Origin of the sequence: Pseudomonas sp. KBW05 (assembly GCF_003852405.1) — a bacterium.
GTDB lineage: Bacteria > Pseudomonadota > Gammaproteobacteria > Pseudomonadales > Pseudomonadaceae > Aquipseudomonas.
On record NZ_QAJM01000016.1, the window covers coordinates 332,656 to 386,028 of the forward strand.

Annotated in this window: 46 protein-coding genes (1 of these 46 only partly in view); 29 read left to right on the plus strand and 17 right to left on the minus strand. The window is 62.1% G+C overall.

Annotated elements, in window-relative coordinates; genetic code table 11:
- The 9 genes from uvrD to DBR46_RS16140 all read left to right on the plus strand — a co-directional run.
- A protein-coding gene (uvrD, locus tag DBR46_RS16095; RefSeq protein ID WP_124526979.1) for a DNA helicase II crosses the window boundary here: on the plus strand, positions 1–2,112 show its 3' portion. It extends 72 nt beyond the left edge of the window; 2,112 of the gene's 2,184 nt are visible here — the last part of the coding sequence; the start codon falls outside the window, past its left edge; the stop codon is at positions 2,110–2,112.
- Positions 2,113–2,383: 271 nt separating this feature from the next.
- Positions 2,384–3,256, plus strand: coding sequence for a Tim44 domain-containing protein (locus DBR46_RS16105; RefSeq protein WP_124526980.1), 873 nt, complete (start codon positions 2,384–2,386; stop codon positions 3,254–3,256).
- 174 nt (positions 3,257–3,430) lie between these two features.
- On the plus strand, positions 3,431–3,928 hold the full coding sequence (locus DBR46_RS16110) for an RNA polymerase sigma factor (RefSeq protein ID WP_124526981.1): 498 nt from the start codon (positions 3,431–3,433) through the stop codon (positions 3,926–3,928).
- Positions 3,929–3,971: 43 nt separating this feature from the next.
- Positions 3,972–4,946, plus strand: coding sequence for a FecR domain-containing protein (locus DBR46_RS16115; RefSeq protein WP_256659317.1), 975 nt, complete (start codon positions 3,972–3,974; stop codon positions 4,944–4,946).
- Between the two features lie 144 nt (positions 4,947–5,090).
- Entirely contained in the window at positions 5,091–8,201 is a 3,111-nt protein-coding gene (locus DBR46_RS16120; protein WP_177414065.1) for a TonB-dependent receptor, read from the plus strand.
- A 74-nt stretch (positions 8,202–8,275) separates the two neighbouring features.
- On the plus strand, positions 8,276–9,025 hold the full coding sequence (locus tag DBR46_RS16125) for a Slam-dependent surface lipoprotein (protein WP_124526983.1): 750 nt from the start codon (positions 8,276–8,278) through the stop codon (positions 9,023–9,025).
- Between the two features lie 128 nt (positions 9,026–9,153).
- Entirely contained in the window at positions 9,154–9,915 is a 762-nt protein-coding gene (locus tag DBR46_RS16130; protein WP_124526984.1) for a Slam-dependent surface lipoprotein, read from the plus strand.
- Positions 9,916–10,007: 92 nt separating this feature from the next.
- The gene (locus DBR46_RS16135) at positions 10,008–11,507 is read left to right on the plus strand and encodes a porin family protein (protein WP_124526985.1); all 1,500 of its coding nucleotides are present in this window, start codon (positions 10,008–10,010) and stop codon (positions 11,505–11,507) included.
- Between the two features lie 119 nt (positions 11,508–11,626).
- Positions 11,627–12,034, plus strand: a complete 408-nt coding sequence (locus DBR46_RS16140; RefSeq protein WP_017739032.1) for an SMI1/KNR4 family protein — start codon at positions 11,627–11,629, stop codon at positions 12,032–12,034.
- Positions 12,035–12,103: 69 nt separating this feature from the next.
- Here the strand turns inward: DBR46_RS16140 and DBR46_RS16145 are convergent, their stop codons facing one another.
- Positions 12,104–13,867 carry a cation:proton antiporter gene (locus DBR46_RS16145; protein ID WP_124526986.1) on the minus strand — a complete coding sequence of 588 codons (1,764 nt, stop codon included), beginning with the start codon at positions 13,865–13,867 and terminating at the stop codon, positions 12,104–12,106.
- Between the two features lie 290 nt (positions 13,868–14,157).
- On the opposite strand from DBR46_RS16145, the gene DBR46_RS16150 reads away from it, so the two are divergent.
- The gene (locus DBR46_RS16150; protein ID WP_017739034.1) at positions 14,158–14,634 is read left to right on the plus strand and encodes an acyl-CoA thioesterase; all 477 of its coding nucleotides are present in this window, start codon (positions 14,158–14,160) and stop codon (positions 14,632–14,634) included.
- 141 nt (positions 14,635–14,775) lie between these two features.
- On the opposite strand, the gene pdxY is transcribed toward DBR46_RS16150, so the two are convergent.
- Complete coding sequence (gene pdxY / locus DBR46_RS16155; protein WP_124526987.1) at positions 14,776–15,648, minus strand: pyridoxal kinase PdxY; 873 nt, start codon at positions 15,646–15,648, stop codon at positions 14,776–14,778.
- Between the two features lie 117 nt (positions 15,649–15,765).
- Here pdxY and DBR46_RS16160 point away from each other — a divergent pair, with 117 nt between their 5' ends.
- Positions 15,766–16,161, plus strand: a complete 396-nt coding sequence (locus tag DBR46_RS16160; RefSeq protein ID WP_017737585.1) for a DUF3301 domain-containing protein — start codon at positions 15,766–15,768, stop codon at positions 16,159–16,161.
- On the opposite strand, the gene DBR46_RS16165 is transcribed toward DBR46_RS16160, so the two are convergent.
- Genes DBR46_RS16165 through dksA form a run of 4 tightly spaced genes read right to left on the minus strand, consistent with a single transcriptional unit; the run spans position 16,155 to position 19,444 of the window.
- Positions 16,155–17,117, minus strand: coding sequence for a GTP-binding protein (locus tag DBR46_RS16165; RefSeq protein ID WP_124526988.1), 963 nt, complete (start codon positions 17,115–17,117; stop codon positions 16,155–16,157). The genes DBR46_RS16160 and DBR46_RS16165 overlap by 7 nt on opposite strands.
- 44 nt (positions 17,118–17,161) lie before the next feature.
- A complete protein-coding gene (locus DBR46_RS16170) occupies positions 17,162–17,806 on the minus strand; it encodes a DUF1826 domain-containing protein (protein ID WP_124526989.1) in 645 nt (214 codons plus the stop codon).
- Positions 17,806–19,014, minus strand: a complete 1,209-nt coding sequence (zigA, locus tag DBR46_RS16175) for a zinc metallochaperone GTPase ZigA (protein ID WP_026136887.1) — start codon at positions 19,012–19,014, stop codon at positions 17,806–17,808. Before zigA ends, DBR46_RS16170 begins: the two co-directional genes overlap by 1 nt.
- Before the next feature lie 25 nt (positions 19,015–19,039).
- Entirely contained in the window at positions 19,040–19,444 is a 405-nt protein-coding gene (gene dksA, locus DBR46_RS16180) for an RNA polymerase-binding protein DksA (RefSeq protein ID WP_124526990.1), read from the minus strand.
- A gap of 126 nt (positions 19,445–19,570) precedes the next feature.
- Between dksA and DBR46_RS16185 the strand changes: the two genes are divergently transcribed.
- Entirely contained in the window at positions 19,571–19,939 is a 369-nt protein-coding gene (locus DBR46_RS16185; RefSeq protein ID WP_124526991.1) for a glutamine synthetase, read from the plus strand.
- On the opposite strand, the gene DBR46_RS16190 is transcribed toward DBR46_RS16185, so the two are convergent.
- Positions 19,936–21,138 carry an N-acetylmuramoyl-L-alanine amidase gene (locus DBR46_RS16190; protein ID WP_124526992.1) on the minus strand — a complete coding sequence of 401 codons (1,203 nt, stop codon included), beginning with the start codon at positions 21,136–21,138 and terminating at the stop codon, positions 19,936–19,938. The genes DBR46_RS16185 and DBR46_RS16190 overlap by 4 nt on opposite strands.
- Positions 21,139–21,266: 128 nt before the next feature.
- Here DBR46_RS16190 and folE2 point away from each other — a divergent pair, with 128 nt between their 5' ends.
- From folE2 to DBR46_RS16225, 7 genes are read left to right on the plus strand one after another with little or no spacing between them, the layout of a single operon-like run.
- Complete coding sequence (gene folE2, locus DBR46_RS16195) at positions 21,267–22,157, plus strand: GTP cyclohydrolase FolE2 (RefSeq protein WP_124526993.1); 891 nt, start codon at positions 21,267–21,269, stop codon at positions 22,155–22,157.
- Entirely contained in the window at positions 22,154–22,822 is a 669-nt protein-coding gene (locus tag DBR46_RS16200) for a metal ABC transporter ATP-binding protein (protein WP_124526994.1), read from the plus strand. The genes folE2 and DBR46_RS16200 overlap by 4 nt, the downstream gene beginning before the upstream one ends.
- Positions 22,822–23,688 carry a metal ABC transporter permease gene (locus DBR46_RS16205; RefSeq protein WP_124526995.1) on the plus strand — a complete coding sequence of 289 codons (867 nt, stop codon included), beginning with the start codon at positions 22,822–22,824 and terminating at the stop codon, positions 23,686–23,688. Before DBR46_RS16200 ends, DBR46_RS16205 begins: the two co-directional genes overlap by 1 nt.
- Before the next feature lie 11 nt (positions 23,689–23,699).
- Positions 23,700–24,578, plus strand: a complete 879-nt coding sequence (locus DBR46_RS16210) for a metal ABC transporter substrate-binding protein (RefSeq protein ID WP_124526996.1) — start codon at positions 23,700–23,702, stop codon at positions 24,576–24,578.
- Positions 24,575–24,988: a phosphoribosyl-AMP cyclohydrolase gene (gene hisI, locus DBR46_RS16215; RefSeq protein ID WP_124526997.1), complete on the plus strand. Its 414-nt coding sequence runs from the start codon at positions 24,575–24,577 to the stop codon at positions 24,986–24,988. The genes DBR46_RS16210 and hisI overlap by 4 nt, the downstream gene beginning before the upstream one ends.
- Complete coding sequence (locus tag DBR46_RS16220; RefSeq protein ID WP_017737597.1) at positions 24,985–25,545, plus strand: DapH/DapD/GlmU-related protein; 561 nt, start codon at positions 24,985–24,987, stop codon at positions 25,543–25,545. The genes hisI and DBR46_RS16220 overlap by 4 nt, the downstream gene beginning before the upstream one ends.
- 3 nt (positions 25,546–25,548) lie before the next feature.
- Positions 25,549–26,886 (plus strand): dihydroorotase, encoded by a 1,338-nt coding sequence (locus tag DBR46_RS16225; protein ID WP_124526998.1) that lies wholly within the window; start codon positions 25,549–25,551, stop codon positions 26,884–26,886.
- Here DBR46_RS16225 and DBR46_RS16230 read toward each other — a convergent pair.
- The gene (locus tag DBR46_RS16230) at positions 26,883–27,404 is read right to left on the minus strand and encodes a DUF3617 domain-containing protein (RefSeq protein WP_124526999.1); all 522 of its coding nucleotides are present in this window, start codon (positions 27,402–27,404) and stop codon (positions 26,883–26,885) included. The two genes, DBR46_RS16225 and DBR46_RS16230, sit on opposite strands and share 4 nt — an antisense overlap.
- 130 nt (positions 27,405–27,534) lie before the next feature.
- On the opposite strand from DBR46_RS16230, the gene cls reads away from it, so the two are divergent.
- Together cls and DBR46_RS16240 are read left to right on the plus strand one after the other, a co-directional pair.
- Entirely contained in the window at positions 27,535–28,974 is a 1,440-nt protein-coding gene (gene cls, locus DBR46_RS16235; protein ID WP_124527000.1) for a cardiolipin synthase, read from the plus strand.
- A 109-nt stretch (positions 28,975–29,083) separates the two neighbouring features.
- The gene (locus DBR46_RS16240; protein ID WP_124527001.1) at positions 29,084–29,512 is read left to right on the plus strand and encodes a hypothetical protein; all 429 of its coding nucleotides are present in this window, start codon (positions 29,084–29,086) and stop codon (positions 29,510–29,512) included.
- Here the strand turns inward: DBR46_RS16240 and cfaB are convergent.
- The 8 genes from cfaB to hflK (DBR46_RS16280) all read right to left on the minus strand — a co-directional run bounded on the left by cfaB (position 29,500) and on the right by hflK (DBR46_RS16280) (position 38,636).
- Positions 29,500–30,687, minus strand: a complete 1,188-nt coding sequence (gene cfaB, locus DBR46_RS16245; RefSeq protein ID WP_124527002.1) for a C17 cyclopropane fatty acid synthase CfaB — start codon at positions 30,685–30,687, stop codon at positions 29,500–29,502. The genes DBR46_RS16240 and cfaB overlap by 13 nt on opposite strands.
- Positions 30,688–30,751: 64 nt before the next feature.
- On the minus strand, positions 30,752–31,561 hold the full coding sequence (locus tag DBR46_RS16250) for a DNA-binding domain-containing protein (RefSeq protein ID WP_124527003.1): 810 nt from the start codon (positions 31,559–31,561) through the stop codon (positions 30,752–30,754).
- A complete protein-coding gene (locus tag DBR46_RS16255; protein ID WP_124527004.1) occupies positions 31,552–32,397 on the minus strand; it encodes a DUF692 domain-containing protein in 846 nt (281 codons plus the stop codon). The genes DBR46_RS16250 and DBR46_RS16255 overlap by 10 nt, the downstream gene beginning before the upstream one ends.
- 60 nt (positions 32,398–32,457) lie before the next feature.
- Positions 32,458–32,709, minus strand: coding sequence for a hypothetical protein (locus DBR46_RS16260; RefSeq protein WP_124527005.1), 252 nt, complete (start codon positions 32,707–32,709; stop codon positions 32,458–32,460).
- A 106-nt stretch (positions 32,710–32,815) separates the two neighbouring features.
- Complete coding sequence (locus DBR46_RS16265) at positions 32,816–34,702, minus strand: cation-translocating P-type ATPase (protein ID WP_124527006.1); 1,887 nt, start codon at positions 34,700–34,702, stop codon at positions 32,816–32,818.
- Positions 34,699–35,733 carry a protease modulator HflK gene (hflK, locus tag DBR46_RS16270; RefSeq protein WP_124527007.1) on the minus strand — a complete coding sequence of 345 codons (1,035 nt, stop codon included), beginning with the start codon at positions 35,731–35,733 and terminating at the stop codon, positions 34,699–34,701. The genes DBR46_RS16265 and hflK (DBR46_RS16270) overlap by 4 nt, the downstream gene beginning before the upstream one ends.
- Positions 35,730–36,719 (minus strand): protease modulator HflC, encoded by a 990-nt coding sequence (gene hflC / locus DBR46_RS16275; RefSeq protein ID WP_124527008.1) that lies wholly within the window; start codon positions 36,717–36,719, stop codon positions 35,730–35,732. Before hflC ends, hflK (DBR46_RS16270) begins: the two co-directional genes overlap by 4 nt.
- Before the next feature lie 12 nt (positions 36,720–36,731).
- Positions 36,732–38,636: a protease modulator HflK gene (gene hflK, locus DBR46_RS16280; RefSeq protein WP_124527009.1), complete on the minus strand. Its 1,905-nt coding sequence runs from the start codon at positions 38,634–38,636 to the stop codon at positions 36,732–36,734.
- Between the two features lie 348 nt (positions 38,637–38,984).
- Between hflK (DBR46_RS16280) and DBR46_RS16285 the strand changes: the two genes are divergently transcribed.
- The 8 genes from DBR46_RS16285 to pbpC all read left to right on the plus strand — a co-directional run bounded on the left by DBR46_RS16285 (position 38,985) and on the right by pbpC (position 52,936).
- Positions 38,985–39,602, plus strand: coding sequence for a CDP-alcohol phosphatidyltransferase family protein (locus tag DBR46_RS16285; protein ID WP_124527010.1), 618 nt, complete (start codon positions 38,985–38,987; stop codon positions 39,600–39,602).
- Between the two features lie 10 nt (positions 39,603–39,612).
- Entirely contained in the window at positions 39,613–41,361 is a 1,749-nt protein-coding gene (locus DBR46_RS16290; protein WP_124527011.1) for a bifunctional alpha/beta hydrolase/class I SAM-dependent methyltransferase, read from the plus strand.
- 2 nt (positions 41,362–41,363) lie between these two features.
- The gene (locus tag DBR46_RS16295) at positions 41,364–42,662 is read left to right on the plus strand and encodes a phosphatase PAP2/dual specificity phosphatase family protein (RefSeq protein WP_124527012.1); all 1,299 of its coding nucleotides are present in this window, start codon (positions 41,364–41,366) and stop codon (positions 42,660–42,662) included.
- Entirely contained in the window at positions 42,652–43,095 is a 444-nt protein-coding gene (locus DBR46_RS16300) for a hypothetical protein (RefSeq protein WP_017737612.1), read from the plus strand. The genes DBR46_RS16295 and DBR46_RS16300 overlap by 11 nt, the downstream gene beginning before the upstream one ends.
- Before the next feature lie 9 nt (positions 43,096–43,104).
- Positions 43,105–43,725 (plus strand): 1-acyl-sn-glycerol-3-phosphate acyltransferase, encoded by a 621-nt coding sequence (locus tag DBR46_RS16305; RefSeq protein WP_124527013.1) that lies wholly within the window; start codon positions 43,105–43,107, stop codon positions 43,723–43,725.
- Position 43,726: 1 nt separating this feature from the next.
- The gene (locus DBR46_RS16310) at positions 43,727–44,659 is read left to right on the plus strand and encodes a phosphatidate cytidylyltransferase (protein WP_017737614.1); all 933 of its coding nucleotides are present in this window, start codon (positions 43,727–43,729) and stop codon (positions 44,657–44,659) included.
- 200 nt (positions 44,660–44,859) lie between these two features.
- Positions 44,860–50,658 (plus strand): alpha-2-macroglobulin, encoded by a 5,799-nt coding sequence (locus tag DBR46_RS16320; protein ID WP_124527015.1) that lies wholly within the window; start codon positions 44,860–44,862, stop codon positions 50,656–50,658.
- The gene (gene pbpC, locus DBR46_RS16325; RefSeq protein ID WP_124527016.1) at positions 50,639–52,936 is read left to right on the plus strand and encodes a penicillin-binding protein 1C; all 2,298 of its coding nucleotides are present in this window, start codon (positions 50,639–50,641) and stop codon (positions 52,934–52,936) included. Before DBR46_RS16320 ends, pbpC begins: the two co-directional genes overlap by 20 nt.
- A gap of 8 nt (positions 52,937–52,944) precedes the next feature.
- Here pbpC and DBR46_RS30230 read toward each other — a convergent pair whose 3' ends face one another.
- The gene (locus tag DBR46_RS30230; protein WP_158619157.1) at positions 52,945–53,310 is read right to left on the minus strand and encodes a hypothetical protein; all 366 of its coding nucleotides are present in this window, start codon (positions 53,308–53,310) and stop codon (positions 52,945–52,947) included.
- Positions 53,311–53,373 lie beyond the last annotated feature (63 nt).

The window sequence follows — 53,373 nt, forward strand, 5'->3', positions numbered from 1 at the left end:
GGCCGTCAGTTGGTCCTGGCCGGTGCTGGCTCCGGTAAAACCCGAGTGCTGGTGCACCGTATCGCCTGGTTGATCCAGGTCGAAAACGCGTCCCCCCATTCGATCCTGTCGGTGACCTTCACCAACAAGGCCGCTGCCGAGATGCGCCATCGCATCGAGCAGTTGATGGGCATCAGCCCGGCCGGCATGTGGGTGGGCACCTTTCACGGCCTGGCGCACCGCCTGTTACGGGCGCATTGGCAGGAAGCGGGCCTGGCCCAGACCTTCCAGATTCTCGACAGCGATGACCAGCAACGCCTGGTCAAGCGGGTGATCCGCGAGCTGGGGCTGGACGAACAACGCTGGCCGGCGCGCCAGGCGCAGTGGTTTATCAACGGCCAGAAAGACGAAGGCCTGCGCCCGCAGCACATCCAGGCCAGCGGCGATCTGTTCCTGGCTACCATGCGCAGCATCTATGAAGCGTACGAAGCGGCCTGCGCACGTGCTGGCGTGATCGACTTCTCCGAGCTGCTGCTGCGCGCCCTCGACCTGTGGCGTGACAACCCCGGCTTGCTGGCCCATTACCAGAAACGCTTCCGGCACATCCTGGTGGACGAATTCCAGGACACCAACGCCGTGCAATACGCCTGGTTGCGTCTGCTGGCCAAGGGCGGCGACAGCCTGATGGTGGTGGGCGATGACGACCAGTCGATCTACGGCTGGCGTGGCGCGAAAATCGAGAACATCTACCAGTATTCCGAAGACTTCCCGGACGCGATCACCATCCGCCTGGAACAGAACTACCGCTCCACCGCCGGTATCCTCAAGGCCGCCAACGCCTTGATCGCCAACAACACCGGGCGCCTGGGCAAAGAGCTGTGGACCGACGGCGGCGAAGGCGAGGCGATCAACCTGTACGCCGCGTTCAACGAGCACGACGAAGCGCGCTACGTGGTGGAAACCATCGAAAGCGCGCTGAAGACCGGCCTGGCGCGCAGCGATATCGCCATCCTTTACCGCTCCAACGCCCAGTCGCGGGTGCTGGAAGAAGCCTTGCTGCGCGAACGCATCCCGTACCGCATCTATGGCGGCCAGCGCTTCTTCGAGCGCGCCGAAATCAAGAACGCCATGGCCTACCTGCGTTTGCTGGAAGGTCGCGGCAACGATGCGGCGCTGGAGCGGGTGATCAACATTCCGGCCCGTGGCATCGGCGAAAAAACCGTCGAGGCGATTCGCGATCACGCGCGCCATGCCGATGTGTCGATGTGGGAAGCCATGCGCTTGCTCGTCGCCAATAAAGGCCTGACCGGTCGTGCAGCCGGGGCGTTGGGGGTGTTTGTCGAGCTGATCGAGAACCTCGCCGCCAAGTGTGCGGAAATGCCCCTGCATTTAATGACGCAGACGGTGATCGAGCAGTCCGGGTTGATTGCCTACCACGAAGCGGAAAAAGGCGAGAAAGGCCAGGCTCGGGTAGAAAACCTTGAGGAACTGGTCAGCGCCGCCCGCGCGTTCGAAAACACCGAGAACGAAGAGGAGTTGACCCCGCTCGCCGCCTTCCTCGGCCATGCCTCCCTGGAAGCCGGTGATACCCAGGCCGACGAGCATGAAGACAGCATCCAGCTGATGACCTTGCACAGCGCCAAGGGCCTGGAGTTTCCGTATGTGTTCCTGGTGGGCATGGAAGAAGGCCTGTTCCCCCACAAGATGAGCCTGGAAGAACCCGGCCGCCTTGAGGAAGAACGCCGCCTGGCCTATGTGGGCATTACCCGGGCGATGCAGAACCTGGTGATGACCTACGCCGAGACCCGACGCCTGTACGGCAGCGAGACCTACAACAAGGTGTCGCGCTTCGTACGTGAAGTGCCGAAGGGGCTGATCCAGGAAGTGCGTTTGTCCAACAGCGTCAGCCGCCCGTTCGGCGGCGGCCAGCAGCAGAGCGCCAGCAGCCTGTTTGCTGGCTCCGCAATCCCGGAAACCGCGTTCAGCCTCGGCCAGCAGGTCAAGCATGCGATCTTCGGCGAAGGCGTGATCCTCAACTTCGAAGGCGCCGGCGCCCAGGCACGGGTGCAGGTGAACTTCGCCGAAGGCAGCAAGTGGCTGATGATGGGTTACGCGAAGCTCGAAGCCATCTGACACACCTTCTGTGGCGAGGGAGCTTGCTCCCGCTGGCCTGCGCAGCAGGCCTGTCTTTTGGGGCCGCTTCGCGCCCCAGCGGCAGCAAGCTCCCTCGCCACAACGACAGCGTGCCCTTGTATTCCGACAAGACGGGCCAATATCTGTAATACGTCCTACAGACCTTTCAGATTTCGTCTTACGCAAAAGCCCGAAACATTATGTCGCTAGCCACTGTCACGACACCTGTGCAACATGGCGCGCGTGCAATCCACAAATGGGAATTCCCTTTATGAAACGTTTTCTTAGCATCGCCATGGCGTTGTGCATCGGCCTGACGATGAGCCTCGACGCCAACGCCAAGCGCTTCGGTGGCGGCAAAAGTTCGGGCGCAGCACCGACTCACCAAACCAGCCAGATGGCTCCCTCCGCTGGCGGCATGGGCGGTGCAGCCGCTACCGCAGGCGCGGCCGGTGCTGCTGGCGCTGCTGCCAAGGCCGGCGGTGCTTCGCGTTGGTTGGGCCCTCTGGCCGGCATCGCGGCCGGTGGCCTGCTCGCTTCCATGTTCATGGGCGGCGGCTTCCAGGGCATGCAGATCTTCGACATCCTGATCATGGCGGTCATCGCCTTTGTGATCTTCCGCTTTATCGCCGCCCGTCGCCGCAAGCAGCAGGAGCACATGGCTCCAGCCGGCGCGCCGATGCAGCGTGAAGTGTTCGAGCAAAAGCCGGCCATGGGCTCGATCTTCGGTGGTTCCGCAGCCCCTGCTGCTGCCCGCCCAGTGATCAACGCTCCGGCGTGGTTCAACGAAGAGCGTTTCGTCGAAGCGGCCCGCAGCCACTTCCAGTCCCTGCAGCAACACTGGGACGCCAACGAAATGGACAAGATCGCCGAGTTCGTGACCCCGCAACTGCTGGAGTTCCTCAAGCGCGAACGCGCTGAACTGGGCGACGCGTTCCAGTCGACCTACATCGACGACCTGCGCGTACAACTGGAAGGCGTGGATGACCGCGCCGACAAGACTATCGCCACCCTGACCTTCAGCGGCGTGTCGAAAAACTCGCGCTTTGACCAAGGCGAAGTGTTCAGCGAAAGCTGGAACATGGAACGCCCACAAGGCGAAAACCAACCTTGGCTGGTTGCCGGTATCCGCCAGAACGGCTGATCACCTGGCGCCTTGAGCGCGCAGTAAACGACCCCGGCGGTGTAGTGAAATACACCGCCGGGGTCTTTTTTTGCCTGTCAGAAATGCTTTGTTGTTTTTACTGGATTAATGAGAAACATTCTCACTATACTCGTGCCCTCTCCCGGTTCTGCCCGAGCATAGGAACGTGCCGCCGTGCTGGAAAAACTCTTCAATCAACATGCATCCGCCCTGCATCGTTACCTGTTGCGGAAGAAATGCACCCCCAGCCTTGCCTCGGACCTGGTGCAGGACACGTTCCTGCGCATCGCCCAGCTGGAGAACATGGAACGCATCCTGTGCGCGCCGTCGTACCTGTTTCGCGTCGCGCACAACCTCATGATCGACCACCATCGACGCTACGGTGAAAAGCGCTTCGACAGCGACGCAGCCGCCTATTTCGACACTCTGGTGGACGAAGCCAGCGGCCCGGAAGAGCAAGCGCTCGACGCCCTGGCCCTGGAGCAGTTGGAAAGCCTGCTGGAACGCATGCCAGAGCGCACCCGCGATATTTTCATGCTGTGCCGGGTGGAAGGCATGACGCACAAAGAGACCGCCCGCTATTTACGGATATCCACAAGCTCTGTACAAAAACACATGGCGATGGCGCTGGCCAAGATTGGCAAGGCGCTTGATCCAGACCAAGAGGGCTAGACCTTGGGTATCTTGAAAAGCAAGAAGGTAAACAGTCAGAACCGTGAATGCTCCCCCACAAACGACCGACCCGTTGGAGCGCAAAGCTGCCGATTGGGTGATGCGTCATCGACAAGGCCAGCTGTCGGCGCGTGAGCTAGAAGCTTTTCAGCGTTGGCAGGAAGCCGACCCCAGGCATGCCGCCGCCGCCGGCCGGGCTGACCGTGCCTGGCGCGCCACCGCCTCGCTCAAACGCCACCCCGGCTATGTAAAACCGCAACGCCCGCCGCGCACGCTCTGGACCCGCAATACCTGCGCCAGCGCCATCGGTGCTGCCGCGCTGGGCTGCTGGATGCTGCTCGCGCCGCCCTTCTGGCTGCAAGCGCTGAACAGCGACTATCACACCGGCTTTGGCGAAGTTCGCCACATTACCCTGGCAGATGGCAGCCAGGTTGAACTGGGCAGCCACAGCATCCTGAACGTCGCCTATGACGAGCAAACTCGCCTGGTCAACCTGAGCCAGGGCGAAGCGGTGTTCACCCCATCGCCGATCAATGATCAGGAGCGCCGCCCTTTTACCGTGCGCGCGCCCGGCGCCGACATCACTGCACGCGGCACACGCTATCTGGTCGGTGTCGGTCAGGATCGCGAAGGCTGGGTCGGGGTTTTGCAGCACAAGGTCGAGGTCAACCTGACGCCCGCCCAGCGCGATGATGCGGCCGGCTCCGCCCTGCTGGAGCAAGGCAACAGCCTGCGCTTCAGCCCCAAGACCGGCTTGGTGCCGCTCACCACGCGCCCGGATGAACTGGCCAGTTGGCAGGAAGGTCGCCTGGTGTTCCAACGCGAACCGCTGGGCGAAGCGGTGGCGCGCATCAATCGCTACCGACCGGGGCTGGTCGTGGTCAAAGGCGACACATTGAGTGCGGTGCGCATCAGCGCGGTGATGCGTCTGGACAATCTCGACGACGCCCTCAAACACCTCGCACAGCAAGCCCACGGGCGCATTCTCGACCTGCCTGGACTCACGCTGATCTACTGAAAGGCCCCGCCTGCGGGCCTTTTAACATCATGAATATATAAAACAAGATACATAGATCATAACGATCTATCGCGTTTTTGCTGCTGCTGCGTTTCTACTACATGTGAATAACTCTTATTTGCTTTAGTGAGGCCGGTTTTGCAGATGCAACAGAACAACAAGAAGCGCAAGGCAGCAAATCGCACGCGACTGAGCCTGGGCATCCAGCTCGCCGTGTTCGCGCTGGCCGCCGACGCCGCCGCCATCAACCCGGTGCAAACCCGCCCGGTCAGCAGCGCTGCACAGGTGCAACCCCAAGGTGCTTACCACGACTTCGACGTACCCGCCCTGTCGCTGGACGAAGGCCTGGTGCTGCTGGCGCGCCAGGCGGGTGTCGAGGTCTACCTGGGCAGCAATGACCTCACCGGCACCTACGGCAACCCGGTCAAGGGCCGCCTGTCCCTGGAAGCTGCGCTGCAACAACTGCTCGCCAACCAGGCGCTGACCTACAGCCTGGGCAGCCAGCCCGAGCGGCCGATCATCCAGGTGCAACCCGCGCCGGGCATGAGCGGCATCCAGCAAGGCGACCTGCACCCGATCTACGTGCATGGCCTGGACGGCAAAGAGTCGCGCGACGAAAAGGGCTACAACGACATCTACGATCTGGACGTGTCCTCCGTGTATTCCGGCAAGGAACAGATCGAACGCTACAAAGGCGCCGCCCCCGCCGACATGTTCAAGGGCATGCTCAACGTCTACAGCGGTGACGGCCGCAACAGCGGCGCGCTCGACCCCAACGTGCGCGGCATCCAGGGCCCCGGCCGGGTGCCGCTGACCATCGACGGCACCGAACAGGCGCTGACGGTGTATCGCGGCTACATGGGCGCCAACAACCGTAACTACATCGACCCCAACCTGATCGGCAGCATCAAGGTGCTCAAGGGACCGAACCTGGAGCGCAACGTCTATAGCGGCGTGGGCGGCGCGGTGGTCGCCAACACCTTGAACGTGGATGACATCCTCAAGGAAGGCCAGGAGTTCGGCGGCGAGCTGAAGATGGAAGGCAGTAACAACTCGGTGTCGCCCAAGTTGCCGCACTTGATGACCGGCCAAAGCCCGCCCGCCGACTATCAATACATCCCCATTAATTCCTACTACGACCCGTCGCTGTACAAGCACCCGCGCACCAGCCGCGACAACAGCCTGATCACCGGCGGCGACTCGGCCTACCGCCTGGCCCTCGGCACCCGCCAGGAAAAATTCGAACTGCTCGCCGCCTACGCCTACCGCGAAAAGGGCAACCACTACGCGGGCAAGAACAAGAGCGGGTTCTACGCCACCGGCAAACAGGTCAATGGCCAGTTCGACTACATCCCCAACCTGGCCAACATCTATAAACCGGGGGATGAAGTGCCCAATACCTCTAGCAAGATGGAGTCGTGGCTAGCCAAGGCCAAGCTGAAGATCGACGACGACCAATCCCTGGAGTTCGGCTACCGCGACACGGATTCGCTGTACGGCGAAATCCTGCCGTCACGCATTTCGTTCTTCCGCCCCGGCGACCAGTACGACGCCGCATCCAGCGGCGTACCGCAGTGGCCGCTAAGTCATGTGCAGAGCAAAGCCTACAACCTGGAATACAACCTCAAGCCCGAAGGCAACCCGTGGGTGGATTTCTATTCCAACCTCTGGGCCACCAATACCCAAAGCGACACCTATACCAGTGGCGGTGTGCCCAACTCCACCAGCATGGCCAACCCGGCATTCAGAAATACAGCCGTGGCCAACGCGCAACATGACCGGGCCGGCGTGACCCTCAGCAACAAGTTCAAGATGCTGGATAGCCTGGACCTCACGTTAGGCGCCAGTTACCAGCACGAAAAGTTAAGCTCGAAGGACGACTACTACGACCCCATTATCTTCGACCTCTTGCGCATGAACCCGCGCGCTGGGCGCCGGGACGAAAGGGAGTACAACTTCAACTTCGATTGGCGGCCGGTCAGTTTTGTCAAATTCACAGCAGGCGCGCGCTACTCGTCTTACTGGGCGTTCGATGATTATTTGAAAGAAACTCAAGACGCGTCAGGTGTGACCACCAAAGTGTATGAAACTGGAAAAAGGGTGAATTACACCACGCGCAAAATATTGACCGACAGCGAGGTAGAGGCAGCGATTGCGCAAAAAATTGCTGAACAACAACCCACCTGGGACGCCTGGGGATTTACCGAGGAAGATAAGGCGGTTGTCACAGAAGAGATCAGACGCACAACCACCAGCATTCAGGACACTTACAACACGGCCGACTGGGCAAGCGATGATAAAGGTCGTTTCTCACGCGCCACTGACCCCTGCATCATTGCGGCGAACTCGGGGGAAAATGTAATTGCTTGTACCACCTCGACAAACCAGCCCGTTGTAAAAGACGTCAAAGCCAAGCACCAGAAAGACAGCGGCTGGGCGCCCAGTGCATCGGCCACGTTTTATACCTCGGAAAATGGCCGATTCTATTTGCGCTACAGCGAAGCCATCCGTTATCCAAGCATGTTTGAAAGCACCCTCGGCTTTTCAGCATCCATAAATCCCTGGGGCCTTGAGCCGGAGCATGCCTATAACTATGAAGCTGCCTACATTCACAACCTCGCGGGCTGGGGTGGAAGTGAGCGTGCGGATATCAAGCTGACCTATTACAACAACACCACCAAAAATGTGATTGAACGTGACCCCTCGCTATTCTTCAGCAACCTGGAGAAGCAGACGACCTCCGGTGTGGAACTCCAGGGACGCTACGACAACGGCGGATTCTTCACCGACCTGAGCATTGCCCATGTACTGAAAAACAGAGTCTGTGATGAAAATTCCGCCGTCAGCATCAGCGCCAACGGCAGTACCCCAAACTGTGTGGACGATGGTTTTGTCGGGGGTTACCTAGTGAGCATGTCCCAGCCGGAATGGTCAGCCAATCTGGGCTTGGGCGCGCGGTTCTTCAATCGCAAGCTCGAAGTCGGCGGACGCGCCATTTATTACCGCCAACACGAGAGCAAGTTTGAAAGTAACTACGCCGACAGTGCCATGGTCAGTTACTACATCAACACCCCGATGTCGTGGGACAAGATAGTGACCTATGACGCCTACGTGAACTACAAGTTGACCGACGATGCATCTATCGAACTGACCGGCACCAACTTGAGCAACCTTTATTACGTCGACCCACTGACACGTTCGGCGGTGCCGGCCCCGGGTCGCACGTTAAAACTTGCATTCACAACAAACTTTTAGCCATCAGTCAATGCCGAGCTGTTGCACCGCTCGCGAAAACGGAAGTTTATGAACTTCATCAGTCAGGGAATGAGATGAAACTTTTAACTGTGGCAACTCTGTCAATTGGATTGCTTGGACTCAGTGACATGATTCGGGCGGAAAACGCTTCCGGCCAAAGCTATTACGGCACCATCAACGTCGGTTACACGCATGCCTATGGGCCACCTGGATATCCCAGCGTGCCGGGCCAACCCAGCATTGTATTGGTGAGCCCTTTCAATACGACGCCAATCGCCTTCAACGCCCTGAAGAACATGATTCTGCCCGACACAAATGGGGTCACAAGCTTGTCATCACTGCCACCCCCTGCAATGGGCAGCTTTGATTTCAAAACCATTGCAAGCCAGCAAGTGTACTTCGGTGAATGGTCGAACAGCGGCGCCGATAATGACCCCACCCGAGTCGTGTATTACAGCGGTGAAACTACCGGCCGAGTGTTGCCAAGCACCAACGTCACCTACGCCGTTCAAGGTATTAACAACTACTCAGGTACCAACCTGCTCACAGGTGAACTGACTGCAAGTTTCGGTACCGCGGCGCCTGCGCTGACGGGAACACTGAGTAACAACAGTCTTAAAATACAGTTATCTGCCCCTATTTCCACGGCAGATACCAGCTTCAGCGGCTATGCCATCGTTCGTAACGCCAGCACCCAATCACTGCTCTCATCGGGGACGACGCAAGGCAGCTTCTTCGGTGCCGGCACCACCGCATCTATCGCCGGCATCACTAAGTTTACCAATCGAAATTACGACACCGCGTTTGGTGGAGTCGTTAAGTAACCCGCAACGCTAACTTAATCCAACTTACAACTACGTTCTAACGTGTGAGGTGTTCCATGGGAGGCTAAAGAAAACTTGGCAGATGCTTGACGTGTTGACTTAATTAAAATCACTCAATGGATGATGAAATGAAAACTTTCAACTACACAGTATTGGCAGTGGCTCTTCTTGGTTTGGCTGGCGTTGCTCAAGCAGATACTTCTTCTGGCCAAAGCTATACCGGCACTATCGTCGTGGAAGGCTCCAGCGGCACGGGTTCTACCAATCACCCGGGCACTGCTGGCCAACCGTCCGTAGGCGTGCTGGCGTTTTACGGCGGTGCAAAAGTGGGCTTCAGCGGTCTCAAAGGCATGGTCGCCACTGACGCCAATGGCGTCACCACCATTACCCCGGCCATGATGCCAGCCTCCCACGCCGCGCTGGGTAACTTTGACTTCAAGCAAGTCGCCAGCCAGCAGGTCTACTACGGCGAGTGGTCGCAGAACGGCACCAACAACGACCCGACTCGCGTTGTGTACTACTCCGGTGACAACACCGGCCGTGTACTGCCAACGACCAGCGTGACCTACGCGGTACAGGGCATCAACAACTACTCCGGGGCTAACGTTCTTGCCGGTGACTTGACCGCCACCTTCGGCACTGCCGCGCCAACCTTGACCGGCTCTATTGCCAACAGCACCCTGCGAGTCGGCGTGAACGCCAACATCAGCACCAGCGATGCCAGCTTCGCGGGCAGCGCCACAGCGCGCAATGCCGCAACCAATGCGTTGCTGTCCACCGGTACGACCAATGGCAACTTCTACGGCGCAGGCTCTACCGCGTCGCTGGCCGGTATCACCAAGTTCACCAACCGCGACTACGACACCGCTTTCGGCGGCGTAGCCAAGTAACAGCGGCTTGAACTGACGTAGCACCACCAAGCAAGTGCCTGGCCTCCAGGCACTTGCTTTTGGCGTTTTGAAGCGATCCCGAGAGCCCGGTAATGCCCCAGCCCTACTGCAAGCGATCCCTCACGTTGCATGTGTTGCCCCTTTCCCTGCTGCTGTTCATGGCCCCGACGGTGTTCGCCGCCGACCAGGACACCAGCCTGCGTCTGAACCAGAGCATCGAGTACCGCGCCAACAAGCAAGAGCGCGAGTTGCTCAAGGATGAACTGCCGAGTGACGGTGCCGCGCCGTCGCTGACCATCGACGGCCAGACCTACACCGTCGGCAACAACCTCGACGAGTTGGGCCGCGCGGTGTACCTGAGCGTCGAGCGCCAGCAATGGCCAAACGCCCGCGACTACCTCAAGCGCTACACCGCCCTGCCCGGCCACGACCCGATGCTCACCGCCTACGCCAACGGCGGCTTGGCCCGTGCCGATGGCGACCTGGACAGCGCCGAACGTTATTACCAGGACCTGCTGGCCATCCAGCCCGACTTCCTGCCCGGGCGCCTGGAACTGGCGCGGGTGCAGTTCGAGAACCGCAAGGACCGCGACTCCAAGGCCGTGTTCGAAAAAATCAGCAGCAGCCTCAGCCCGTCGGACGCCCAGGCCATGGGGCTGGGCAAGACCGTCGACAGTTTTATCCAGGCCCTCGACCATCGCGAAGACTGGCAAGGCTCGTTCGCCATCGGCCCGACCTGGAGCGACAACCTCAACCAGTCGTCCGAAGGCAGCGTGACTTACCGCTACCAGACCGCTGAAGAAACCTACGTGGTCAAGCAATCCCTGCCCAAGGCCGTGTCGGCCCACGGCCAGGATTACGAGGCCACGCTCAACAAACGCATCGCCATCAGCGGCCATCACGGGCTGTTCGTGCGCTCGCTGTTGTACGGCCAAGCGTACGAAAAAGAGAGCAAGTACAACGAATCCACCGTGATCAACAACGCCGGCTACAGCTACCACGATGCGCGCAACCAGTACGCCTTCGGGCCGTCGTACGAGTTCAACACCATTGGCGACAACGCCATGTACAGCGCCTGGGGCCTGCGCGGCGAGTGGATTCACACGCTGTCGGCCACACGCATGTTCAAGCTCGAAGGCGAGTACAAGGACATGACGTACAAACACCAGATCAACAGCAACCTCGACGGCGGTATCAGCTCGGTCTACGCCACCCTGTGGCAAGTATTGCCCCGGCAGTGGACGCTGTTCGGCGGCGTCGACATTACCGAGCGCAACGCCCGCGACCGCGTCGCCGCGTACCTGCAAAAAGGTGTGCGTCTGGGCGTCGCCAAGGATTTCGACATCGGCGTGAGCGCCGTGCTGTTCGCCTCGTACCGCAAGCGTCAATACGATGCCTACAGCGCAATCGTCGATGGCCGACGCAATGAGGATGAGCAAGGCTACACCTTCATCCTGCGTGCCCCACGGTTGGCGGTGTACGACGTGGTGCCCAGCCTTACGGTCAAATACAACAAGGTGCAGAGCAACATCGACTGGATTTATTCCTACGACAAAAACAGCATCAGCCTAAAACTGGAGAAACAGTTCTAGTCCGCCGCTGTCACAGGGATTGTGCTTGCGCTGAGATATCTATTTCACGGTTGCACTTATAGCGAGCTACTGTATAAAACGCCCCTATAAACCGCGCCATCAGCAAGAGGATCCCGGCCGTGGAAGAAATCATCGAACAATTGCGTGAAGCCAACGAACCGGTCCCGGTTCCTTTGGAGCTGCCTGACGAAGACCAACTGGTGGAAATCGAAGAACAACTGTTCATCGACATCCCGTTTGTCTTCCGTGAGTTCCTGCTGACCGTCAGCGACGTGGTCTACGGCAGCCTGGAGCCGGTGACCGTCACCGACCCGCAGTCCCACACCTACCTGCCGGACGTGGCCGCCAACGCCTGGGATGCCGGCGTTGATCGCAGCATGATCCCGATCTGCCAGGACGGTGACGACTACTACTGCGTCGAAGAAGACGGCACCGTGGTGCTGTGGTCCGGCGAAGAAGAGCTGGTCACCGAAGAAACCTGGGAATCGGTGTGGCACTGGGCGCGGGACGTCTGGCTGGAAAGCTGAGTCTTGTGTGCTCTTGTGGCGAGGGAGCTTGCTCCCGCTGGGCTGCGCAGCAGCCCCCGACATCCGCCACTAGTGCTCCGCCGTATCTTTATGGTTATCCAGCGTCTCCAACAAGGCGACCTGCATCCGCGTATGCACGCGGATGAACCAGCGCCAGAGCACGGCCGCCACCGCCGCCGTGACCACGGCAATCAGCACCAGCAACTTGTTGGTCGGCAGAATACTGGCCGACAAGGCTGCCAATAGCAGGAAGATCACCAGCAGCGACAGGATCGGGATCAGCTCCGCGATCACCCGTCGTACGCGCTGGGTATGGCGCCCGGCCATTTCCGGTTTCACGCTCATCTCCGCCAGCAACATCGACAGCGCCTTGAGCTTGCGATACGCCGCAATCAAGAACGGCAGCGACAACAGCAACGCCCCACCCCAGATCAACGCCTTCTGCCAGCTTGGATCACTGATCCAGCCTTCCAGGTAGCCGCCGATGCGCTTTGCAAAAAAACTGCCAGTGAAGAAAATCGCCACCACCAGCGCCAGGTTCACCCCCACCTGCAGGATGATCTTGCGGATCATCGACGCCAGCATCGCGCCCTCGCCCTGGGGCTGAATGCTGCGCAGCCATTCGCCATACATGCCAAACACTCGGCTCATGCGCTTGGGCATCACCGCCGCAATCTTCAACGACAGTGGGTCGGCGCCGCGAATCAGGTAGGGCGTGAGCAGCGTAGTGATCGCCGAAACGGCCACTGCCACCGGATACAGGAAGTCACTGGTTACCTGCAGCGTCATCCCCAGCGCCGCGATGATGAAGGAAAACTCTCCAATCTGTGACAGCCCCATGCCCACCCGCAGTGAGGTGCGGCCATCATTGCCGGCGATAAACGCCCCAAGGCCGCAGGACAACATCTTGCCCAGCACCACCGCCACCGTGATCACCGCAATCGGCCAGGCGTATTGCAGGAGGATCTGCGGGTCGATCATCAAGCCAATCGCCACAAAGAAGATCGCGCTGAACATGTCACGAACCGGCTCGATCAAGCGCTCGATCTTAATCAACTGGCGGGATTCGGCCATGATCGCGCCAATCAGGAACGCACCCAGCACCATGCTGTATTCCAGCTTGACCACCAGCAGGCAGAAGCCGAAACACAGGCCGAGCACAGTGATCAGCAGCATCTCGTTGCTTTCGAACTTGGCCACGTAGGCCAGCAGACGCGGCACCAGCAAGATGCCGATGACCAGCGCGACGATCATGAACAGCGAGAGCTTGCCGACCGTGGAAAACACCTCGCCGGAGCTGACCGTGCCACTCACGGCGATGCTCGACAGCAAGGCGATGATGCCGATGCCGAGGATATCTTCGACGATCAACACACCGAAAATCAGTTGGGCGAAGCGCTGGTTTTTCATCTTCAGGTCGTTGAGCGCCTTGACGATGATGGTGGTGGAGGAGATCGCCAGGATCGCGCCGAGGAACAGTGAGTCCATGGTGTTCCAGTCGAACCACTGGCCGATCTCGTAGCCGATCCAGATCATCAGGATGATCTCCAGGAACGCCGCGATAAACGCCGTGGCGCCGACCTTGAACAGCTTGCGCAGGCTGAACTCCAGGCCCAGGCAGAACATCAGGAAGATCACCCCCAGCTCGGCGAGGGTCTTGATGGTGTCTTCGTCGTGGATCAGGCCGAAAGGCGGGGTGTGGGGGCCGATGATAAAGCCGGCGACGATATAGCCCAGCACCACCGGCTGCTTGAGGCGGTGAAACAGGATGGTGACCACCCCTGCAACCAGCATGATCACGGCCAGGTCCTGGATAAAGCTGATGGCGTGCATGGCGAGGGGCTCCTTGAAGGTACCGGCGCTTTTCCCACTTCCGTACGCGCCTTTGGAATGTCGCAAAGTGCGGAAGGAAAAGTCTGCCTAAATCGTAAGAAATGCCCTGAGACGGGCTTTTGCAGGTTAACACCGCGACTTCCGGCAGAAAGCCGGTGCAATATATGGAAACAGATCGGCCCAGGCGTGACGGCAAGCCGCCCACCTGCGTCCCGTTATGGATGGCGCTGCAAAGATTCCAGCACCCGCAGAGGTGCCCCCCAACCAATGCCTACAACCGTGAGTGTGCTATGGAACCCGGAAACGCCCAACTGTCGATGACGGTGCTGATGACCCCTGATATGGCCAACTTCTCTGGCAATGTCCACGGCGGCACCCTGCTCAAGTACCTCGACGAAGTGGCCTACGCCTGTGCGAGCCGTTATGCCGGCCGCTACGTAGTGACATTGTCCGTAGACCAAGTGATTTTTCGCGAGCCGATCCATGTCGGTGAGCTGGTGACCTTCCTCGCGTCGGTCAACTACACCGGCAACACCTCGATGGAGGTGGGGATCAAGGTGGTCACCGAAAACATCCGCGAGCGCTCGGTGCGTCATACCAACAGCTGCTTCTTCACCATGGTCGCCGTGGACGACCAACGCAAGCCGGCCGCCGTGCCGCCGTTGCAGCCGCACAACAGCGAAGACAAGCGCCGCTTCGTACAGGCGCAGCAGCGCCGGCAGATTCGCCAGGAGCTGGAAAAGCGGTATCAGGAAATCAAAGGCTGAGACACGGCAAAGCTCGACCTGTAAACCCAATCAAAATGTGGGAGCGGGCTTGCTCGCGAAAGCGGTGTGTCAGTCAAAGATGTTCCAACTGAACCACCGTATTCGCGAGCAAGCCCGCTTCCACATTTTTGATTTGCGGTGTTACAAGCCTATCGGCGTGGCTTCAAAGCGCACCCGCGGATGGGCAATACGATCCTGGGCCCGCACCAGCTCCAGCTCGTAACTCGCACACGCCTGGGTTTCCAGCAGCACTTCATGCACCGCCGCGGCAGTGAACTCGAAAGCCGCCACTAGGCTGTCGCCCAGCAACACCCGCGCCAGGAACAACCCCGACGTCAGATCACCCACGCCCACCGGCTGACGCGGAAACGCCAGCAACGGCCGGCGCAGGTGCCAGCTGCCATCGTTGGTCACCAGCAGCATCTCGAAACCTTCCGGCAACTTGCCCGGATAATCCAAGTGTTTAACCAGCACCGCCTTCGGCCCACGCGCCAACAAGGACTTGGCCATGGCCAGGCAATCGAACAGCGACTGCGGCTTGCGCCCGGCAAAGCTGTCCAGTTCCAGTTGGTTGGGGCACAGGAAGTCAGCCATGGCTGCCGCTTCGTCCAGCAGGAAATCGCTGACTTCCTGGGGCACGATGCAGCCCTTTTCCGGGTGACCCATGACCGGGTCGCAGAGGTACAGGGCCTTGGGGTTGATAGCCTTGATGCGCGCCACACCGGTCAGAATCACGCGGCCCTGGTCGGCACTGCCCAGGTAGCCGGACAGCACCGCATCGCAGTTGCCCAACTCGCCAATCGCCGCAATGCCTTCCACCAGCGCCGGAATTTGCTGCGGCGCCAACACTTCGCCGGCCCACTGGCCATACTGGGTGTGGTTGGAGAACTGCACCGTGTTCAGCGGCCAGACGTTCACCCCGACGCGCTGCATGGGGAACACGGCGGCGCTGTTTCCGGCGTGGCCAAAGACCACATGAGACTGGATCGCAAGCAGATGAGGTGTGCGTTTCATGCAGGGGATTTCCGTAAAGCCGTTGAAATTCTGGCCGCGCAGTATGCGACTAAACGCAGCCTGTACGACAGACCAGCGACACAGTTAAGCTGCTCTCACTTTGTTGGAGTTTTTCGCATGCTGACCCTGGGAAATATCTTCGTGTTGATGCTGCTGGCGACCGGTGCCGCCTGGGTGTGGCACAACCACGGCCTGCGCGAGCGCGCGCTGGAGCGGGTCAAGCAGCATTGCGCCAAGCTCGACATCGAACTGCTCGACGGCGCCGTGGCGCTCAAGCGCATCGGGTTTGTAAAGGATGCCAAGGGCCGCCGGCGCCTGGCACGCATCTACAATTTCGAATTCACCGTGACCGGCGAAAGCCGTCATCCGGGGACCATCACCCAATTCGGCGCCCACAGCGCGCAGATCGAACTGGCGCCCTACCCGTTCGAGATCAAGACGCCGCTGCCCAGCGCCGACGTGATCGAGCTCAGCCAATGGCGCCAGGACCACGCCAGCAAGAACCGTCACTGACGACAGGCGGCCAGCGCGGCCTGTAGCGCCGCCACGTCCTGTGGCGCGCTGAAGATCAATTCGATACGCGAATCGCGACGCCATTCGCTGGGTTGCCAGGTGAGCGGGCTGTTATCCACCGCATTGGCGCTGACCCAGCCTTCACCGCTGTGGATAACCAGTTTGGCGCGGCGCCATTCAAGGTTTTCCAACCACTGTTGCAGGCGCTGAGTGTCGAATTGCTGGCTCGGATGCCAGCGCCAGCCGATGCTCCAACCGCCCTCTTGGGCCTGACTCAGGCAGATTGGCAGCACGGGGTCGCTCCAGATCGCCGGCATTTGCGCGAGGCCTTTGGGGACTGCGAAGTTATCCACAGCGCTGCCCGCCTTCGCATTCAGGCCTGGCAGCTGCGCCAGAGGCAACTGCGCCTGACGCGTCCAGTAATGCGGGCAATCAGGCAATTGCCGTTCGACAGCCTGGCGCTGCGCGGCGTCCAGCCCTTCTTCCTTGTTCAACACCAACAACCCCGCACTGGCCAGCGCTTCTTGTTGCGCCTGCGGCAAAGGTTTGCCCGCCGCCAGGGCTTGGGCATCCAGCACCAGCACGCACGGCTGAACCGCCAGCACGTCCTGCCACGGCGCCGCCTTGAGTTGCTTGAGCAACTGCGCAGGATGGCCCAGCCCCGACGGTTCGATAAACAGCCGATCCGGCTTGGCCTTACGCAGCAAACGGCCCAGGCCGACCTGGAACGGTGCGCCATTCACACAGCACAGGCAGCCGCCGGCGACTTCGCCCAAGGCAATGCCGTCGTCATCCAGGGTCAATAGCGCGGCGTCCAGGCCAATCTGCCCAAACTCGTTGATCAACACGGCCCAACGTTCGTTGGCCGGACGTTGGGCGAGCAGGTGCTTGATCAGGCTGGTCTTGCCGGCGCCCAGGGGACCGGCAATCACATGGGTGGGAATGTTCTGCAACATGGAAGGCATCGTTCAGGCCGTGTAGAGGGTTTGATCCTACGCGGTTATGCGAGCCAATCCAGCGTCAGGATCAAGCGGCGCTCGTCCGTTTTTAACGCGGGCGAACGGTGGATCAGGCCATGACCTTCGTTACCGTGCCATTTGGTGCCCTTGAGCAGCGCGACTTCGCCGCAGTGGATCTGCTCGATCCGCTCGCTCGGTTCGGCGTCTGCCTGGCTCAACTGACGGCGGTCCATCACTCCCTCGCGCAACCACTGGCTGCCAATGCCGGCGTAGGTGGTGATCAGCCGCACCGGCACGTGATCGACGTGAAAACGCGGGCACATGGCCTTGTCCAACAGGCGCAGGCGCACGCCAATGCGCTTGGCGCCCAGCAGGCAGGCAAACGCGCTGACCAGCCACGAGACATCGGCGATAAAGCCCTCGTAGCCTTCAAGATCACGACAACTGGACGCCAGGTCCTGCAAGTTCGGCACGGCATCCTCGCTGTCGAGCTCGATCACCATCGAATCGGCCAACGGTTCGTTGAGCGACACCAGCAAGGCACCGAACTCGGCGATGTGCAGGGGCAACTGACGCTGCCACAGCGCCAGGTTCACACCGTCTTCGAGGATATCGGACAGGGCCAGCGGGGTTTCCCCACGGGTCTGGCGAATCACGGGACGCAGGGGGATTACCGGGGCGAGCATCAGGCGGCTGCCTCCTCATACCAAGGGCCAAAAGGATCGGCCAGCAAGCGCCAACCTTCGACGCCCAGGGCCATTTCTTCATCGTTGAGCAGGCAGGCGTCCAGTTCGGCGCGCATGGCGGCGAAGTCAATGTTCTGCCCGATAAACACCAGTTCCTGGCGGCAGTCGCCGGTGCTCAGTTGCCAATTACCCATGATCGCCGCGACATTTTCTTCGTCCTGTGGCCACTGGCTTTTGGGCACGAAGCGCCACCAGCGTCCGGCAAAACCATGGCGCATCAGGCCACCGGCCTGAGACCAACTGCCAGCGTCCTGGTGCTTGCTGGCCAGCCAGAAAAAGCCCTTGGAGCGCAGCAGTTTGCCGTTGACCCAAGGGCGGTCGATAAAATCGAAAAAGCGCTGTGGATGGAACGGCCGGCGCGCGCGGTAAGCGGTGGACGCGATGCCGTACTCTTCGGTTTCCGGCACATGTTCGCCGCGCAATTCCTGCAACCAGCCCGGGGCCTGGGCCGCACGTTCGAAGTCGAAGCGCCCGGTGTTGAGGATCTTATGCAGCGGCACTTCGCCCATGACCATCGGGATGATTTCGGCCTGGGCGTTGAGGCGTTCCAGGATCGCCATCAGCTCTTCGCGTTCGCGGCTGCTGATCAGGTCGATCTTGCTGATCAGGATCACGTCGGCGAATTCGATCTGTTCGATCAGCAGGTCGGTGATCGAGCGCTCGTCCTCTTCGCCGAGGGTTTCGCCGCGCGAAGCCAGGCTTTCGGCGGCCTGGTAGTCGAGCAGGAAGTTCATGCCATCGACCACCGTGACCATGGTGTCCAGGCGGGCGATGTCGGCCAGGCTTTGTTCGTTTTCATCGCGAAAGGTGAAGGTTTCGGCCACGGGCAGCGGTTCGGAAATGCCGGTGGACTCGATCAGCAGGTAATCGAAACGACCTTCCTTGGCGAGTTTTCCCACTTCCAGCAGCAGGTCTTCACGCAAGGTGCAGCAGATGCAGCCGTTGCTCATCTCTACCAGTTTTTCTTCGGCGCGGTTGAGGGTGACGTCGCGCTGGACCTCGCTGCCATCGATGTTGATTTCGCTCATGTCGTTGACGATCACCGCCACCCGCAGGTTTTCGCGGTTGCGCAGAACGTAATTGAGCAGCGTGCTTTTACCGGCGCCGAGAAAACCGGACAACACAGTAACGGGGAGACGATTGGGCATCAGGTATTCCTCATCAGGTGGCTGGTCAAATCGCCCGTTTATGGCGTTCGCGCAGCTCTTCACGTTCTTTGGCTTCGATACACAGGGTGGCGGTAGGACGTAGCAACAAGCGCTGTAGGCCGATGGGCTCGCCGGTTTCACGGCACCAGCCGTATTCACCACGGGCGAGCAGTTCGAAGGCGTCGTCGATCTTGTCCAGCAGCTTCTTTTCGCGCTCCAGCAGGCGCAGTTGCCATTGCCGTTGTTCTTCAGCGCTGCCCACATCGGCGGGGTCGCTGTTGGGTTCCTGCTCGCGCAGCAACTGGAACTCGGCGTCGATGCGCGCTTGCAGCTCATTGCGCTGGGCCAACAGCAGTTCGCGGAAGAAGCCCTGCTGGGCTTCATTCATGTAGTCGGCGGGCGGTTGGGCCAGCAGGTCTTGTTCAGTCATGGGGAGCGGTTCACGGGTCAGGCTGTGCTTTTATGTTATAGTATAACAATACAAATAAGCCAATCCCCCTTGCTCGCCACGACGAAGGGCGCAATGCTTGAGCACTTTCCAGCCCTGAGAAACCCTATGAAATACCTGGCGTGCGCCCTGTTATTGGCCGTGGCAGGCCCGGCCTGCGCGCAAGTGCCGAGCCTGCTGGCGACATGCACCCGCAGCGCCAACCTGCTGGCCTGCGTGGACCCGCAAGGCAATGCCTACAGCGTGGCTACGGTGGGCAGCACCACGTATTTGCGCGGTTTCGAGGTGGTCGGCAAACGCCGTTGGGCACAGACCAACAGCCGTTATGGGCAACTGACGTTTTTTACCGGGCTGGCCTCGGACGGTGAGGCGTGGGTGGGCTACACACGGCGTGTGGGCTGGACCACGATCAACCGGTTTTCCAGTTCCGGTGGTTCCAGCGCCAAATTCACCTGCAGCCGGATTACCGGTTGTTAGACCTGGACGGCCTTCTGTTCCTGGGCCCAGGCCATGTAGCTGTTCATCGGTGGATTCTTCTGGAAGTACTTTTTCAACCCGTCGAACAGACCATCCGCGACCGCCTGTTGATGACGCGCCGTGACCAGGCGTTCAGCGTCCCGGGTGTTGGAGATAAACCCGGTCTCCACCAGGATCGACGGCACGTCCGGTGACTTGAGCACCGCGAATCCAGCCTGTTCCACGCGCTTCTGATGCAGGGTGGTGATGCCTTCCAGGCTGCCCAGGATCGAGCTGCCCAATTGCAGGCTGGAGGCGATGGTGGCGTTCATCGACATGTCGAGAATCACCCCCGCCAACATCGGATCCTTGTCCTTGAGGTTGAGCAGCGTGGTGGCGCCCAGCAAATCCGCACCGTTCTCACGCTGTGCCATGAAGCGCGCCGTGGCAGACGTCGCGCCCCCTTCCGACAACGCATACACCGACGCCCCAGAAGCCGTCAGCCGTGGCGCGGCATCCGCATGCACCGAGATGAACATATCGGCCTTGTGCTGGCGGGCGATATCCACGCGTTTGCGCAGCGGCACGAAGAAATCGTCGTTGCGCACCAACTTCACGTCAAAGCCCTTCTCGCGCTTCAAACGCTTGGCCAGCAACTGAGCAATGGACAGCACCACGTCTTTTTCGCGCTGGCCTTTGGAGCCGATAGCGCCTGGGTCTTTGCCGCCGTGGCCGGGGTCGACCACCACGATGATGTCACGCTTGGGGTGCGCCTTGTCCGTGATGGGCGCGGGCTCAGCGGCGATTTGCCGAGGCGCGTGGGTGCTGCTGGTCAAGTCCAGCACCAGGCGATGACCTTGGCCATCCTGCGGCGGCAATAGAAAGCTGTTGAGCTGCATCGGCGCGGCCAGGTCCAGCACGATGCGCGTGTCCGCCTTGCCGAAGTGCCCCGAGCGGATCGACGTGATGCCGCTGTTCTTCAAGGCCAACTGCGAAAAATCACCACTGAGCCCGGCACCGCTCAGGTCGATGATCAAGCGCTCCGGCGAGGTCAGGGAAAAGGTCTTGTACTGCACCGGCCCGCTGAGATCGAACACCAAGCGCAGCTTGTCCGCCGAGCGCCACAGGCGCGCATTGCTGATCTGCGTGGCGTGGGCCGCAAACGGCAAGGTGAACAGTGGGCTAACCAGGAGCAGGTTGAGGAGCTGACGTCTGTGCATGACAAATACCGCAGATAAAGGAGCGTCCGTACTCGACAGGGCTGAAAAAAGGCAGGAGCAGAATATTCATCGTCGACTCTATTGTTATACTATAACATGTCTAATTATTGCCAACGATGGACCTGCTTATGAATGCGCTGACTCTGCCGGATATCGCCGCGCAGGCTTCACGCCAAGCCTTGCCACTCGACTGGGTAGGCATGTGCGGCATCGCCCTGCCGATCCTGATCGACGGCCAACGCCTCAGCGCCCGCGCCGATGCCGGCGTCAGCCTGGACGACGGCGAAGCCCGTGGCATCCATATGTCGCGCCTGTACCTGGCGCTGGAGATGCTAGAGCAGCAGCCGCTTACGCCTGCACTTCTGCGTAATGTACTGCAGCGTTTCCTCGACACACATGAAGGTTTATCTAAGAACGCCTACCTGCGTATCCACACCGACTTGCTGCTCAAGCGCCCGGCGCTGATCAGCCCGTTGGCCGGCTGGAAAGCCTACCCGGTGAGCCTCGAAGCGCGCCTGGAAAATCAGATGTTCCACGTGGAACTAAAAATTGACGTTACCTACTCGTCTACCTGCCCTTGCTCCGCCGCCCTCGCCAGGCAGTTGATTCAGCAGCAATTTCTCGACGACTTCAGCAACACGCCGCTCAAGCATGAAGACATCCTGAACTGGCTGGGCAGCGCCAGCGGCATCGTCGCGACGCCCCACAGCCAGCGCAGCACTGCGCAACTAAGTATCCAATTGCAAGGCTCAGACCTGGCACTGACTGAGTTGATCGACCACGCCGAAGCCGCCCTCGGCACCGCCGTACAAACCGCCGTAAAACGTGCGGACGAACAAGCCTTCGCCCTGGCCAACGGGCAGAACCTGATGTTCTGCGAAGACGCCGCCCGCCGCCTGAACCTCGCCTTGAAACGCTCGGATGCCGTCAAAGCCTTCCACTTGAAAGTGATCCACGCCGAAAGCCTGCACGCGCACGATGCCGTGGCTGAAAGCCGCTGGACGAGACACCCTGAATGATCACCTGCACCGCATTACGCTGGGGCGCGCCAGGCCAGCCGCTGACACCCGCCCTGGATCTCACCCTGCAACCAGGCAGCCTCACCGGCATCATCGGCGCCAACGGCACCGGCAAAAGCAGCCTGCTCAAAGTCATCGCCGGCCTGCAAAAGCCGCTGGCGGGCAAAGTCAGCGTGGACGTTCCACGGCGTGGCGGCCTGTCTTTCCTGCCCCAGCAACAACACCTCGACCGCCAGTTCCCCATCAGCCTGCAAGAGTTGGTCGCCGCTGGCTTTTGGGGCACGAAGCTCTCGCCCCAACAACGCAGCCAGCGCCTTGAAGCAGTGCTGGAAGACTGGTGCCTCAGCGGCCTGCAACATCGCCCATTGATGGCCTTGTCCGGCGGCGAACTGCAACGCGCCCTGCTCGCCCGCATGAGCCTGGCCGAAGCACCGGTGCTGCTGCTTGACGAACCCCACGCCGCCCTCGACGAAGACGGCCAGGCGCTGTGCTGGAAACATATCCACGCCTGGCACGACGAAGGCCGCACATTGATCGTGGTCTGTCACGACCTGGCCTCGGTGCGCCAGCACACCCAGCAAGTGGTGCAGATCAAAAGCACCGGCTGCCTGTTCGGCAACAGCAAAGAGCTGATCCGCCCACAAGCTCAAATGCAGGTGGCCTGATGCACTTCGCCACCCACCTGTGGATGCCCTTCGTTGATTTTGTCTTCATGCGCCGCGCGCTGATCGGCGGCCTCGTCCTCGCCTGCAGCACCGCGCCGCTCGGCGTGTTCCTGATCCTGCGCCGCATGAGCCTGATCGGCGACGCCGTGGCCCACGGCATCCTGCCCGGCGCTGCCCTCGGTTTCTGGTTCGCCGGCCTCAGCCTGCCCGCGCTGACCATCGGCGGCCTCGGCGCCGGGCTGGGCATGGCCGGTCTGTCCGCGTGGATCACCCGCCGCACCGGCCTGCGCGAAGACGCCAGCCTGGCCGCCATCTACCCGATCTCCCTCGCCGCTGGCGTGTTGATCCTCGGCCTCGCCGGCAAGCGCCTGGACCTGCTGCATCTGCTGTTCGGCTCCGCCCTGGCGGTGGATGAAACCACCCTCACCGGCATGCTCTGGGTCACCGGGTTCAGCCTGTTCGCCATGGCGCTGATCTACAAACCGCTGCTGCTGGACACCCTCGACCCGCTGTTCCTGCAAACCGTCAGCCGCCTCGGCCCACTCGCCCACGGGTTGTTCCTGACCCTGGTGGTGCTGAACCTGGTGATCGGTTTCCAGGCCATCGGCGCGCTAATGGTGGTGGGTTTGATGATGTTGCCGGCCATCGCTTCACGTTTCTGGAGCCGGCGCTTGCCGGTATTGATCGCGGTATCGGCGGTGCTGGGATGCCTGTCGGTATGGCTGGGTTTGTTGCTGTCGTTCTACTACTCGTTGCCCAGCGGCCCGGCCATCGTGCTGGTGGCGGGCGCCGGGTATCTGCTGTCCGTGGTCTTCGGTCCGGTGCACGGCTTGCTGCGCCGCCCGCCTTTGCTGTCATCCCAATGAGGTGTTTCCCGATGCGCGCTTTACTCGTGCTGTTCAGCCTTCTGCTACCGCTGTCGATGGCCCAGGCGGCCGACAAACTCCAGGTGGTCACCAGCTTCAGTATTCTCGATGACATCACCCACCAGATCGGTGGCGAGCACATCCAGATCAGCAACATGGTCGGCCCGGACGCCGACGCCCACACCTACGAGCCCACCCCGGACGACGCCAAGGCCCTGCTCAAGGCCCGCGTCATCATCAAGAATGGCCTGGGCTTCGAGCCGTGGCTGGATCGTTTGGTGACCAGCACCGAAACCAAAGCCACAGTGGTGACCGCCAGCAAAGGCGTGATCTCCCACACCATGGACGAGGACGGCGAAACCATCCCCGACCCGCACGCCTGGCACAACCTGGCCAACGCCGAAATCTATGTGAACAACATCACCAAGGCGCTGATCGCCGCCGACCCGGCCAACAAAGCCGACTACCAGCGCAACAGCCAAACCTACCTGAAAGAGATCTACCGCCTGCTGGCCGAAGCCAAGGCCAAGTTCGGCGCGTTGCCGCCGGGCAACCGCCGCATCGTCACCTCCCATGACGCCTTCGGTTACCTGGGCCAGGCTTACGGCATCGAGTTCCTCGCGCCCCAGGGTTTGTCCACCGAACGTGAGCCGTCCGCCGCCGAAGTCGCCGCGCTGATCACCCAGATCCGCAAAGACAAGGTCAAGGCGGTGTTCATGGAAAACATCAAGGATTCGCGCCTGCTCAAGCAGATCGCCGACGAAAGCGGCGCGCAGATCGGCGGCACGCTGTACTCCGACGCCCTCGCCGCCGAAGGCCCGGCCAGCACCTTTACCGGGCTGTTCGAATACAACCTCAACACCCTGTGCGCGGCCCTGGCCAAGCCATGACCCTGAGCATGCTCGACCTGGAAGGGGCTGCCCTGGGCAGCCGCTTCCCCCTCGAACCCGTGCTCGATGCCCTGCCGTGGAACAGCGACGGCCTCATCGCCGCCATTGCCCAACAGCACGGCAGCGGCGAGGTGCTGATGCTGGCCTGGATGAACCGCCGGGCGCTTAACGAAACCCTCGCCACCGGCCACGTCTGCTACTGGTCGCGCTCGCGCCAGCAGCTATGGCGCAAGGGCGAAAGCTCCGGCCACTGGCAACAACTGGTGGAAGCCCGCCTGGATTGCGATGGCGACGCGGTGCTGTTGATCGTCGATCAACAAGGCCCCGCCTGCCACACGGGTCGGCCCACCTGCTTCTACAACGCCATCGATGGCGACCACGTCCACATCATTACGGAAGCCTCAGCATGATCCGCAAGAACCCTTCCGGCGATCTGCCCGTGATTGCCGAATCGGCCTACGTCGATAAAACCGCAATCATCTGCGGCAAGGTGATCATCGGCGAGAACGTCTTCGTCGGCCCCTACGCCGTGATCCGCGCCGACGAAGTCGACGCCAGCGGCGCCATGGACCCGATTACCATCGGCGCCAACTCCAATATCCAGGACGGCGTGGTCATTCACTCCAAATCCGGCGCCGCCGTAACTATCGGCGAGTTCACCTCCATCGCCCATCGATCCATCGTCCACGGACCCTGCACCGTCGGCGACCGCGTGTTTATCGGCTTCAACAGTGTGCTGTTCAACTGCGCCGTGGGCGACGGCTGTGTAGTGCGCCACAACTCGGTGGTGGACGGCCGTGACTTGCCGGATGCGTTCTACGTGCCCTCCACCACCCGCATCGGGCCCAACACCGACCTGTCGCAATTCCCACCGGTGAGTGTCAGCGCCTCGGAGTTTTCCGAAGACGTGGCGCGCACCAATGTCGACCTGGTGCGCGGCTACAAAGCCCTGCAAAACGAGTTCTGAACCATGAGCCGCCTGCTGATCCGCAATGCCCGCCTGGTGAATGAAGGCCAGGAATTCGACGCCGATGTGCTGGTCGCCAATGGCCGCATCGAGAAGATCGCCAGCAGCATCGAAGGCTGCAACGCGCCCGTGGCCATCGACGCCCAGGGCCAGTGGCTGCTGCCGGGCATGATCGACGACCAGGTGCACTTTCGCGAACCCGGCGCGCCGGACAAAGGCAGCTTCTACAGCGAATCCCGCGCGGCGGTGGCCGGTGGCATCACCAGTTTCATGGACATGCCCAACACCAACCCCGCGACCCTCAACCTCGAAGCGCTGGCCGATAAAAAGCGCCGAGCCGCGTTGCACTCGGTGGCCAACTACGGCTTTCACTTTGGCGTGAGCAACGACAACCTCGACATCGTTGCGGCGCTCGACCCCTGCCAAGTGGCCGGGGTCAAAGTGTTCATGGGCGCCTCCACCGGCAATATGCTGGTGGACGACCCGCGCATCCTCGAGCGCCTGTTTGCCGAAGCGCCGACGATCCTGCTGGCCCATTGCGAACACACACCGAGCATCCAGGCCAATGAGCTGCGCCTGCGCGAACGCTTCGGCGAACACATCCCCGCCGTCGCCCACCCGCTGATCCGCGATGCCGAAGCCTGCTATCGCTCGTCCTCCTTTGCGGTGGAATTGGCCAAGCGCCACGGCACTCGCCTGCATGTACTGCACCTGACCAGCGCCCGCGAACTGGCGTTGTTCGAGGACAAACCGCTGTCAGAAAAACGCATTACCGCTGAAGTCTGCATACACCATTTGCTGTTCGACGACCGCGACTATCATCGCCTCGGCCACCAGATCAAATGCAACCCGGCGATCAAGACCCGTGCCGACCGCGACGCCCTGCGCCAGGCCGTATTGAGTGATCGTCTGGATGTCATCGGCACTGACCATGCGCCGCATACCTGGGCGCAAAAACAGTTGGAGTATCGACAAGCACCGGCGGGTTTGCCTTTGGTGCAGCATGCGCTGCCGGCGTTATTGGAGTTGGTGGCCGATGGGCATTTGCCCCTGACCACGCTGGTGGCAAAGACCAGCCACCGCGTGGCGGACCTGTTCGCCATTCCTGATCGCGGCTATTTGCGCGAGGGTTACTGGGCCGACCTGGTGCTGATCCAGCCCGAACCGGAGGGCAAACCCGTGAGCAGCCAACCGATCCTCGGCCGCTGCGGCTGGACGCCCTTCGCCGAGCGCAGCTTTCGGCACAGCGTCAGCACCACCCTGGTGTCCGGCCACCTGGCGTGGCACAACGGCCAGGTGGTCAACAGTTGCCAGGGCTTGCCCCTGCATTTTCTGCGTTAAGCGCGGGGTTTGACCGTACCGCAATCGTTGCCCAGCCATTGGGCGTGGGTGTCCAGGCTGCCCTTCTGCTGAATGCCGGTGGCATTGAAGGTGCCGTTGACGCTGGTGCTGAATTCCTTCTGGCTCTGGAAAGTCGCCACGCCAGTGCCCTGGGCTTTTGGACAACTGAAACGGAATTTCCACTGGTTGCCGGTCTTGTCGGTCACTTCCTGTTTACAGCCCGATTGCGGGTCGGTCAGGGGGATCGAATCGGAAGCCACTTGCGCCGGGGTGAGGCACACCTGCACGCCTTTGCCGGCCATGGTGATGCCCTGTTTTTCCAGCATGGCGCGCTGTTCGGGGGTCATCTGTTGCTTGAGTTGGCCGAGGATCAGCGACAAGTCCGGCAGGTCCTGGTTATCCACTTTCATGTTGCTGGTGGTCAATTCCCACAAGCCCGGCGCCAGCATCTGTGCCTGTGCTGCTACGGGCAGCGCCAAACCAGTGACCATGGCCAAACAGAGCAGACGTGCATTCATCGGGTAACTCCTGGGTAATTGTGGGCGTTAGACGCCGCAAAGCCGCCAGTGTTGCACGGCAAATAAAATAGCGACATTCGGCACCAGACATGGTCTGTTAGGCATTGGATTGTCTGGAGTCTCGTCGTCCATGGATTTCTTTGGCCCGCACCTGCTCGCCTACTTCATCGCCACGCTGCACTTTTTCGGGACGCTCGCCGCGATCCACGCGGTGCTGACCGTCAGGACCGCCCAAGGCTCAATCGCCTGGGCCCTGTCGCTGATGTTCATGCCCTACCTCACGCTCATCCCCTACCTGATCTTTGGCCGCAGCACCTTTGACGCCTACATCCAGGCGCGGCGCCAGGCCAACCAGGAAATGCACACCGCCATCACCGAATTGAACTGGCGCCCGTGGGTCGAAGAAGCCCTCGCCGCGCGCAACTCCAGTGCCTACGCCTCCCTGCGCGCCATGCCCAAGCTGGGGCGCATGCCGTGCCTGGCCAACAACGAAGTGCGTTTGTTGATCAATGGCGACGCCACCTTCAGTGCGATTTTCGCGGCGATTCGCAATGCCAAAACTGCGGTGCTGTTCCAGTTTTTCATCATCCATGACGACGAGCTTGGCCGGCAGTTACACGCCCTGCTGAAGGAAAAAGCGGCCCAAGGCGTAAGCATTTACGTGCTGTACGACCGCATCGGCAGCCATGCCCTGCCCCACCGTTATGTGCAATCCCTGCGTGACGCAGGGGTGCAGGTCAAGGCGTTCGCTACGCGCAGCGGCTGGCTCAACCGGTTCCAGGTCAACTTCCGCAACCATCGCAAGATCGTGGTGGTGGACGGTATCACCGGGTTTGTCGGCGGGCATAACGTTGGCGATGAATACCTCGGCAAAAAGCCGCCGCTGGCGCCGTGGCGCGACACCCATGTGCAAGTCACTGGCCCAGTGGTGGCGTGCCTGCAAGAGTCGTTTGCCGAGGACTGGTTCTGGGCTGCGCGGGAGCTGCCGCCGCTGATCCTGCCGGACGCCTACCCCGAAGACGGTGTGCTTTGCCAACTGCTTGCCAGCGGCCCCGCCGACCCGTATGAAACCTGCTCGCTGTTCTTCGTCGAAGCCATCCACGCGGCGACCGAACGCGTGTGGATCACCAGCCCGTACTTCATCCCCGACGAAGCCGTGTTCGCCGCCCTGCGCCTGGCGGTATTGCGCGGCGTTGACGTGCGCCTGCTGCTGCCGTCGCGCCCTGACCACCGCATCGTCTACGCGGCCTCCAGCCTGTATGCGATCGAAGCGGTACGCGCCGGCGTGCGTGTGTTCCGCTACACGCCAGGTTTTTTGCATCAAAAGGTGTTGTTGGTGGACAGCGAAATCAGCGCCATCGGCAGCGCGAATATGGACAACCGTTCATTCCGGCTGAATTTTGAAGTGATGTTGCTGACGGTGGACGAAGCCTTTGCCCGCGAAGTGGAACAGATGCTGCTGGACGACTTTGCCCTGGCCCACGAGGTCAGCCAGGAAGAAAGCCGCGAGACGCGGCGCCTGCAACAGTTGGGCATGCGGGTGGCGCGGCTTATTTCACCCATTTTGTAAGTGACAGCGGCAATTGGCCTGGAAAATGTCTCGATACGACAAACGGCGTCTTCGCCAGCCGCCTCTGCTCTAGGCTTAAACCTGTCACTTATGACAATTGGAGCCGCTTATGAAACGCACCAGTACCGTCCCCTCGATCGTCGTGGAGATCGGCAAGCCAACCAAAATCCTGTATTTGCGCTACAAAGTGCTGTATCCGGACAAGCCCTTTGACCGGGCAGCGGTCTATCTTTACGACAATGGCATCTACCTGATCCTCTCCCCCGGCGAACATCATTGGGGAGTCTTCGTGATCGTCGGCGATATGAGCAATCCAAAATGGGGAATATCGTTTATTTCACTGCCGTCCACCGACTGGGGGATAAACCTGGCTCGCCATGATTTGACCTTCAACCAGGCAACCCACGAATTTACCCAGCAGCTGTATATACAAAACGATCAAAACGCCGCCAAACAGCACGGCGTCTTCAATCTTTACAACAACACCGTGAAAGACCCGAGAACATTGACCTGGGATAGCATCTCTCATCCTCGATAAATGTCGTCACGTGTCCACGGCAGTTCATGGCTGCCATCTGCATGGGGCTTGAGTGCAAGGATTTGATGCAGATTTATCCAGCCCCGCGCAAACGCATAGGCACACCCCGCCAGGTACAACCGCCAGATCCGCAACGCCTGCTCCGGCACCATCTTCGCCGCCGCCTCCAGGTTGTCCTCCAGGCGCTCGCTCCAATGGTCCAGCGTGCGCGCGTAGTGCAAGCGCAGGCTTTCGACATCGACCACTTCCAGCCCGACTTCACTGATCTCGGCGGTCATCATCGCCAAATGTGGTAACTCGCCGTTGGGGAACACGTAGCGCTCGATAAAGTCACCGGCTCCACGGCCCACTGGGCGGCCGTCCGTGTGTTTGGCGGTGATGCCGTGGTTCATCACCAAGCCGCCTTCACGCACTGCGCCAAACAGGGTCTGGCAATACTGCGCCAGGTTGGCATGGCCGACGTGTTCAAACATGCCCACGCTCACCACTTTGTCGAAGCGGCCGTCTTGCGGCAGGTCGCGGTAGTCGAGCAGTTGCAGGTCCACCTGATCGTCCAGACCTTCGGCTTTCACACGCTCGCGGGCCAAGGCCAATTGTTCTTTGCTCAGGGTGATGCCAAACACCTTGACCCCAAACTCCCGCGCCGCAAACCGGGCGAGCCCACCCCAGCCACAGCCGACGTCGAGCAAATACTCGCCCGGCTGCAAGCGCAACTTGCGGCACAGATGGCGGAATTTGTCTTGTTGGGCCTGGTCGATGGATTCGCTGCCGGTTTCGAAGTAACCGCAGGAGTACGCCATGTCCTGGTCCAGCCACAGCTGGTAGAACTCGTTGGACAGGTCGTAATGGTAGGAAATCGCCGCTGCATCTGTGGCCTTATCGTGGATCGAGCGCACCGGACGCGTCTCTTCGTCGTCCTCGACCAGGGCATGACTCAACTCGTCGCACACCCGGATCACTTCGCTGATAGAGCCTTCCAGCTCCAATTTGCCCTCGATAAAGGCCTCGCCCAGTGAATTGAGCGTCGGATGGGTCAGTTGCGGCACGACCGTGGGGTCCTTCACCACGATGGTCACACTGGGCTCGGGGCCCAAGTTGAATTCATGGCCATCCCAGAGTCGAAGACGCAGCGGCAGCTGAAGATTCTGTAAGGCCGGTGGAAGTTGCGCGAGCATGAGTAGTCCCCCCTTGTTTCAGACGTCTGAAAATAGGGTAGACCATCCAGAGACAAGTAGGAGGCTATCGATCTGATAGCCCATCACTATGGGCGCGGCGCTCAAGCAACCCCTCTTCGATCCACTGTTTCAACCATGTAACGGCCTTCAGCGGTGCGTCCTCTGCATAAGTGATAGCCAAGTGCTCACAGAGTTCTGAAAAGGTCCAGCCGGTGGCCACCATGCCTGCCAGGGCGCAGGCCTCCTTGGGCTCCAGGCTGCGGTAGCGGCACACGTTGCGGTGGCGCCACACCAGGCAAATCTGCGTCGATTCCAACGCCGCGCTACCGGGAAAATCCGCTTCTTCCTTCCCCGCTCGCCAGATCGCCAGCGTATTGAAGTGGCAAAGCATCTGCTGCACCGAGGGCGCCAGGGTGACCTGCAAACCCGGCCAATCCTGGGGCAGCAATAGCGCCATGTCATCCAGGCTCAGCGGCGCGCCCTGGGCTGCATCAAAGGCCAGGGTGAACGCCCACTCGAACCGCGCCAACTCGGCCAGCGGCGCGCTTTGCTCCTCCATCAAGTGTTCAACGATAAAGGCTGCAAAGCGTTCGCCCAGCCAGCGCAGGCTGTAATGGGCCGACGGGTAGCGGCGCACATAAGCCTCGGCCAGCGACGCAAACTCCTCATCCCCGAGCCAATACCAGATAGCAGCGAAGTCATGCCGCAACACTTCCTGCAACCGCGCCCTATAGGCGTTGTGGTAGATCGCCAGGCCAGTGTCCACATCCAGCGTGGGCCCACCCAACAACGTCGCGGCAAAGCCACTGTTGGCCAGCGGGGTGTCGGCCAGCAGATGCTGCTCAAAGGCCAACTGCCAATCGGTCAGGCGCATAGCGGCCTCCTGGCCAGGGCGCTGGCGCCCAGCTCACGGGCCTTGCCCAGTTCGGTGAGCAACTCTTCGAACGGCGGGAAATGATCATCACGCTCCAACAACGTCGATACCGGCCCCAAGTGCTCCAGCGTCTGCTGATACAGCGCCCACACCGGATCGCACACCGGGTGGTCATGGGTATCGACCACATAATCGCCGTAGTCCATATGCCCGGCCAGGTGCAGTTGGCGGATGCTCTGCGGCGGCAGGTTGCGGATAAACGTCCAGGCGTCGAAACCATGGTTGCGCGAGCTGACATACACATTGTTTACGTCCAGCAACAGCTGGCAGCCCGACAAGTGGGCCAGGGCATTGAGGAATTCCCACTCGGTAAATTCATCCGCCTTGGCGCGCACATAGCTGGAGACATTTTCCAGCACCAGCGGGCGCTGCAACACGTCCTGCACTTGGCGTACGCGGGCAGCCACGTGGTAGAGACTCTCTTCGGTGTAAGGCAAGGGCAACAGGTCATGCAACTGGTGCGCGCTGCCACGGCTCCAGCACAGGTGATCGGACACCCACGCCGGCTGGATACGCTCGGCCAGCTGCTTGATCTGTTTCAAGTAATCGAGATCGAGGGCATGGGGCCCGCCGATGGACAGGGACACGCCGTGCATCACCAGGGGATAACGCTCGGCGATGGCGTCCAGGTAGTACAAGGCTTTGCCGCCCTGCACCAGATAATTTTCGGAGATCACTTCGAACCAATCCACGGCTGGCGACTGTTCAAGGATCTGCTGGTAGTACTCGCTGCGCAGACCCAGGCCATAACCGAGGCTTGCAAGGGCAGTGGACATAAGACACTCCTGGGCAAAGTGTCCGCAGCGGTGGAGGGCAACCGCTGCGGGTGCACTCGATTACTCGCCGACTTTACCGCCAGCCGCATCGCATGCGGCCTTGGTCATGGCCTTGAAACCGTGGCCCTTGCAAACAGCCTGGCCCTTGCAGGCGTTTTCAGCGGTCTTGCAGTCGTTCATGCCTTTGCAGGAGGTCACGCCGTAGCAGTGAACATTCGCGTCGGCAGCCTGTACCTGGGTGGCGACACCGGCAAACATAGTGGCGGCAGCGATAGCCAGGGCAGCACCGGAAACGGCTTTTTTGATGTTCATTGTTGTATTCCTCATAACAGTAGGGGTGTCGGTCTGCACGGATTGTTCAGTCTCGACACACCACTAGAGAGAGGTCCCCGGCTGGCGTTACAGCACCCGCGAAAATTTATTCTTCGAGCTTCGACAAAGGCTCCTGAAAGCGCAGCAAACGCCCGGCATTGCCCAGTACCAGCAAGGTGCTGAGGTTATGCAACACCGCCGCAATCATCGCCCCGGCGGCGCCCAGCCAGCCAAAGGCGGCGAATACCACGATAGCCAGCGTCCAACCCAGGCCGATGATCACATTGACCTGCAACGTCTGCCGACACTGGCGACTCAAGCGCACACAGGTGCCCAGGCGCCGCAGGTCGCTGCCGATCAGCACCACGTCCGCCGAGGCCAGCGCGATATCCGCGCCGCCCGCCCCCATCGCCACGCCAACCACGCCGGCCTTGAGCGCCAGGGAATCGTTGATGCCGTCACCCACCACCATCGGGCGGAAACCGCTGCCGATCTCCCCCAGCACGCGGTTGAGCTTGTCTTCCGGCAGCGCCTGGGCCTCGACGTCGCTGATACCCACGTCCAGCGCCAGGCTGTCGGCGACGCTTTGCCGGTCGCCGGTGAGCAGCAACTGACGGCCCAGGCCAAGGTCGCGCAGTTCTTGCAGCGCCTGGCGGGCCTCGGGTTTGACGCTGTCGGCCAGCAGCAGCCAGGCGAGGAACTGCCCGTCCAACGCCAGCCCGGCAATCGGGCCGTCATGGTTGGGGACTGGCGTGGTGGCAATCCCCAGTTGCTCGAACAACTCCGGCCGCCCCAGCGCCGCTTCGCCCTGCGCGGTCTGCGCCACCACACCGAGGCCCTGGCGCTCACGGATGTCCGTCAGCACCAGCAACTGTTCCTGCGTGGCCAAGCCCGCCAACGCCCGGCTGACCGGGTGGCTGCTGGCCGAACCGAGGCTGGCCGCCAGGTTGAGTAACACCTGCCGATCGGGCGCCGTGGTTTCCATGGATTGCAGGCGCAGGGTGCCAAAGGTCAGGGTGCCGGTCTTGTCCACCACCAGCGAGGTCAAGTCCGCCAGCTCCTCCAGGAACGCCGAGCTGCGAATCAGAATCCCATGGCGCGCCGCGACCGCAATCCCGGCAATCGCCGTGGCCGGCGCCGACAGCACCAACGCACACGGGCACGCAGCCACCAACACCGCCAGCATCGCCTGCGCATCGTTGGTGACAAACCAGGTGACCGCCGCCAGCAACAACACCAACACCATATAACTGCCGGCGTAACGCTCCAGCAGCCGCGTGATCGGCGGCTTGGAACGCTCGGCGTTCTGCATCAGCGCGATGACTTTGCCCAAGGTCGACTCATTGCCGGTGCGCGTCACTTCCAGGCGCAGCAGGCCGTCGAGGTTGATCGCCCCGCCAAACACCTGCACGCCCACACTCGCTTCCAGCGGCACCGACTCCCCGGTGATCGGCGCCGTGTCCAGGCTGGCCTGGCCCGACAGCACCACGCCATCGGCGGGCACGCGGTCGCCGGCGCGCACTTCGACGATATCGCCGGTGTGCAGCGTGCCGTTGTCCACCTCGACAATACTGCCGTCGGCCTGCACCAGGCGCGCGTGGCTGCGAGTCAGTTTGCCGAGGGCGTGGATCGCTTCCTGGGAGCCGATCACGCTGCGCTCTTCAAGTACGTGGCCGAAGATCATGATGATCGGCAACAGCGCGGCGGTCAGCAGGTCGCCGGTGGCCCAGGCGCCGAGCATGGCCAGGGCGATCAGTTGGTCGGTGATCCCATGCAGGCTGGGAAAGCGCAGGCTGTACCACGCCGAGCGCATCACCGGCACGGCCACCAACAGCGACGCGACACCCAGCAACAGTTGGCTCACGCCGGTCTGATCCGGCGCCAGCCAGCGCCACACCAGACCCAACACCAATAAGCCGAGGGCCAGCATGGCCAGGGTCAATTGCCGCGCAGCGCTGCGCTGTTCGGCGGAGGTCAGCATGGGTGCGCTCATTGTTCGGCTCCCTGAATGATCAAGCGGGAGTCGTCTTTCGGATCGACCGTGGTCACGGAACCGGCCTGGCCGAGGATCTTCGGCAAGCGTTCGCGGTACAGGCGCAGCAGCAAGCCTGGGTCTTTCACCTGGGCCAGGCTGGCGACCGTAGCAGTTTGCGCCTGGGCATTGGCCAACCGCTCGCTGGCCTGGGCATGGGCGACTTGCACCACGCGGTCGGCCTGCTGGGTGGCGGCCTGAGTGAGTTTTTCGGCGTCGGTGCGCGCATTGGCCACGGCTTTGTCGGCCTGCTGGCTGGCGGTCAACACGGCGTTGAAGGCATTCACCGCCGGGCTTGGCAGGCTGGATTGCACATCCACGCGGGTGACTTCGATGCCCAGGCCCAAGCCCGTCGAGGCCAACTCGGCGAGGCGTTTGTTGATGCCTTGCACCAAGTCACCGCGCAAGCGTTCGCGGCGCTCGGCGGCACCGTTATCGGTGCCGATCAGCTCGGGGCGCGCCACCAGGATCGTGTCCAGGTCGCGGGCCGCCGTGAGGGCCACGGCGCTGCGTGTCACCAGGCGATCCAGCGCCGGCAGCACATGCGCGCCCTGCAACACAAACGCGTAAGGCTCGGTGACCTTGTAGAACACCCGCACATCCAGTTGCACCACGCCGGCATCGCCGGTCAGCAGGTAACCGGAGCCGGCCAGGGCATCGCTCAACGGCGTGGCAAAACTGGCCACGCGATCAGCCTGGATCGCCGCCTCGGAACGCAGCAGGTTCTCCACCCGCCGTTCGATCACGCGGTCGGCCGCCGGCAGCAACACCACCTGTTCGAAGGGTTGCGGCCAAGCCAGCAGCAAGCCGGCGTTCTGGATACGGTCGAGGGCGCCGAAGTGCAGGACCACGGCGCGGTTCTGCGGGTCGATCTGGCGCACATTGGAAAATGCCCAGGCCAACGCGGCCAACACGGTCACCGCGTACAGCGCCATGAAGGTCAGGCGCCCGGCCTGGATCCACGGGCTGTCCGGGCTGTCACGCTCGGTCATGGCTGGACGTCCTTGGGCCCATCCACCAACGCACGGAACGGCGCGGCGTCGGTGCGCAGGATGATCTTGGTGCCCGGCGTGACCACCGTGCCCAAGGTATCCAGCGAGCGCAGCAGGTTATACAGCTGCGGGTTGCCGGCGTAGGCGCGGCCGTAGATCTGCGCGGCTTCGACCCGCGATTGCGCTTCGATATCAGCGGCTTTCACCGTGGCATCGGCCTGCACGATGCGCGCGTCGCGCTCGGCGGCAGAGCGGATCTGCGCCGCTTCACGCTTGCCCACGGCGGTGCGTTCAGTGGCGATGGTCTCGCGCTCGGCACGCATGCGATCGACGGTGGCGGTGAGCGTCACCGACGGCAGCGTCAGCCGTTCGATACCGACCTGGGCCACGCGCACGCCATACGTGGCGAGCAATTGTTGATCAATCTGCTGGCGCAGCTGCGCCTCGAAATCGGCGATGCGCACCTGGCTGGCATCGGTGTTGATCAAGCTCGACAGGTCAAAACTGGCCGCCGTGGTTTCCAGGGCCGAGCCGACAAAGGTACGAATCTGCCGCGCCGCTTCATCCGGCTGGTTCTGCACCGCGCGCATAAAGCGCTGCACATTGTCGGCATCGCCCTGCACCTGCCACGCCACGTACGCCTGCACGATGATGCGCAGGCCATCGCGGGTGCCCACATCCTGCAAGCCGCTGGAAGTGGTGCGCAGGCGCAAGTCCACCGGGATCGCCGCTTCGAACGGCGCCGGCCAGCGCCAGCCCAGGCCCGGTTCCAACAGCACCCGCGCCGGGTTGCCGAAACGGGTAATCACCGTGGCTTCGCCGGAGCGCACTTGCACCAGGCTCGCCGCCGCGACCGCAAACAAAACCAGCAACGCCGCCCAGGCCATGCGCCGCCAAGGGAATGGGCCGGCCGCTTGCTCGTCACCGTGATGATGGTGGTGGTGATGGCCATGATGATGACCGTGATCGTGAGAATGAGCGCTCAACAGACAGACTCCTTATTGAACGGCTTTGCGCGGCAGCGACGGATCGGCCGGCAAGGTAAAAGAACGCAGATCGATCGTCGGCGCACTGTCGGCACCCAGGCGATGATCCAGAATCAGCAATTTGGCGTGGGCCAGGCCCTGGCTGAGTTGGCCGAGGTACTGCTCCAGCACGAAGGCTTTGCCAGCGGTGGCGTAGGCCTTTTGTTCGGCGGTGAAACGCAGGTCGGCCGCGTGGGCGCCGGCATTCACTTCGCGCGCCGTGGCCGTGGCCTGGTCGCGGGCGGTGCTGGCTTGCAGCAACGCCAGGTTGGTTTGCTCGCTGGCTGCACCGCGCTCGCGGGAGATCAGGGCCTGCGCACCGATCTGCGCGGCTTGCACGCCGTGGTAGGCATTGGCGGCGCCGGCCGGTGGGTGGATCGCTTCAACGACGGTGGCGAGGATTTCCACGCCACTGTCGAGGCGGTGCAAGTCGGCTTGCACGGCGCGGCCGATCTCGTCGGCGAGGCTGGTGCGCTGTTCGCCGAGCAACTCGTCGAGGGTGCGCGAGGCAAAGTCGTGCACCAGGATGCGACTGGCGGTACTGCGGATCAGGGTCGGCACATCGGCGCTGTTATAAGTGGCGGCGAGCGCGGCGTGGTCGGTAAGGCCGATGCGGTAGACGAAACGCACATCCATATTGACGATCTGGAAGCTCTGCTTGTCGCCGCTGCTGCTGGCAATGACCTGGGATTTGTCATTCACGTGGCTGGCGTCCCACAAGCGGTTGGCGATCAGCGGTGGCGGGCCTTCGGCGGCGACCAATTCCGGTGCGGCGGCTTCGCTGACACTGGTGGCCAGTTCATGCACCACGCCGTTTTCCACGCTGATCACACGACCCAGCGGCCAGGGCAAACCGGCATGCAGGCCGGGGCCGAACACGTCCACCGGCTTGCCGAAACGCTCATAAATCCCACGCCCTTGCAGGGGCACTTCGTGCACACCGGTCAGCGCCCAGCCGACCGCCAGCACCACCAGCAACACCGGCAGAAACGCCCGGCGCATGTAGGTAAATGCCCAGATCTGACGCAGGTCGATACCGAAGCGGTTGTGCAATTCGTGCTGCAAGGCGAGCAAGGGTTGCGGCGGCCAGCGCAGCAACCCGGCGATAAAACTTTGCGCCATCAGGCGCGGTTCAAGGCGTGGCTGGCGTGGGCTGAACAGTGACAGCGCGGCCCTCAGCAGGAACTCGACGGCGACCAACGCGGGCAACAGGCCGATCAGCACCGCCAGACGCAGCGGCCACACCGCCTCGGCGCCGGCAAACAACAGGCAAATCGCGCTGATCAACAGGCAGATAATCGCCACCCGGCTCAATTGCGCCAGTTGCGAAGCTTCCGGCCATTGCGCGGCGGTTTCCTGGGCAAGACGGCGTTCGAACACCAGCAAGCCGAACGCCAGCGCCAAGGCCAGCGCGGCACCGATGCTCGCGGACTGCCCGACGGACGCTGCGGGCAATGCCAGGTTCCAGAACTCGACAATGCTGATCAGCGCCAGCAGCGCCCAACCGCCGAGCCACAACACCGGGGTGCCAATCTGCTTGCCGAAGCGCCCGGCCAGGCGTGCGTAACGGCCGGTGTCTTCTACGGGAGCTTCCTGCGGCGGTTCTTCCAGCGCCTGGGCGCGCCAATCGGCGACCCACCACGCCGATTGCAAACCGGCCACCAGCAGCAGCAAGGCCGAGGCGCAGTTGATCAACACCACCGGCCAGATCGACAGCGGCGCAAACAGCGCAACAAACAGCGCCAGCACCCAGCCGCACACGGCCACAGCGGTCAGGCTGATACCGGCCTGGCGCAATCGACGGGCATGGAACAGCCCTTGCTGAAAACGCGGCAGGCCCTCTACCGAAGCGCCGTCAGCTTCTAGATCCACTTGCATCCCAACACGCCCATTCGCACACAATTAGTTACGATATAACACGGGGCGTGAAATTTTTGTCCGATAAACGCTGCTTTTGAATGCAACCCAAATCCCCTGTGGGAACTGGTTTTTGTGGGAGCTGGCTTGCCTGCGATGCTGACAACTCGATCGTCCAGCAAAACCGAGGTGATGCAATCGCAGGCAAGCCAGCTCCCACATTGATCACTCCCACCTCCGTGCCTCGTTGTACTCGAGAGCGTGACCAAGCCCCCATAAACACGAGCCATCACTGGTGCAGCCCAGGATTAAGCGGCACACTCCAAACCAGTTTTTCGCGGGTCCACGGACAAGGAAGCGTCACCTCCCATGATTTCGATCTATCAGCTCAAGCCGCGTTTTCAAAACCTGCTGCGCCCCCTCGTGCAGCGCCTCTACGACAACGGCACCACCGCCAACCAGATCACCCTGCTAGCCGGCGTGGTCTCCCTGCTGGTGGGCCTGTTGATCGCCAGCTTCGCCCACCACCTGTGGCTGTTTGCGCTGATCCCGCTGTGGATGATCCTGCGCATGGCCCTCAACGCCATCGACGGCATGCTCGCCCGGGAGTTCGGCCAGCAGTCGCGCCTGGGCGCCTACCTCAATGAACTGTGCGACGTGATCGCCGACAGCGCGCTGATCCTGCCGTTTGCGCTGATCCCCGGCGTGAGCCTGGCGCCGGTGCTGCTGGTGGCGTTGCTGGCGGTGTTCAGTGAATACGCCGGGGTGCTCGGGCCGATGGTCGGCGCATCGCGGCGCTACGACGGGCCGATGGGCAAGAGTGACCGCGCCTTTGTGCTCGGCGTGCTGGCCACCGGCGTGGCCCTGGGCTGGCTGGGCGCGGGCTGGGTGGAGGGGGTGATGTGGCTGGTGGCCGCCCTGCTCGCCTACACCCTGGTCAACCGGGTGCGCCAAGGTCTTAAAGAAACCACTTCCCCTTCTGCATAAGGATTTTGCGATGCGTGAACAACAAGATCACACCTTCAGCACCCACGATGGCGTCGAGCTGTTCTACCGCCACTGGCCGGCCACCGCGAACGACGGGCCGCGCAAGGCCATCGTGTTGTTCCATCGCGGCCACGAGCATTCGGGGCGTATCGCGCACCTGGTGGATGAATTGGACCTGCCGCAGTTCGACTTCTTCGCCTGGGACGCCCGCGGCCACGGCCAATCCCCCGGCGAGCGCGGCGACAGCCCCAGCTTTGCCACCAGCGCCCGCGATGTGCAGACCTTTTGCGACCACATCGGCGCTACCCACGGCATCGAAGAAGAAAACTTCGCGGTCATCGCGCAAAGCGTCGGCGCGGTGATCGCGGCCACGTGGGTGCACGATTACGCGCCGAAGATCCGCGCCCTGGTGCTCGCCTCCCCGGCGTTCAAGGTCAAGCTCTACGTGCCCTTCGCCCGCCCGGGCCTGGCGCTGATGCGCAAGTTTCGCGGCAATTTTTTCGTCAACAGCTACGTCAAGGCCAAGTTCCTCAGCCATGACCCGGAACGCGTGGCGTCCTACGACAGCGATCCGCTGATCACCAAGGCGATCTCGGTGAATGTGCTGCTCGGCCTGTACGAAGCCGCCGACCGGGTTGTAGCCGACGCCCAGGCGATCCAGGTGCCGACCCAGTTGTTGGTCTCTGGCTCTGACTTCGTGGTGCATCGCAAACCCCAGCAGCAATTTTTCGACCGCCTCGGCAGCCTGAAAAAAGAGCTGCATATCCTCCCCGGCTTTTTCCACGACACCCTCGGCGAACGCGACCGCGCCACTGCCGTGAGCAGCGCCAAGCGTTTTATCCTGCAAAACTTCGCCCACCCGCTGGACCGCGCTTCGCTGCTGGACGCCGACAAGATCGGCGCCACCTGCGCCGAGTCCGAAGCCCTCGCCGCGCCGCTGCCACGCAACTCCCTGCGCGACCTCTACTGGCGCCTGACCCGCGCCAGCATGGGCTTGGGCAAGAACCTGTCGGCCGGCGTGAAGCTGGGTTTCGACACCGGCTTCGACTCCGGCAGCACCCTCGACTACGTGTACCGCAACAAGCCCACCGGCAAAGGCGGGCTGGGCCGGATGATCGACACCAATTACCTCAACTCCATTGGCTGGCGCGGCATTCGCCAGCGCAAGCTGAACGTCGAGGAATTGCTGCGCCTGGCCATGGCCAAGCTACGTGGGGATGATCGCGACGTGCGCATCGTCGATATCGCCGCCGGCCACGGGCGCTACATCCTGGAAGCCTTGCAGGGTGTGTCGCCGTTGCCGGAATCGATCCTGCTGCGCGACTACAGCGACATCAACGTGCGTGACGGTGGCGCGCTGATCCGCGAAAAAGGCCTGGGGGATATCGCGCAATTCGTCAAAGGCGATGCATTTGACCGTGCCGATCTGGCGGCGCTGGCGCCCAAGCCGACGCTGGCGGTGGTGTCCGGGCTGTACGAGCTGTTTGCCGATAACACGATGGTCGGCGGCTCGCTGGCCGGCCTTGCCGAAGCGGTGGAGCCCGGTGGCTATCTGGTCTACACCGGCCAGCCATGGCACCCGCAGCTGGAACTGATCGCCCGCGCGCTGACCAGCCACCGCCAGGGCCAGGCCTGGGTGATGCGCCGGCGCAGCCAGGCGGAAATGGATCAACTGGTCGAGGCCGCGGGCTTTCGCAAGATCACCCAGCGTGTGGATGAGTGGGGCATCTTTACCGTGTCCCTGGCACAGAAGATCTGAGCATGCGCGAACCCGGTTTATTGAAACCTGCCGTCCTTTGGCTGCTGCTATTGGCACCGCTGTTTTTCAGCACCTACGGCTTTGCCACCTGGGTCACCAGCCAGCGCAGCGACGTTGGCACTATGGTGTTCGGCTGGGAAACCCATATGCCGTTTTGGGCGTGGACCATCGTGCCCTACTGGTCCATCGACTTGCTCTACGGGTTCTCCCTGCTGCTGCCCAACACCCGGCATGAGTTGAAGCAGCACGCGTTGCGGCTGCTCTCTGCGCAGCTTATTGCGGTGAGCTGCTTCCTGATCTGGCCGCTGCGCTTCACCTTCGAGCGGCCGGAGCTGGATGGTGTGTTCGGCTGGCTGTTTGCCGTGTTGGCCGGCTTCGACAAACCGTTCAACCAGGCTCCGTCGCTGCATATCGCCCTGCTGGTGATTCTGTGGGTCATGTACCAGCGTCATACCCAGGGTGTGTGGCGTTGGGTGGTGCATGGCTGGTTTGCGTTGATCGGTGTTTCGGTGCTGACCACTTATCAACATCACTTTATCGACTTACCCACAGGCGCCCTTGCAGGGTGGATTTGCGTGTGGTTGTGGCCGGTGGAGCATCCCAGCCCGCTGCTGAATGCCTCACTCACGCGGGACCACAAACGCTGGCGGCTTGGCGTGCGCTACGGCCTGGGGGCGTTGATCTTGGCGATCCTGGCCTTTGTCATGGGCGGCACCTGGCTGTGGCTACTGTGGCCGGCGGTTTCCCTGGCCTTGATCAAGGCGAACTACTTTGTGCTGGGCGCAGCGGGTTTCCAGAAGCGCGCCGATGGCCAACTGACGCCGGCCGCACGCTGGCTGTATGCGCCGTATCTGGCAGCGGCGTGGATCAATTCACGCCTGTGGACACGCAAGCATCCACAACCCGACCTGATTGTGGATAACGTCTGGCTCGGGCGTATTCCTACGACACGTGAGCAAGAACCCTTCAAGGCCATCGTCGATCTCTGCGCCGAATTGCCGATTGATCCACAGGGCCGCGCCTATCAATCCATCCCCGTACTGGACCTGATCGCGCCAACACCCGCCGAATGCCTGCACGCCGCACAAGCCATCGAGCGCTTGTGCGCCAGCGGCCCGCTGCTGGTGTGCTGCGCCCTCGGCTATTCGCGCAGCGCCACCGCCGTGGCCGCGTGGCTGCTGCACAGCGGGCGCGCCGCGACGGTGGAGGAGGCGCTGACTATTATTCGTACAGCGCGGGCCGATGTGGTCCTGCACCCCGCTCACCGTGAAGCTTTGGAGGGTTTGCCCCATGCCCGCTGATATGGAACTCCAGGTCGTTGCCAGCCTGCTGCGCCGTGGCCGTTCGCTGGATCAGTTATCCACAGGCCTGACCCTGCTCGGCGTCCTGTTCGGCCTGGCCCAACTGTTGATGGCCAGTATTACGCCAATCTGCCTGCTGCTCAGCCTGTGGATGATTATCCTCGGCCTGCTGCAAAAGTACTGGGCGCTGCGCGTGGCTTTCGATGCCGATCTGTTCGCCCTGCTCGCCCGCGATACCGAACGCACCGCCGACCTCGACCAGGCTCTGCAAACCCTTGGCCTGCAATCGCCCAAGCGCGCTGGCCGGCCGTGGACCGAGCGCCGTCGCGGCGCCCTCAAACTGCTGCGCAAACAAGCATGGCTGCTGGGCGCGCAAGCACTGCTGACCCTCAGCGTGATCCTCGCCAGCCCTTGGCTGCCTTTCGCCGGATAAGGAATCCCCATGTTCGAACCCGTGGTCGCCACGCTGATTACCTCCATGGCCCGCACCGTCACCGGCGCCCGCAGCCTGTGGCTCGGCTGCGCGCCGGTGCCGGTGCAACGCATCTACTTCGCCAACCACAGCAGCCACGGCGACTTCGTGCTGCTGTGGGCCTCGTTGCCGCAGAACCTGCGCAAGTTCACGCGCCCGGTGGCCGGCAGCGATTACTGGAGCAAGAGCGCCCTGCGTCGTTACATCATCAACCGCGTGTTCAACGGCGTGCTGATCGACCGTGAGCGCAAAGACCCTGTGGATAACCCTTTGCAGCCCATGCTGGCCGCGCTGGAAGGCGGCGACTCGCTGATCCTGTTTCCCGAAGGCACGCGCAACCTGGAAGACGGCCTGCTGCCATTCAAAAGCGGCCTCTATCACCTGGCAAAAAGTTACCCACAGGCCGAACTGGTGCCCGTGTGGATAGCCAACCTCAACCGGGTCATGCCCAAGGGCCGTGTACTGCCGCTGCCTTTGTTGTGCACCACCAGCTTCGGCGCACCGTTGCACCTGGAAGAAGGCGAAGACAAAGCGGCCTTCCTCGCCCGTACCCGCGACGCCCTGCTCGCCCTCGCTCCGGAGCATTCCTGATATGCATAGCCAGACCATAATGCTGTTCGGCGGCATCGGCGCGATCCTGGTCCTCGCCTCGCTGATCGGCCTGATCCTCAAACTGCGCACCCGTGGCACGCCCAACGCGGTGATCGACAACCTCAACGCGCGCATCAACGCCTGGTGGGTAATGGTGGTGGTGATCGGCATCGCCTTCTGGCTCGGCACGGGCGCGGTGATCCTGCTGTTCTACGCGGTGTCGTTCTACGCCCTGCGCGAATTCCTTACCCTTACCCCCACCCGCCGCAGCGACTACCCGGCGCTGGTGGCGGCGTTCTACCTGGCGCTGCCGTTGCAATACCTGCTGATCTTCGCGGACTGGTACGGGCTGTTCTCGATCTTCATCCCGGTGTACGTGTTCCTGCTGCTGCCGATCCTCGCTTCGCTGGGCGGTGACAGCACGCACTTTCTGGAACGTGCGTCGAAGGTGCAGTGGGGCCTGATGATCGCGGTGTTCTGCGTGTCCTTCGTGCCCGCCCTGCTCACCCTCGACATCCCCGGCTACGAAGGCCGCAACCTGTTGCTGATTGCCTACCTGGTAATCGTGGTGCAGCTGTCGGACGTGCTCCAGTACGTCTGTGGGAAGTTGTTCGGCAAACACAAGATCGCGCCCAACCTGTCGCCGTCCAAGACCGTGGAAGGCTTTGTCGGCGGGATCTTGCTGTCATCCCTGATCGGCGCGGCGCTGTGGTGGACCACGCCGTTCAACCCGTGGCAGTCGTTCCTGATCGCGCTGTTGATCAATCTGCTGGGGTTTGCTGGCGGCATCGTGATGTCGGCGATCAAGCGCGACCGGGGTGTGAAGGATTGGGGGCATATGATCGAGGGGCATGGCGGGATGCTGGATCGGTTGGACTCGGTGTGTTTTGCGGCGCCGATTTTCTTTCATCTGGTGCGGTTCTGGTGGACCTGACCCACTACTCTCAAGCCAAACAAAAATCAAAATGTGGGAGCGGGCTTGCTCGCGAAAGCGGTGATTCAGCCACTTGATAGGTCGGCTGACACACCGCCTTCGCGAGCAAGCCCGCTCCCACAAATGACTTGGCACCTCCACGTCATCTTTTGTATCAAAGACGCTGTAAGATACGCCGCACTTAGCCAGGGATGCTCACCATGTTCGACTCGTTCAAAACGATCTGCCGCCGTTTATTCGGTGCATTAGCGTCGGTGGTGGGTGCCCTGTTCGGCCAATGGCGTCCGCCGTTCTGGCTGCGCGCCATCGGCGATGGCGTGCTGGCGCTCGGCCATAAGGCTCGCGCTTATCCGCGCCAGGCCGGGGCCGGCGTGTTGGGCCTGGTGCTGCTGGCTGCCGCCGGGTTCTACGGCTGGCAGTGGTACTCCCATCTGCCCAAGCCGCACACCGTGAGTTATTCGCTGCACAAGCCCAATCTCACCGACTACACCCAGCCCACGCCGGTTGTGGATAACTTGCAGGTGCGGTTCGCCGAGTCCGTGGCTCCGCTGGCGGCGATTGGCAAGCCGGTGAGCGCAGGCATCACCCTCAAACCGAGCGTCGCGGGCACGTGGCGCTGGTCCGATGACCGCACATTGTTGTTCGTGCCGGAGAAAGACTGGCCCATCGACGCCGGTTACACCCTGGACCTGGCGAAGAAAAACCTGTTGGCCGACGGCGTATTGCTCGACCAATACAGTGCACAGTTCTCCACCCAACCGTTCCGCGCCACCCTGGCGCAAAACGAGCTGTATCAGGACCCGTCCAATCCGACGCTGAAACAGCTGGTAGCCACCTTCCATTTTTCCCACCCGGTGGATGAAGACAGCCTGCGCAAACGCGTGACGGTTACCCTCGGCAAAGGCCTGGCCTACCGCGACGCCCAGTTGCCCAACCGCCCGGAAATCACCTTCGACGAGAAAAAACTCAACGCCTACGTGCGCTCCGCCGCCCTCGCCACCCCGCTGGAAAGCACCCCGGTCAGCGCCAAGCTCGACGAAGGCCTCAAGGCCCGCGACGGTGGCAACGCCAGCACTGCGCCGCTGGTGGCCGAAGTCACCGTGCCCGGGCGTTATCGCCTGACCTTTACCGGCGCAGAAGTGAGCTTTGTCGACAACGAACGCGGCGAGCCGGAGCCGGTGCTGATGTTCAGCAGCTCCAGCGCGGTAGCCGATGACACCATCGCCGCTAAGGTGCAGGCCTGGCTGCTGCCGGAAAAAGCCGAAGACGACACGCGCCCCTACAACAGCAACGACATCGACGACGCCCTGCTCGCCCGCAGCAGCAAGGTCAACCTGACCCACGTGCCCAGCGTCGAACCGCTGAACACCCTGCACGCCTTCAAGTTCAAGGCGCCAGCCGGTCGGGCTCTCTACGTGCGCGTGCCCGCCAACCTGGAAGCCATCGGCGGCTATCTGGCGAAGAATCCTACGGCGTCGCTGATCAGCATGCCGGCGTATCCGCGCACGTTGCAGTTCCTGTCTGACGGCGCATTGCTCAGCCTCAATGGCGAAAAACGCCTGGGCTTCATGGCCCGTGGCGTGCCCGGCGCCCATGTGGAAATCGCCCGCCTGCTGCCCAACCAGTTGCAACACCTGGTGGACCAGAGCAGCGGCAGCTTTGCCCGGCCGAATTTCGGCAACGAGTACTTCGATCGCATGGTGGAGCGTCAGTCACTGGACATCCCGCTGTCCTCCAATGACCCGGCGAAAACCGTCTACGACAACGTCGACCTCGGCCACTACCTCACCGCCAACGGCGGCCGGCGCGGCATCTTTGTGCTCAAGCTCAGCCCGCAGGATGAGCCGGTCGAGCGCACCTTCGAATACGACCGCAGCAGCACCAGCGACCTGCGGTTTATCGTGGTGACGGACCTGGGCATCATCGCCAAGCGCTCCAGCGATGGCAGCCATGACGTGTATGTGCAATCCATCGGCAACGGTTCGCCGGTGTCGGATGCGCAAGTCGATATCATCGGCCGCAACGGCTTGCCGGTCAGCAGCGGGCGCACCGACGCCGAAGGCCACGCGCATTTTGCCAAGCTGGATGAACTGCGCCGTGAGAAAACGCCTCTGATGTATGTCGTCACCCGCGGCAACGATCAATCCTTCCTGCCGATTGCCCGTCAGTCCCAGCAGCTGGATTTGTCGCGCTTCGACGTAGGCGGTCTGGAAGAGGACGGCGCGATTGATCGCCTTAGCGCCTACCTGTTTACCGACCGTGGTCTGTACCGCCCGGGCGAAACCGCGCACTTGGGCATGATCGTACGCAGCGGTAACTGGCAAGGCGCCTTGCAAGGCCTGCCGGTGGAGCTGCAAATCACCGACCCACGCGGCCTGGAAGTGATCCGCCAGCCGCTGAAGCTGTCCGCCAGCGGTTTTGAGACCTTTGATTTCCCCAGCAGCGAAGTCGCCCCCGCCGGGGAATACACCGCGACCTTGCAGTTGATTGGCCAGAAGCAGACCCGCACCGACCTGGGCAGCGTGAGCTTCAAGGTCCGCGACTTCGAACCGGACCGCATGAAGGTCAGCCTGAGCCTGCACGACACCCCCGTGCAGGGCTGGATTCCACCGGATCAGGTGGTGGCCAAAGTCACCGCGATGCACCTGTTCGGCGCCCCGGCCGCTGGCCGTCGAGTCACTGCAAAGATGTCTCTGAGCCCAACACTCGCGGCCTTCGAGCGCTACCCCGACTACCGCTTCCGCCTCAACGACGGCCTGGAAGACGCCACTACCGAAGACCTGGCCGAAACCACCGTGGACGACAACGGCCAGGCGGTGCTCGACCTCAACCTGCAACGTTTCGCCAACAGCACCTATCGCTTGCAAGTCATGACCCAGGTGTTCGAAGCCGAGGGCGGTCGCAATGTGGCGGCGCAAAGTGCGTTGCTGGTGTCGTCCGCACCTTACCTTGTGGGTGTGAAAAGTCAGGATTCGCTGTCGTACGTCGCCAAGGATGCGCCGCGCCAGGTGCAATGGCTGGCCGTCGCGCCAGACCTTTCGCCGGTAGCCGTGGACGGCCTGACCAGCGAAGTGGTCGAGCACCGCTACGTGTCGGTACTGGTGAAACAGTCCAACGGCACCTACAAGTACGAGTCGCGCATCAAGAACATCAGCCAGCCGGCCTCACCGCTGCTGATGACGAAAGAAGGCGCCAAGCAGGCCCTGAACACTTCCACGCCGGGGGATTTCACCCTGCAACTGAAAGACGCCAACGGCAACCTGCTCAACCAGATCGACTACAGCGTGGCCGGGCGTGGCAACACCTCGCGCTCCCTGGAACGCAACGCCGAGCTGCAACTGCGCCTGGATAAACGCAGCTACGCCAGCGGTGACGAGATCGCCATCAGCATCCGTGCGCCGTACACCGGCGCCGGCTTGATCACCATTGAGCGCGACAAGGTCTACACCCAGCAATGGTTCAAGGCCGACAGCACCAACAGCGTGCAACATATCCGTGTGCCTGCGGGGCTTGAAGGCAATGCCTACGTCAACGTGCAATTTGTGCGGGATATGGGCTCGGCCGAGGTGTATATGAGCCCGCTGTCCTACGGCGTGGTGCCATTCAGCATCAACCTGGATGCGCGGCGCATGGCGCTGAAGGTCGAAGGCCCGGCGAAGATCGAGCCGGGGCAACGGCTCGATATCAAGGTCAACGCCGACCGGCCAGGCCGCGCGGTGGTGTACGCGGTGGACGAAGGCATCCTGCAAGTGGCGCGCTACCAGACGCCAGACCCGCTGGGCTTCTTCTTCCAGAAACGCGCGCTGGAGGTCGGCACCAGTCAGATCCTTGACCTGATCCTGCCGGAATTCAGCCGCTTGCTCAGTGGGGCAGCGCCCGGTGGCGATACGGAAGGCGCCCTGGCCAACCACCTGAACCCGTTCAAGCGTAAACATCAGCCGCCTGTGGCGTGGTGGTCCGGCTTGGTGGATTTGCCGGCCGGTGAAACCGTGCTGCATTACCAGGTACCGGACAGCTTCAACGGCAAGCTGCACCTGTTTGCGGTGGCAGTGGACAGCGACAGTGTGGGCGTCAGCGAAGCCACCACCGACGTGCGTGGCCCAATTGTGATCACACCAAACGTGCCGGCCTTTGTCGCGCCGGGGGATGTGTTCAACGTCAGTGCCGGGGTGTTCAGCAACCTGGATGCGGCGGCGGACGTGAAGTTTGAAGTGCAGACCAGCGACGGCCTCAAGGTGCAGGGCGACAAGGGCAGCACCCTGTCCCTGCAACCGCGCAAGGAAGGCACCGCCGAGTTCAAGATCAAGGTTGGCGACACCCTCGGTTCGGCGGACCTGCGCTTTGTCGCGGTGTTGCCGGATGGCAAGCGCATCCAGGTCGCCGAGACCACGTCGATCCGCCCACTGAGCGAGCACCGTGTGGCCCTGAGCCTGGGCCGCTTCGACAGCGCCAGCAAAGAATTGAAACCAACCCGCGAGCTGTTCAGCCAATTGCGCGACGTGCAACTGGGCGTCGCGGCCTCGCCGCTGGTGTGGGCCAACGGCCTCAAGCACTACCTGGATGACTACGGCTACGCCTGCACGGAGCAATTGGTGTCCAAGGCCATGCCCGCATTGATCTGGGGTGGCAACGCGCCGCAAGCCGAGCAAGCCTTCAACGGTGCCGTGCGCATGTTGCGTCAACGCCAGAACCAGGCCGGTGGCTTTGGTTTGTGGGCGGCCAACCCGGACGTGGCGCCTTACGCCAGCCTGTACGCCACCGACTTCCTGATCGAAGCCAAGGAGCGCGGGCTGCCGGTGCCGGAAGACCTGCTGGTGCGCTCGAACGCGTATCTGACAGACCTGGCCAACGGTCCTAGCGAAGGCCTGTCGGAATTGCGCAATCGCGCCTACGCCAGTTACCTGCTGAGCCGTCAGGGGATTCTGGTGAGCGGGGCCTTGAGCGATATCCGCGAGCGCTACGAGAGCTACTTCAAGGACAGTTGGCAGAACGACCTGGGCGCCGCCTATTTAGCCGCAAGCTACAAGTTGCTCAAACAAGATCGCCAGGCCGACGCGGTGTTCCGCAAGGTTCCATGGCGTTCCCTTGTGGATAAGTGGAGCAGCGACGGCCTGTATTACGACCCGCTGGTGCACGATGCCGAGCACCTGCACCTGCTGGCGCGCCACTTCCCCGAGTTGCTCGATGATGTGCCCGTGGCGCTGCTGGATAAGCTCGGCAAGCGTCTCAACGAGCAGCGCTACAACTCGCTGTCGGCGGCGCTGTTGCTGCGGGCCCTGGACAACTATGGCCAGCGTGCGCAAAGCGACATGACCCTCAAGGCCACCGCCTGGTTGGGTGACAAACAACAGCAATTGCTGGAGATGGCCGGCCAACCGCCGCGTGCCTCTGTGCCGGGCGCTACGCAAAAACTGGTCATGGAAAAATCCGACGGCCCAACCGCCTTTTACATGCTCAGCGAGGCCGGTTTCGACAAGGGCGCCAAGCTCAAGCCGATCAGCAATGGCCTGGAAATCATCCACGAGTACCTCGACCTCAAGGGCGAGCCTGTGAGCAAAGTCGCGGTGGGCGATGAGTTCCTGGTGCGCTTGCGCCTGCGCGCGACCGACCGTGACCAGGTGCAGCAAGTGGCCGTGGTGGATTTGCTGCCGGGTGGCGTCGAGCCTGTGTATAACTTGCCGCCGGAGCCGGAAGCCGCCAGTTCCGAGGACAGTGAAGAGTCTGAATACGTCGAAGAAGACAGCCAGGAAGAACCGACCTGGCAAGCGCCCATCGGCGAAACCGAGTTGAGCAACTGGCAACCGGACTATGTGGACGTACGAGATGATCGAGTGGTGTTGTACGGCACCGCACTACGCGATGTGGGCACGTTCGTGTACCGCGTGCGCGCCACCAACGCCGGCACGTTCAAAACGCCACCGGCCTACGCCGAAGGCATGTACGAAACCACCCTGCAAGGGCGCGGCAAAGTAGGCGAGCTTGAAATTACCAAGCCTTAAACGCCTGACGCCGCTGCTGGCAGCGGCGGTGCTTCTGGCGGGGGTACGGCTGTGGCCCCATGCCCCGCTGGAGCAGGCCGTGACCTCGTCACGGCTGGTGCTGGCCGACGACGGCTCACTGCTGCGCATGACGTTGGCGGATGACGGGCAATACCGCTTATGGCTACCGCAGGAGCGGATCTCACCGTCGTTGGTTGAGGCGTTGCTGCTCAAGGAAGACCGCAATTTCTACTGGCACCCGGGGATCAATCCGCCGGCATTGCTACGCGCGGCCATGGCCACCTACAGCGGTGGCCAGCGCCAGGGCGGCTCGACCTTGAGCATGCAATTGGCGCGGCGCCTGTGGGATCTGAACACCCGCCAAGTGCCGGGCAAGTTGCAACAGATGGCCTTGGCGTTGTGGCTGGAAGCGCGCTACAGCAAGCACGATATCCTTGAGGCCTACCTGAACCTGGCGCCCATGGGCGGTAATATCGAAGGGGCCGAAGCCGCCAGCCGTATCTACTTTGGCAAGGCAGCGGCGCAGTTGTCGTTGTCCGAAGCGCTGGCATTGGCGGTAATTCCACAACAGCCCGGGCGGCGTGCGCGCTTCGGGCCGTCGCTGCAAAACGCGCGGCTGCGCTTGATGGCCGACTGGCGCGAGACTTATCCACAAGACCCGCGTAACGACAGCTTGCTGGAGTTGCCGCTCGAAGCGCGCAGCCGCCAGCAGATCCCGTTCCTGGCGCCGCATTTGAGCGAACAGTTGCTGGCGTCCCAGCCTGGCAACGAGCTCAACAGCACCCTCAACCTGCCCTTGCAGCAATTGCTCGAACGGCTGATCACAGGCTTTATCGCCGAACGGCGCAGCACCGGGGTGGAGAACGCCACGGCGATCCTGATCGACAGCCGCGACCAGAGCGTCAAGGCGCTGGTGGGTTCGGCGGATTACTTATCCACAGGCATTCACGGCCAGGTCAATGGCGTGCTGTCGCGGCGCTCGCCGGGTTCGACGCTCAAGCCGTTTCTGTATGGGCTGGCGTTGGACCAGGGGGTGATCCACCCCATGAGTATCCTCAAGGATTTGCCCAGTAACTTCGGCTACTTCCAGCCGGAAAACTTCGACGGCAGTTTTGTCGGCCCGCTGACGGCTCGGGATGCGTTGATCCGTAGTCGCAATATCCCGGCGGTGTGGCTGGCCAGCCAGGTGAAGTCGCCGTCCTTGTATGGGTTGCTGCAACGCGCCGGCATCAAGGGCCTGCGCGACGAAAGCCATTACGGCCTGGCCCTGGCCCTCGGCGGCGGCGAGATGACCCCGGAAGAACTGGCGCGACTGTATGTAATGCTGGCCGGTGATGGGCATCTGCGGCCACTGCGTTATTTGCAGGAGCAGCCGCAGTCCACTGGCGCGCAGTTGCTCACGCCCCAGGCGGCCTTTATGGTGCGCGACATGCTGCGCCGCAACCCGCGCCCGGACGGCTTGCCCGGTCGCCATTGGCGCACTGCATGGAAAACCGGCACGTCGTGGGGGTTCCACGATGCCTGGAGCGCCGGGCTGGTGGGCCCTTACGTGCTGGTGGTGTGGGTGGGCAACTTCGATGGTCGGCCGAACCCGGCGTTTATCGGCGCCAAGACCGCCGCGCCACTGTTCTTTCGCATCGCCGACGCCCTGCCCCTGGCCTTGCCCAACGTGGTCATCAAGCCGGACAAGGCGCCGCCCGGGCTGGTGCGCATCGAGGTCTGCGCGGCGTCCGGCGAATTGCCCAACCGCTGGTGCCCACAAACCCGCAAGACCTGGTACATCCCCGGCGTCTCACCGATTCGCGTATCCAACCTGCACCGCCCGGTGCTGATCGACACGCGCACCGGCAAAGCCGCCTGCCCGCCCTTCGAGGCGCAGTACACTCGTGAAGAAGTCTTCGAGTTCTGGCCCAGCGACGTGCAACGCCTGTACCGCGCCGCCGGCCTGCCCCGGCGCACACCGCCCAGCGTGATGAAAAACTGCCAGCCCAACCGTATCGGCGACCAAAGCGAAGCGCCGCAAATCCGCTCGCCGTTGACCCAGGTGAGTTATCAGTTGCGCCTGTCCCAACCCCAGGAAAGCATCCCGCTGAATGCCAACGCGGCCAGCGATGCGACGACGCTGTACTGGTTTGCCGATCAAACGCTGATCGGCCAGGGCCCGCCGCAAGCCACGCTGAACTGGCGGCCGGGCAAGTCGGGGGAGTATCGGTTGCGGGTTACGGATGATCAGGGACGCAGTGCGGGGCGCGGGTTGCGGGTGGAGTTTGTGCCGTGATCGGAGGACTACGCGACCACTTCCACGTAGCTGGACTCACCGCCTCCGGTTGCACCCGATAACCAACCCCACACAAACGCCAGCGTGGTACGCCCAGCGTGATCAACGCCGACTGTGCCCCGCGACCAACCCGCCAGCAACTCCCCTTCCGTGGTCAGGCATTGAAAGAGCAGCTCGATGGTATCCGGGCCGGTGACACGACCGACCTGCTGGCCGCTGCGAATCCGACCGCCTTGGTAGGTGCTCGAGATGGCGTCGCCTTCGACTTGATAATGGAACACCGTGCCGGCGCCTGAGAGCCCTTGGGTGTTGTTGGCGACCGCAAACCGGCGATTGTGCAAACGCTCGCCGATTGGGGAAAAAGAGGTTGGCATCGAGGTCGAATCCTTTCGTCGTGATGGTCCTGGAGACCCGGCGGGCCTCCAGGGAAGGCGGAG

Bases quoted from the DNA above. Each gene is read 5' to 3' on its own strand.
- DBR46_RS16105 (WP_124526980.1), top strand. From the start codon at position 2,384: ATGAAACGTTTTCTTAGCATCGCCATGGCGTTGTGCATCGGCCTGACG.
- DBR46_RS16120 (WP_177414065.1), top strand. From the start codon at position 5,091: ATGCAACAGAACAACAAGAAGCGCAAGGCAGCAAATCGCACGCGACTG.
- DBR46_RS16125 (WP_124526983.1), top strand. From the start codon at position 8,276: ATGAAACTTTTAACTGTGGCAACTCTGTCAATTGGATTGCTTGGACTC.
- DBR46_RS16130 (WP_124526984.1), top strand. From the start codon at position 9,154: ATGAAAACTTTCAACTACACAGTATTGGCAGTGGCTCTTCTTGGTTTG.
- DBR46_RS16135 (WP_124526985.1), top strand. From the start codon at position 10,008: ATGCCCCAGCCCTACTGCAAGCGATCCCTCACGTTGCATGTGTTGCCC.
- DBR46_RS16145 (WP_124526986.1), bottom strand. From the start codon at position 13,867: ATGCACGCCATCAGCTTTATCCAGGACCTGGCCGTGATCATGCTGGTT.
- DBR46_RS16150 (WP_017739034.1), top strand. From the start codon at position 14,158: ATGGAACCCGGAAACGCCCAACTGTCGATGACGGTGCTGATGACCCCT.
- pdxY (WP_124526987.1), bottom strand. From the start codon at position 15,648: ATGAAACGCACACCTCATCTGCTTGCGATCCAGTCTCATGTGGTCTTT.
- DBR46_RS16160 (WP_017737585.1), top strand. From the start codon at position 15,766: ATGCTGACCCTGGGAAATATCTTCGTGTTGATGCTGCTGGCGACCGGT.
- DBR46_RS16165 (WP_124526988.1), bottom strand. From the start codon at position 17,117: ATGTTGCAGAACATTCCCACCCATGTGATTGCCGGTCCCCTGGGCGCC.
- DBR46_RS16170 (WP_124526989.1), bottom strand. From the start codon at position 17,806: ATGCTCGCCCCGGTAATCCCCCTGCGTCCCGTGATTCGCCAGACCCGT.
- zigA (WP_026136887.1), bottom strand. From the start codon at position 19,014: ATGCCCAATCGTCTCCCCGTTACTGTGTTGTCCGGTTTTCTCGGCGCC.
- dksA (WP_124526990.1), bottom strand. From the start codon at position 19,444: ATGACTGAACAAGACCTGCTGGCCCAACCGCCCGCCGACTACATGAAT.
- DBR46_RS16185 (WP_124526991.1), top strand. From the start codon at position 19,571: ATGAAATACCTGGCGTGCGCCCTGTTATTGGCCGTGGCAGGCCCGGCC.
- DBR46_RS16190 (WP_124526992.1), bottom strand. From the start codon at position 21,138: ATGCACAGACGTCAGCTCCTCAACCTGCTCCTGGTTAGCCCACTGTTC.
- folE2 (WP_124526993.1), top strand. From the start codon at position 21,267: ATGAATGCGCTGACTCTGCCGGATATCGCCGCGCAGGCTTCACGCCAA.
- DBR46_RS16200 (WP_124526994.1), top strand. From the start codon at position 22,154: ATGATCACCTGCACCGCATTACGCTGGGGCGCGCCAGGCCAGCCGCTG.
- DBR46_RS16205 (WP_124526995.1), top strand. From the start codon at position 22,822: ATGCACTTCGCCACCCACCTGTGGATGCCCTTCGTTGATTTTGTCTTC.
- DBR46_RS16210 (WP_124526996.1), top strand. From the start codon at position 23,700: ATGCGCGCTTTACTCGTGCTGTTCAGCCTTCTGCTACCGCTGTCGATG.
- hisI (WP_124526997.1), top strand. From the start codon at position 24,575: ATGACCCTGAGCATGCTCGACCTGGAAGGGGCTGCCCTGGGCAGCCGC.
- DBR46_RS16220 (WP_017737597.1), top strand. From the start codon at position 24,985: ATGATCCGCAAGAACCCTTCCGGCGATCTGCCCGTGATTGCCGAATCG.
- DBR46_RS16225 (WP_124526998.1), top strand. From the start codon at position 25,549: ATGAGCCGCCTGCTGATCCGCAATGCCCGCCTGGTGAATGAAGGCCAG.
- DBR46_RS16230 (WP_124526999.1), bottom strand. From the start codon at position 27,404: ATGAATGCACGTCTGCTCTGTTTGGCCATGGTCACTGGTTTGGCGCTG.
- cls (WP_124527000.1), top strand. From the start codon at position 27,535: ATGGATTTCTTTGGCCCGCACCTGCTCGCCTACTTCATCGCCACGCTG.
- DBR46_RS16240 (WP_124527001.1), top strand. From the start codon at position 29,084: ATGAAACGCACCAGTACCGTCCCCTCGATCGTCGTGGAGATCGGCAAG.
- cfaB (WP_124527002.1), bottom strand. From the start codon at position 30,687: ATGCTCGCGCAACTTCCACCGGCCTTACAGAATCTTCAGCTGCCGCTG.
- DBR46_RS16250 (WP_124527003.1), bottom strand. From the start codon at position 31,561: ATGCGCCTGACCGATTGGCAGTTGGCCTTTGAGCAGCATCTGCTGGCC.
- DBR46_RS16255 (WP_124527004.1), bottom strand. From the start codon at position 32,397: ATGTCCACTGCCCTTGCAAGCCTCGGTTATGGCCTGGGTCTGCGCAGC.
- DBR46_RS16260 (WP_124527005.1), bottom strand. From the start codon at position 32,709: ATGAACATCAAAAAAGCCGTTTCCGGTGCTGCCCTGGCTATCGCTGCC.
- DBR46_RS16265 (WP_124527006.1), bottom strand. From the start codon at position 34,702: ATGAGCGCACCCATGCTGACCTCCGCCGAACAGCGCAGCGCTGCGCGG.
- hflK (WP_124527007.1), bottom strand. From the start codon at position 35,733: ATGACCGAGCGTGACAGCCCGGACAGCCCGTGGATCCAGGCCGGGCGC.
- hflK (WP_124527009.1), bottom strand. From the start codon at position 38,636: ATGCAAGTGGATCTAGAAGCTGACGGCGCTTCGGTAGAGGGCCTGCCG.
- DBR46_RS16285 (WP_124527010.1), top strand. From the start codon at position 38,985: ATGATTTCGATCTATCAGCTCAAGCCGCGTTTTCAAAACCTGCTGCGC.
- DBR46_RS16290 (WP_124527011.1), top strand. From the start codon at position 39,613: ATGCGTGAACAACAAGATCACACCTTCAGCACCCACGATGGCGTCGAG.
- DBR46_RS16295 (WP_124527012.1), top strand. From the start codon at position 41,364: ATGCGCGAACCCGGTTTATTGAAACCTGCCGTCCTTTGGCTGCTGCTA.
- DBR46_RS16300 (WP_017737612.1), top strand. From the start codon at position 42,652: ATGCCCGCTGATATGGAACTCCAGGTCGTTGCCAGCCTGCTGCGCCGT.
- DBR46_RS16305 (WP_124527013.1), top strand. From the start codon at position 43,105: ATGTTCGAACCCGTGGTCGCCACGCTGATTACCTCCATGGCCCGCACC.
- DBR46_RS16310 (WP_017737614.1), top strand. From the start codon at position 43,727: ATGCATAGCCAGACCATAATGCTGTTCGGCGGCATCGGCGCGATCCTG.
- DBR46_RS16320 (WP_124527015.1), top strand. From the start codon at position 44,860: ATGTTCGACTCGTTCAAAACGATCTGCCGCCGTTTATTCGGTGCATTA.
- DBR46_RS30230 (WP_158619157.1), bottom strand. From the start codon at position 53,310: ATGCCAACCTCTTTTTCCCCAATCGGCGAGCGTTTGCACAATCGCCGG.